The organism is Ensifer sp. R-19, from assembly GCF_049905105.1.
GTDB lineage: Bacteria > Pseudomonadota > Alphaproteobacteria > Rhizobiales > Rhizobiaceae > Ensifer.
Genome location: NZ_CP184571.1, coordinates 113,057 through 167,671, shown reverse-complemented (window position 1 = coordinate 167,671; position 54,615 = coordinate 113,057). Strand labels below are relative to the sequence as shown.

General features: G+C 60.3%; 53 protein-coding genes, 1 tRNA gene and 7 pseudogenes (1 of these 61 running past the window's edge). 40 read left to right on the top strand and 21 right to left on the bottom strand.

What is annotated here, in order from left to right; genetic code table 11:
• Positions 1-257: 257 nt before the first annotated feature.
• The 5 genes from ACN9MO_RS31210 to ACN9MO_RS31190 all read left to right on the top strand — a co-directional run bounded on the left by ACN9MO_RS31210 (position 258) and on the right by ACN9MO_RS31190 (position 3,652).
• Positions 258-1,478, top strand: a complete 1,221-nt coding sequence (locus ACN9MO_RS31210; RefSeq protein WP_057250050.1) for an NAD(P)/FAD-dependent oxidoreductase — start codon at positions 258-260, stop codon at positions 1,476-1,478.
• Between the two features lie 168 nt (positions 1,479-1,646).
• Positions 1,647-1,946, top strand: a complete 300-nt coding sequence (locus tag ACN9MO_RS31205) for a PRC-barrel domain-containing protein (protein WP_057250048.1) — start codon at positions 1,647-1,649, stop codon at positions 1,944-1,946.
• Between the two features lie 311 nt (positions 1,947-2,257).
• Entirely contained in the window at positions 2,258-2,512 is a 255-nt protein-coding gene (locus tag ACN9MO_RS31200) for a hypothetical protein (protein ID WP_113737901.1), read from the top strand.
• A 204-nt stretch (positions 2,513-2,716) separates the two neighbouring features.
• Positions 2,717-3,037 (top strand): PepSY domain-containing protein, encoded by a 321-nt coding sequence (locus tag ACN9MO_RS31195; protein WP_057250042.1) that lies wholly within the window; start codon positions 2,717-2,719, stop codon positions 3,035-3,037.
• Between the two features lie 21 nt (positions 3,038-3,058).
• Positions 3,059-3,652, top strand: a complete 594-nt coding sequence (locus ACN9MO_RS31190) for a general stress protein (RefSeq protein WP_113737900.1) — start codon at positions 3,059-3,061, stop codon at positions 3,650-3,652.
• A gap of 263 nt (positions 3,653-3,915) precedes the next feature.
• Here the strand turns inward: ACN9MO_RS31190 and ACN9MO_RS31185 are convergent, their stop codons facing one another.
• The gene (locus ACN9MO_RS31185; RefSeq protein ID WP_057250038.1) at positions 3,916-4,179 is read right to left on the bottom strand and encodes a hypothetical protein; all 264 of its coding nucleotides are present in this window, start codon (positions 4,177-4,179) and stop codon (positions 3,916-3,918) included.
• A gap of 223 nt (positions 4,180-4,402) precedes the next feature.
• On the opposite strand from ACN9MO_RS31185, the pseudogene ACN9MO_RS31180 reads away from it, so the two are divergent.
• A pseudogene (locus tag ACN9MO_RS31180) lies at positions 4,403-4,739 on the top strand (alpha/beta fold hydrolase); the annotation flags it as partial.
• A 265-nt stretch (positions 4,740-5,004) separates the two neighbouring features.
• Here the strand turns inward: ACN9MO_RS31180 and ACN9MO_RS31175 are convergent.
• Entirely contained in the window at positions 5,005-5,205 is a 201-nt protein-coding gene (locus tag ACN9MO_RS31175; protein ID WP_057250036.1) for a hypothetical protein, read from the bottom strand.
• Between the two features lie 262 nt (positions 5,206-5,467).
• On the opposite strand from ACN9MO_RS31175, the gene ACN9MO_RS31170 reads away from it, so the two are divergent.
• Positions 5,468-6,361, top strand: coding sequence for a Ku protein (locus tag ACN9MO_RS31170; RefSeq protein ID WP_112995772.1), 894 nt, complete (start codon positions 5,468-5,470; stop codon positions 6,359-6,361).
• Positions 6,362-6,375: 14 nt separating this feature from the next.
• Positions 6,376-7,188 (top strand): Ku protein, encoded by an 813-nt coding sequence (locus tag ACN9MO_RS31165; protein ID WP_425989117.1) that lies wholly within the window; start codon positions 6,376-6,378, stop codon positions 7,186-7,188.
• Between the two features lie 44 nt (positions 7,189-7,232).
• On the opposite strand, the gene ACN9MO_RS31160 is transcribed toward ACN9MO_RS31165, so the two are convergent.
• The 4 genes from ACN9MO_RS31160 to ACN9MO_RS31145 all read right to left on the bottom strand — a co-directional run bounded on the left by ACN9MO_RS31160 (position 7,233) and on the right by ACN9MO_RS31145 (position 12,253).
• Positions 7,233-7,754, bottom strand: a complete 522-nt coding sequence (locus ACN9MO_RS31160; protein WP_057250031.1) for a DUF4334 domain-containing protein — start codon at positions 7,752-7,754, stop codon at positions 7,233-7,235.
• Entirely contained in the window at positions 7,729-8,625 is an 897-nt protein-coding gene (locus tag ACN9MO_RS31155; protein ID WP_057250029.1) for a hypothetical protein, read from the bottom strand. The genes ACN9MO_RS31160 and ACN9MO_RS31155 overlap by 26 nt, the downstream gene beginning before the upstream one ends.
• A gap of 6 nt (positions 8,626-8,631) precedes the next feature.
• Positions 8,632-11,265: a DNA ligase D gene (gene ligD, locus ACN9MO_RS31150; protein WP_425989113.1), complete on the bottom strand. Its 2,634-nt coding sequence runs from the start codon at positions 11,263-11,265 to the stop codon at positions 8,632-8,634.
• Between the two features lie 94 nt (positions 11,266-11,359).
• Positions 11,360-12,253: an SDR family oxidoreductase gene (locus ACN9MO_RS31145; RefSeq protein WP_057250028.1), complete on the bottom strand. Its 894-nt coding sequence runs from the start codon at positions 12,251-12,253 to the stop codon at positions 11,360-11,362.
• A 306-nt stretch (positions 12,254-12,559) separates the two neighbouring features.
• Here ACN9MO_RS31145 and ACN9MO_RS31140 point away from each other — a divergent pair, with 306 nt between their 5' ends.
• Positions 12,560-12,949, top strand: a complete 390-nt coding sequence (locus ACN9MO_RS31140; protein WP_057250025.1) for a hypothetical protein — start codon at positions 12,560-12,562, stop codon at positions 12,947-12,949.
• 91 nt (positions 12,950-13,040) lie between these two features.
• On the opposite strand, the gene ACN9MO_RS31135 is transcribed toward ACN9MO_RS31140, so the two are convergent.
• The 3 genes and pseudogenes from ACN9MO_RS31135 to ACN9MO_RS31125 all read right to left on the bottom strand — a co-directional run bounded on the left by ACN9MO_RS31135 (position 13,041) and on the right by ACN9MO_RS31125 (position 15,234).
• A complete protein-coding gene (locus ACN9MO_RS31135; RefSeq protein WP_425989109.1) occupies positions 13,041-13,478 on the bottom strand; it encodes a hypothetical protein in 438 nt (145 codons plus the stop codon).
• Between the two features lie 731 nt (positions 13,479-14,209).
• Positions 14,210-14,774 (bottom strand): annotated as a pseudogene (locus ACN9MO_RS31130) (PIG-L deacetylase family protein); the annotation flags it as partial.
• Positions 14,775-14,922: 148 nt separating this feature from the next.
• A pseudogene (locus ACN9MO_RS31125) lies at positions 14,923-15,234 on the bottom strand (sugar transferase).
• Positions 15,235-15,356: 122 nt separating this feature from the next.
• Here ACN9MO_RS31125 and ACN9MO_RS31120 point away from each other — a divergent pair.
• Positions 15,357-15,430 (top strand) — tRNA-OTHER (locus ACN9MO_RS31120).
• A gap of 6 nt (positions 15,431-15,436) precedes the next feature.
• On the opposite strand, the gene ACN9MO_RS31115 is transcribed toward ACN9MO_RS31120, so the two are convergent.
• Both ACN9MO_RS31115 and ACN9MO_RS31110 read right to left on the bottom strand, forming a co-directional pair.
• Complete coding sequence (locus ACN9MO_RS31115; protein WP_057250019.1) at positions 15,437-15,661, bottom strand: hypothetical protein; 225 nt, start codon at positions 15,659-15,661, stop codon at positions 15,437-15,439.
• Between the two features lie 369 nt (positions 15,662-16,030).
• Positions 16,031-16,687 (bottom strand): DUF6766 family protein, encoded by a 657-nt coding sequence (locus ACN9MO_RS31110; RefSeq protein ID WP_425989106.1) that lies wholly within the window; start codon positions 16,685-16,687, stop codon positions 16,031-16,033.
• 192 nt (positions 16,688-16,879) lie between these two features.
• On the opposite strand from ACN9MO_RS31110, the pseudogene ACN9MO_RS31105 reads away from it, so the two are divergent.
• The 4 genes and pseudogenes from ACN9MO_RS31105 to ACN9MO_RS31090 form a co-directional block, all read left to right on the top strand.
• A pseudogene (locus tag ACN9MO_RS31105) lies at positions 16,880-17,129 on the top strand (AbrB/MazE/SpoVT family DNA-binding domain-containing protein).
• A gap of 302 nt (positions 17,130-17,431) precedes the next feature.
• Positions 17,432-17,707 carry a type II toxin-antitoxin system Phd/YefM family antitoxin gene (locus ACN9MO_RS31100; RefSeq protein WP_057250013.1) on the top strand — a complete coding sequence of 92 codons (276 nt, stop codon included), beginning with the start codon at positions 17,432-17,434 and terminating at the stop codon, positions 17,705-17,707.
• Positions 17,707-18,039 (top strand): type II toxin-antitoxin system RelE/ParE family toxin, encoded by a 333-nt coding sequence (locus ACN9MO_RS31095; RefSeq protein WP_057250011.1) that lies wholly within the window; start codon positions 17,707-17,709, stop codon positions 18,037-18,039. The genes ACN9MO_RS31100 and ACN9MO_RS31095 overlap by 1 nt, the downstream gene beginning before the upstream one ends.
• 54 nt (positions 18,040-18,093) lie before the next feature.
• Positions 18,094-18,231 (top strand): annotated as a pseudogene (locus ACN9MO_RS31090) (transposase domain-containing protein); the annotation flags it as partial.
• Here the strand turns inward: ACN9MO_RS31090 and ACN9MO_RS31085 are convergent.
• Entirely contained in the window at positions 18,212-18,445 is a 234-nt protein-coding gene (locus ACN9MO_RS31085; protein WP_112995767.1) for a DUF6429 family protein, read from the bottom strand. The pseudogene ACN9MO_RS31090 and the gene ACN9MO_RS31085 sit on opposite strands and share 20 nt — an antisense overlap.
• Positions 18,446-18,955: 510 nt before the next feature.
• Between ACN9MO_RS31085 and ACN9MO_RS31080 the strand changes: the two genes are divergently transcribed.
• Both ACN9MO_RS31080 and ACN9MO_RS31075 read left to right on the top strand, forming a co-directional pair.
• The gene (locus tag ACN9MO_RS31080) at positions 18,956-19,156 is read left to right on the top strand and encodes a type II toxin-antitoxin system VapB family antitoxin (RefSeq protein ID WP_057250007.1); all 201 of its coding nucleotides are present in this window, start codon (positions 18,956-18,958) and stop codon (positions 19,154-19,156) included.
• Positions 19,153-19,536, top strand: coding sequence for a type II toxin-antitoxin system VapC family toxin (locus ACN9MO_RS31075; protein WP_057250005.1), 384 nt, complete (start codon positions 19,153-19,155; stop codon positions 19,534-19,536). The genes ACN9MO_RS31080 and ACN9MO_RS31075 overlap by 4 nt, the downstream gene beginning before the upstream one ends.
• 434 nt (positions 19,537-19,970) lie before the next feature.
• On the opposite strand, the gene ACN9MO_RS31070 is transcribed toward ACN9MO_RS31075, so the two are convergent.
• Complete coding sequence (locus ACN9MO_RS31070) at positions 19,971-20,612, bottom strand: peroxiredoxin-like family protein (RefSeq protein WP_057250003.1); 642 nt, start codon at positions 20,610-20,612, stop codon at positions 19,971-19,973.
• A 995-nt stretch (positions 20,613-21,607) separates the two neighbouring features.
• Between ACN9MO_RS31070 and ACN9MO_RS31065 the strand changes: the two genes are divergently transcribed.
• Together ACN9MO_RS31065 and ACN9MO_RS31060 are read left to right on the top strand one after the other, a co-directional pair.
• Positions 21,608-21,883: a hypothetical protein gene (locus ACN9MO_RS31065; RefSeq protein WP_162728088.1), complete on the top strand. Its 276-nt coding sequence runs from the start codon at positions 21,608-21,610 to the stop codon at positions 21,881-21,883.
• Positions 21,880-22,113 carry a hypothetical protein gene (locus tag ACN9MO_RS31060; protein ID WP_425989100.1) on the top strand — a complete coding sequence of 78 codons (234 nt, stop codon included), beginning with the start codon at positions 21,880-21,882 and terminating at the stop codon, positions 22,111-22,113. The genes ACN9MO_RS31065 and ACN9MO_RS31060 overlap by 4 nt, the downstream gene beginning before the upstream one ends.
• Positions 22,114-22,345: 232 nt before the next feature.
• On the opposite strand, the gene ACN9MO_RS31055 is transcribed toward ACN9MO_RS31060, so the two are convergent.
• Positions 22,346-23,239, bottom strand: coding sequence for a GNAT family N-acetyltransferase (locus ACN9MO_RS31055; RefSeq protein ID WP_057249998.1), 894 nt, complete (start codon positions 23,237-23,239; stop codon positions 22,346-22,348).
• Positions 23,240-23,483: 244 nt separating this feature from the next.
• Between ACN9MO_RS31055 and argE the strand changes: the two genes are divergently transcribed.
• From argE to ACN9MO_RS31025, 6 genes are all read left to right on the top strand, one after another.
• The gene (argE, locus tag ACN9MO_RS31050; protein WP_425989097.1) at positions 23,484-24,608 is read left to right on the top strand and encodes an acetylornithine deacetylase; all 1,125 of its coding nucleotides are present in this window, start codon (positions 23,484-23,486) and stop codon (positions 24,606-24,608) included.
• A gap of 22 nt (positions 24,609-24,630) precedes the next feature.
• Positions 24,631-25,554 (top strand): 2-hydroxyacid dehydrogenase, encoded by a 924-nt coding sequence (locus tag ACN9MO_RS31045; protein WP_057249994.1) that lies wholly within the window; start codon positions 24,631-24,633, stop codon positions 25,552-25,554.
• A 26-nt stretch (positions 25,555-25,580) separates the two neighbouring features.
• Entirely contained in the window at positions 25,581-25,934 is a 354-nt protein-coding gene (locus ACN9MO_RS31040; protein ID WP_057249992.1) for a cupin domain-containing protein, read from the top strand.
• 311 nt (positions 25,935-26,245) lie between these two features.
• Entirely contained in the window at positions 26,246-27,709 is a 1,464-nt protein-coding gene (locus ACN9MO_RS31035; protein WP_112995765.1) for an aldehyde dehydrogenase family protein, read from the top strand.
• Between the two features lie 10 nt (positions 27,710-27,719).
• Positions 27,720-28,763 carry a tartrate dehydrogenase gene (locus ACN9MO_RS31030; RefSeq protein ID WP_113737893.1) on the top strand — a complete coding sequence of 348 codons (1,044 nt, stop codon included), beginning with the start codon at positions 27,720-27,722 and terminating at the stop codon, positions 28,761-28,763.
• A gap of 19 nt (positions 28,764-28,782) precedes the next feature.
• Positions 28,783-30,237 (top strand): NAD-dependent succinate-semialdehyde dehydrogenase, encoded by a 1,455-nt coding sequence (locus tag ACN9MO_RS31025; RefSeq protein ID WP_057249986.1) that lies wholly within the window; start codon positions 28,783-28,785, stop codon positions 30,235-30,237.
• Positions 30,238-30,577: 340 nt separating this feature from the next.
• On the opposite strand, the gene ACN9MO_RS31020 is transcribed toward ACN9MO_RS31025, so the two are convergent.
• Together ACN9MO_RS31020 and ACN9MO_RS31015 are read right to left on the bottom strand one after the other, a co-directional pair.
• Complete coding sequence (locus ACN9MO_RS31020) at positions 30,578-31,852, bottom strand: NAD(P)/FAD-dependent oxidoreductase (RefSeq protein WP_113133073.1); 1,275 nt, start codon at positions 31,850-31,852, stop codon at positions 30,578-30,580.
• A 15-nt stretch (positions 31,853-31,867) separates the two neighbouring features.
• Entirely contained in the window at positions 31,868-32,536 is a 669-nt protein-coding gene (locus tag ACN9MO_RS31015; RefSeq protein WP_057249982.1) for a haloacid dehalogenase type II, read from the bottom strand.
• Positions 32,537-32,853: 317 nt separating this feature from the next.
• Between ACN9MO_RS31015 and ACN9MO_RS31010 the strand changes: the two genes are divergently transcribed.
• The 7 genes from ACN9MO_RS31010 to ACN9MO_RS30980 all read left to right on the top strand — a co-directional run bounded on the left by ACN9MO_RS31010 (position 32,854) and on the right by ACN9MO_RS30980 (position 41,268).
• The gene (locus ACN9MO_RS31010; protein ID WP_112995762.1) at positions 32,854-33,690 is read left to right on the top strand and encodes a GNAT family N-acetyltransferase; all 837 of its coding nucleotides are present in this window, start codon (positions 32,854-32,856) and stop codon (positions 33,688-33,690) included.
• Positions 33,691-33,703: 13 nt separating this feature from the next.
• Positions 33,704-35,080 (top strand): aspartate aminotransferase family protein, encoded by a 1,377-nt coding sequence (locus ACN9MO_RS31005; RefSeq protein WP_057249978.1) that lies wholly within the window; start codon positions 33,704-33,706, stop codon positions 35,078-35,080.
• Between the two features lie 242 nt (positions 35,081-35,322).
• Complete coding sequence (locus ACN9MO_RS31000; RefSeq protein ID WP_425989088.1) at positions 35,323-36,036, top strand: HAD-IA family hydrolase; 714 nt, start codon at positions 35,323-35,325, stop codon at positions 36,034-36,036.
• A gap of 70 nt (positions 36,037-36,106) precedes the next feature.
• Positions 36,107-37,717, top strand: coding sequence for an ABC transporter substrate-binding protein (locus ACN9MO_RS30995; protein WP_425989085.1), 1,611 nt, complete (start codon positions 36,107-36,109; stop codon positions 37,715-37,717).
• Positions 37,718-37,802: 85 nt separating this feature from the next.
• Positions 37,803-38,753 carry an ABC transporter permease gene (locus tag ACN9MO_RS30990; RefSeq protein ID WP_057249974.1) on the top strand — a complete coding sequence of 317 codons (951 nt, stop codon included), beginning with the start codon at positions 37,803-37,805 and terminating at the stop codon, positions 38,751-38,753.
• Positions 38,750-39,613: an ABC transporter permease gene (locus ACN9MO_RS30985; protein ID WP_425989081.1), complete on the top strand. Its 864-nt coding sequence runs from the start codon at positions 38,750-38,752 to the stop codon at positions 39,611-39,613. The genes ACN9MO_RS30990 and ACN9MO_RS30985 overlap by 4 nt, the downstream gene beginning before the upstream one ends.
• Positions 39,613-41,268 carry an ABC transporter ATP-binding protein gene (locus tag ACN9MO_RS30980; protein WP_112995759.1) on the top strand — a complete coding sequence of 552 codons (1,656 nt, stop codon included), beginning with the start codon at positions 39,613-39,615 and terminating at the stop codon, positions 41,266-41,268. The genes ACN9MO_RS30985 and ACN9MO_RS30980 overlap by 1 nt, the downstream gene beginning before the upstream one ends.
• 156 nt (positions 41,269-41,424) lie before the next feature.
• Here the strand turns inward: ACN9MO_RS30980 and ACN9MO_RS30975 are convergent, their stop codons facing one another.
• Positions 41,425-41,901: an Lrp/AsnC family transcriptional regulator gene (locus ACN9MO_RS30975; protein ID WP_057249969.1), complete on the bottom strand. Its 477-nt coding sequence runs from the start codon at positions 41,899-41,901 to the stop codon at positions 41,425-41,427.
• Between the two features lie 233 nt (positions 41,902-42,134).
• Between ACN9MO_RS30975 and ACN9MO_RS30970 the strand changes: the two genes are divergently transcribed.
• Both ACN9MO_RS30970 and ACN9MO_RS30965 read left to right on the top strand, forming a co-directional pair.
• Positions 42,135-43,460 carry an NAD(P)/FAD-dependent oxidoreductase gene (locus tag ACN9MO_RS30970; RefSeq protein WP_057249967.1) on the top strand — a complete coding sequence of 442 codons (1,326 nt, stop codon included), beginning with the start codon at positions 42,135-42,137 and terminating at the stop codon, positions 43,458-43,460.
• 566 nt (positions 43,461-44,026) lie between these two features.
• Positions 44,027-44,234, top strand: a pseudogene (locus ACN9MO_RS30965) (hypothetical protein); the annotation flags it as partial.
• 20 nt (positions 44,235-44,254) lie between these two features.
• Here the strand turns inward: ACN9MO_RS30965 and ACN9MO_RS30960 are convergent.
• Positions 44,255-44,911 (bottom strand): GSU2403 family nucleotidyltransferase fold protein, encoded by a 657-nt coding sequence (locus ACN9MO_RS30960; protein WP_425989327.1) that lies wholly within the window; start codon positions 44,909-44,911, stop codon positions 44,255-44,257.
• A gap of 426 nt (positions 44,912-45,337) precedes the next feature.
• Here ACN9MO_RS30960 and rpsU point away from each other — a divergent pair, with 426 nt between their 5' ends.
• Positions 45,338-45,568 (top strand): 30S ribosomal protein S21, encoded by a 231-nt coding sequence (rpsU, locus tag ACN9MO_RS30955; protein ID WP_057249963.1) that lies wholly within the window; start codon positions 45,338-45,340, stop codon positions 45,566-45,568.
• 169 nt (positions 45,569-45,737) lie between these two features.
• Here rpsU and ACN9MO_RS30950 read toward each other — a convergent pair.
• Positions 45,738-46,065 (bottom strand): annotated as a pseudogene (locus ACN9MO_RS30950) (LysR substrate-binding domain-containing protein); the annotation flags it as partial.
• Between the two features lie 364 nt (positions 46,066-46,429).
• On the opposite strand from ACN9MO_RS30950, the gene ACN9MO_RS30945 reads away from it, so the two are divergent.
• Complete coding sequence (locus ACN9MO_RS30945) at positions 46,430-46,903, top strand: YbhB/YbcL family Raf kinase inhibitor-like protein (RefSeq protein ID WP_057249961.1); 474 nt, start codon at positions 46,430-46,432, stop codon at positions 46,901-46,903.
• Between the two features lie 364 nt (positions 46,904-47,267).
• On the opposite strand, the gene ACN9MO_RS30940 is transcribed toward ACN9MO_RS30945, so the two are convergent.
• Positions 47,268-48,974 carry an adenylate/guanylate cyclase domain-containing protein gene (locus ACN9MO_RS30940; RefSeq protein ID WP_425989075.1) on the bottom strand — a complete coding sequence of 569 codons (1,707 nt, stop codon included), beginning with the start codon at positions 48,972-48,974 and terminating at the stop codon, positions 47,268-47,270.
• Between the two features lie 61 nt (positions 48,975-49,035).
• Between ACN9MO_RS30940 and ACN9MO_RS30935 the strand changes: the two genes are divergently transcribed.
• On the top strand, positions 49,036-49,257 hold the full coding sequence (locus ACN9MO_RS30935; protein WP_057249957.1) for a hypothetical protein: 222 nt from the start codon (positions 49,036-49,038) through the stop codon (positions 49,255-49,257).
• A gap of 230 nt (positions 49,258-49,487) precedes the next feature.
• On the opposite strand, the gene ACN9MO_RS30930 is transcribed toward ACN9MO_RS30935, so the two are convergent.
• Positions 49,488-50,426, bottom strand: coding sequence for a LysR family transcriptional regulator (locus ACN9MO_RS30930; protein WP_057250148.1), 939 nt, complete (start codon positions 50,424-50,426; stop codon positions 49,488-49,490).
• A gap of 124 nt (positions 50,427-50,550) precedes the next feature.
• On the opposite strand from ACN9MO_RS30930, the gene ACN9MO_RS30925 reads away from it, so the two are divergent.
• The 4 genes from ACN9MO_RS30925 to ACN9MO_RS30910 form a co-directional block, all read left to right on the top strand.
• Positions 50,551-51,597, top strand: a complete 1,047-nt coding sequence (locus ACN9MO_RS30925) for an aromatic ring-hydroxylating dioxygenase subunit alpha (RefSeq protein ID WP_057249954.1) — start codon at positions 50,551-50,553, stop codon at positions 51,595-51,597.
• A gap of 12 nt (positions 51,598-51,609) precedes the next feature.
• Positions 51,610-52,710 carry an FAD-binding oxidoreductase gene (locus ACN9MO_RS30920; protein ID WP_425989071.1) on the top strand — a complete coding sequence of 367 codons (1,101 nt, stop codon included), beginning with the start codon at positions 51,610-51,612 and terminating at the stop codon, positions 52,708-52,710.
• 58 nt (positions 52,711-52,768) lie between these two features.
• Complete coding sequence (hisC, locus tag ACN9MO_RS30915; protein WP_309140550.1) at positions 52,769-53,878, top strand: histidinol-phosphate transaminase; 1,110 nt, start codon at positions 52,769-52,771, stop codon at positions 53,876-53,878.
• A 117-nt stretch (positions 53,879-53,995) separates the two neighbouring features.
• Positions 53,996-54,615, top strand: partial view of a DUF2817 domain-containing protein gene (locus ACN9MO_RS30910; protein ID WP_082615802.1) — the beginning only. It continues 1,345 nt past the right edge of the window; only the first 620 of its 1,965 coding nucleotides appear in the window; its start codon is at positions 53,996-53,998; its stop codon lies beyond the right edge, outside the window.

Sequence of the window (54,615 nt, the reverse complement as noted above, 5' to 3'; positions counted from 1 at the left end):
GAGAAACGAGATCCGGCGAGGCAACTCATGAGATTTTTCCCGCGCGCCTCGCCCGATTTGCAAAGGCTCAGGGTGGGGAGCCTTAAGTCGGAGCTCTGCCGGGTTCGACCGGCGAGCGTTTGACCGAGCACCTTGACTAGTCGACCACCCCACCCATGTCCTTCTCATGTCTCCCCTATCTGACGCGGCACGGGGGAGAGTTCATTGCCGATCTTGGCCGCTTGTTGCCCATAGTACGACGCGTATGGGAGTACGAATTGGAGACAATTACGCGCAAGCGCAAACTGCGGTCCTTCCAGCCATTATGGGCAACCACTCGGAAGATCCAGGTCGCGGCTCAACAGCGCATCCCCGCCAACGTCGTCGACGTGCTGATTGTCGGCGCCGGCATTGGAGGGGCGCTGATGGCCCTGTCCCTTGCCAAACGAAACATGACAATCCTCGTCGTTGATCGACGGCAACCGGTGCAAGGTAGCACTCTGGCCAGCACCGCGATGATCCAGCATGAGATCGACATGCCGTTGCATAGGCTCACGGCGAGGCTTGGGCAAGCAAAAGCTCGGCGCGCTTGGCAGCGCTCCGCCAAGGCCGTGGAAACGCTAACTTCGCTTGTCGATAATCTTGGGATCGACTGCCATCTCGAGCGGAAGAATTCGCTCTACCTCGCTGGAAATGCCTATGGTGCAAGAGCGCTCGCCACAGAGGCGGAAGCACGCGAAAAGGCTGGCATTTCAGCAGTGTTTTTCAATGCCGCGCAACTGCGCGAAAAGTTTGGACTGAAGCGGACCGCTGCGATCGAGTCCACCATCTCCGCGTCGGCAAACCCCGCACAATTAACCGCCGGCGTGTGGCGCAAGGTGCAGGCAGACGGTGTGGCGATCGTAGGAGATACTGAGATCACCGACGTTCGCAGCCTCGATGACTGGAACGCCGCCGCGACATCAAAAGGAGAAATCATACAGGCCAGGCATGTCGTCTTTTGCACGGGCTACGAGTTCCTCGATGTCGCGGCCAACCAAGAGCATCGGATCTTCTCCACCTGGGCGCTTGCAACCAGGCCGCATCATCCGAGGCCCCGTTGGCTCAAGGATTATGTGCTATGGGAGGGATCGGATCCCTACCTCTATTTTCGCTCGACTGCTGATGGCCGCCTCATGGTCGGAGGTGAGGACGAAGAAAGCCCCACAGCATTTCAGGACCCCGTCAAACTCAAGTCCAAATCCAAGACCTTGCGGGCGAAGCTGTCGGCGCTCCTGAAAATACCGATCGCCGAGCCCGCCTATCAATGGGCAGCGGCCTTCGGCGTGACCGCCGACGGGCTGCCGATAATCGGTCCGGTTCCAGGACTCAACAACGTTTATGCTGTGATGGGATATGGCGGAAACGGCATCACCTACAGCCAAATCGCCGCGGAGATCGTGTCGTCAGCAATATTGGGGCACCAGGATCCGGACAGCGAACTTTTTGCGTTTCGCTGAGGTTGCGCGACCTCGCCTTGGACGCGGGTCACCTTCGCAATCGTCTTGTGACTTATCGCAGCAGAGGAGGCTTCTCTCAGGCCAAGGCCAACAGAAAGCTGCTTCATCAATGGAACCGTTTACCGCTGAGCCGGTTCTTTCAGTCCGACATAACCGGAGACTAAAGAGATGGACCATACCAATCACGTGCGCCTTGATCCTTCGGAACTGATACCAGCAAACCTCGAAGGCGCGACCGTTTACGGCGCAGACGATGACAAGGTCGGAACGGTGGATCACCTTCACGGCGTCGGCGCCAACAGCACTGCGATTATTGATGTTGGCGGCTTCCTCGGGATTGGCGCGAAACCGGTCGCGGTGCCATTGGCGGATCTCGACTTCATGCGTGACGATGACGGCGACGTTCACGCCATCACCACCTGGACGAAGGATCAGCTGAAAGAAATGCCAGAGCACCTGGACTCATGACCCGAGCGCAGAGCTGCATCATGGAATGTGGCCATGCGGTGGCAACATGAACATGGCTTCTACCCTCAAAAAAGAAACGGCCTACCCGTCGCCAGGCAGACGACGGGTTGGTTTCGTCAGTGCGCTGGCGGCGCGTCCACCGGGCAAGCGATTATAAGAGCGCAGAATACGCGCGCCTCAAACGCGCCAAATACCTGAAAGTTCCTTGAAAAAACTTCGATTTCGGGCGCCGGTTTGAGGGAACAGATCCGTTGTTGTCCCGTTCAGTCAGCGTGGAAGCCGGTGTTTTGCCGGCCATAGGAGAAACAACCATGATCTTGAAATCTGTCGCTACCCTCGTCGTCATCGCGGCGTTCACTGCACCTGCCCTTGCACAGACGAATGTCATCTGTGACGAAGCCTCGGTTGCCAAGGCCGAACAGCAGATCGGGCAAATCTCCGACGGCGCAAAGAAAATCGAATCCACCAAGGAACTGGCCATGGCGAAAGAAGCCATGACTGCAAATGACGTGGGAAAATGCAAGTCGCATCTCGAGAATGCGATTAAGGGCATGGATGCCATGTAGGCCGGCGCGGCTTCGAGGCGTCTGTTGCCACCCGTCGCAACGCCAATTTCGGAACCTCCCTACCCCGAATTCGAGGAGGTGACACGTATTTTTCGAGAAGTCGAAATCACTGCGTGAATGGCAAAAAAACTCGGGAACCAAAAAACTCGAGCAAAGTTTGACCAGTAGTGCCTTCCACGGGCTGAAAACAAGGATGTAGACATCATGAAAAAACTGCTGCTCGCCGCGGTATTCCTCGGCGCAACGACCTTTGGCGCGCTCGCGCAGACTTCGACGCCTCCGGCCACTACGAACGGTGACACACCGGCCGTCGCGACGCCGGACTCCACCAATCCCACCGCCCCGGTCGCCGGGGCAAATAGCTTCACCGAAGAACAGGCCAAGAAACGCATCGTTGAAGCCGGTTACACCGACGTTGCTGGTCTCAAACTCGATAGCGAGGGCGTCTGGCGAGGCAGCGCCATGAAGGACGGAAAGTCTGTCCAGATCGCACTCGACTACCAGGGCAACGTGGTCGCCAACTAATCCCAGCAGCGAGGAACCCCCATGAAAACCGTTAGTGGACTTTTTGACGATTACTCCGATGCACACGCGGCGGTGAGCGCGCTGGAAGATCGCGGCGTGCCGTCTGACGATATCAGTATCGTTTCCAACAATGTCGATGACCGGTACTCCAACGACAGCAATGCTGCCGAGGGCGCAGGTACAGGCGCAGGCCTAGGTGCTGCAGTTGGTGGCATCGGGGGTCTCTTGACCGGGCTTGGCGTCATGGCCATTCCCGGTGTCGGACCTGTGGTGGCGGCGGGCTGGCTTGCCGCGACGGCAGCCGGTGCAGCAGCCGGCGCAGTCGCCGGTGGCGCTGCGGGGGGACTGATCGGCGCGATGACCGAATCCGGCGTCCCCGAAGAGCATGCCCATGTCTATGCGGAGGGCGTGCGCCGCGGCGGAGCCGTTGTCACCGCCCGGGTTGACGAGAGCCTCTACGCGGACGCCCAGGCCATCCTACGCCGGGGCAGCTGGGTAGATCCCGAACAACGCCGCGCGGCTTACCTCGAGCAAGGCTGGACACGCTTCGACGAAAAGCTCGATCCCTACACTCCCGAAGAGATCGAGAAAGAGCGTCTCCGCTACAGGCCTTGACGGGAACCGGGAGGGCTTCAAAAGCGTTTATTAGCCAGCCCTTAGAACTCGATTTCGGCCCCGCTCGGGGCCGATTTTTTATTGCTAACAACTGCGCGATCACAATCGCACGTCAGTCTCGTCCTCGTGCGACCTCATCGGCCAGCGAGATCCCTTTCAATCCCCAAGTAGCCCTCTCAGTCCGGCAGAATCTCGGACCCTCTTAGCGGTTGGGCAGACGCCTGCGCGGCCAGGCCCTTCAAAAGCCCGCCTCATATTTTGTCCTAGGCGCGATCAACAAACTTGTTGAACCGGCTCAGGCTGCCATCGGCGATTTTGTCCTGGTGCAGGAAAAACAATCGGTTGTGGTCGAATATCCGAAAAAACTCCTCCCATGAAATCGGCTCCAGGTGATCATCCCGTTCGCCGAAATCAATCCGTAAAATCCCACCATCATCGGCGCCCTTCACTCGGGTTGGCCGCCCGTTGCGTGCCTCTGCCCAATGTCGAATCTCGTCATGATCTCGAGTCGTTTCAGCCTTGGTCATCAGCGTTCTCCTCTCGCAATCGTCGCATTACGCGCCGAACAGGCTGAGCATCCATTTGTTCCCGTCGACAATTTCCCAACCCTGGAGCCCACTGCGTTAGTGCCCGGAAGGCGCTGCTCGATCAGAACAGGTAGCCAGGCGGTGCGAGCTTTGGGGAACCGACAACTGCGTTGCATTGTTTCGTTTCCTACCCCTCTGGAGGCACGATTCTTGAGGATTTTCGATGGACAACCGTGTTCGACATCATCGCGTCTCGGTCGCCGGCATCGACAGTTTTCGTGAAGCGGGACGGGCGGACGCCCCTGTGGTTTTGCTTCCGCACGGATATCCTGCTCCTCCTACGAATTTCGCAACCTCATGCCGCGTCTTGCAGACCGCTGGAGGCTGCTCGCGCCGGAATTTCCAGGCGCCGGCTACAGCGCATTCCGGAAGATGTCGACTACAGCGTTGACGGCTAGGCCACCTGGCTCGAGGTCTTCATTGACGCGATGAAAGTCGACCGGTTTGTCCTCTACCTACACGATTTCGATCCCCCAATCGGAGGCCATTCGACGACCCGAACGTATGGTGGGACATCCAGCTGCTCGGAACCCATCTCGACGAAGTCGCTGCGTTGGTTGTAGGCTTCCTCCCGCGCGTTCACTCGGCATGATCGCTCGCGCGAGCTGTGGCAGCCTGAACATTTGACCTTTCTTTCGGGGTTGTCGTGCAGGCGCGTTAGGGAAAGCATGCACGAATGAAATGCCTTCCTATCACCACGAATTTGCTATTCGACTGACCAGGAAGATGCCGAACCCAGGCAGCGACATTGATCGCGAATTCAGCTCACGATGGCACGTGCATCATGCGGAGAAGCCACCGTTTCTTATCGAGTCGGGAGCGGCCGGCTTCGGCTTCTCTGATTGCTAAGCGCAGCACCCGCTCGACTTCGGCGTCTGCCTTGTCGTCGTCAACAAAATGCAATCTGGCGGAAGCGCGCAGAATTGCGACCAGTTTCCGTTCATGGGTTTCGAGTGTGCCGGCCATGAAGCTACAACGACCGGAACTCCGAGCGGTTCCGCGCTGCGCTTGCTTCTTTGGTGAGCATCGGGCGAGTTCGGAAATGCCCTCGCCGCTCCTGTTCCTCACGGAACCACAAAGACCCCACTCGGTTACAGAGCAGCTCCTATAGTTCCAATCCAGCCCTTAACCGCATCCAGTAAGACGCAGACCAGGTCGACGTGAAGAGGCGTGGAACGTTTGTCCGCTGACAGGGTTGAGCCTTATTCGGATCTGGAGGATTGGTGTCATGGTTGCCCCAAGAGCGAACTGGAAAGGCTATATCAAGTTCGGGGAAGTGACCTGCCCGGTCGCGCTTTATACGGCCGTTTCATCGTCGGAACGCATCAGCTTCAACACGATCAACCGAAAAACCGGAAATCGAGTCAAGCGCGAGTTTATCGACAGCGAGACCGGACGTCCGGTCAACGCCGACGACCAGGTGAAGGGTTATGAGGTGGATGACGGGCGATATGTAGTGCTTGAACCCGAGGAGATTGCCGCTGCGGTCCCCGACAGCGACAAGACCCTGAAGATCGAGGCGTTTATTCCTTGCTCACAAGTCGACACCACTTACTTCGACAAGCCCTATTACCTTGCCCCCGACAAGACGGGGGGCGAAGCTTTCGCGCTCCTTCGCGATGGGATGTCCAAGGCGAAGGTCGCGGCGATCGCCAAAACCGTGCTTTTCCGTCGGATGCGAACCGTCCTGATACGGGCACATGGTAAGGGGCTGATCGCTGCGACCCTGAATTTCGACTACGAAGTGCGATCGTCGGAGGAAGCCTTCGCCGGCCTTCCCGACCTGAAGATCGAGGGCGAGATGCTCGAACTTGCAGAGCACATCATTCGCACCAAGAAGGGCAGTTTCGATGCCGGTGCTTTCGACGACCGTTACGAGGCGGCCGTCGCTGAACTGGTGAAAGCGAAAATCGAGGGGCGTTCTCTGCCGAAGAAGAAGGCGCCCATCGCATCCAAGCCGGGCGATCTGCTCAAGGCGCTTCGCGAGAGTGCCGGCCTCAGTGCGAGCAAGTCGAAGTCCAAACGAAAAGCCGCCAATGCCAACACAAGCGCCTCCCGACAAAAGGCGGAAAAACCCTCTGCCAAGTCGAAGCCGGCGGCGCCGTCGCGCCAGGCCAGCTGACAGGAGATTGAGACATGGCTGTTCGCCCCTACTGGAAAGGCTATCTGAAGCTCTCACTGGTAACCTGCCCGGTCCAGATGATACCGGCGATATCAGAAAGCGAGAAGGTTCGCTTTCATACGCTTAATCGCGAAACCCAAAATCGCGTTGAGAGCCGCTTCGTCGACGCGGTAACCGGAAAAGAGGTCAAGGAAGAAGACGAGGTCAAAGGATACCAGCGCGGGGAAGACGAATACGTCCTCCTCGAGGATGAGGAGCTCGAGACCGTCGCATTGGACAGCACCAGGACCATCGATATTTCGACGTTCACCCCGCGAAACAGTATCGAATGGATCTGGCTCGATACCCCGTACTACCTGTCTCCGAATGAACCGGTCGGCGAGGAGGCTTTCTGCGTCATTCGCGACGCGATGGAGGCCCAGAAAATGGTCGGCATTTCACGGCTGGTCATCTCGCGCCGCGAACGTGCCGTCATGCTTGAGCCTCGTGGCAAGGGCATTGTTCTGTGGACGCTGCGCTACGGCGACGAGGTTCGTGGTGAAGCCGCCTATTTTACCGCAGCCAGCGAGGTGAAGGCGGACTCCGAGATGATGCCGCTCGTGCAGCGACTGATAAAGAAGCTGACAAAGGACTGGAACCCCAAAATGGTGGCCGACCCGGTGCAGGAACGTCTGGTCGATATTATTGCTGCCAAAAAGAAGGCCATGAAGAGACCCGCCAAGGCAAAGCCCGGATCATCGAGTTCGCAAGCAACGCCGAACAACGTCATCAACATAATGGATGCTCTCAAAAAGTCGGTCGCAGCGGAAAGTCGCGGGCGAAAATAACCACCGCGCAACGCTCCGCCACAGCCGGCGAACCGAGGCACCTTTTAGGTCATTCGCTCCAGCTCAAAGGCAAACAAGCGATCGTCATTTCGTATGGCCATTAGTCCCATGATTACGTTTTGATCGATCCTGCGAAAATGGTCGATGATCGGCTGATCGTCATAGATGAGGGCCGCACTTGCCGCGCCCTCAAACGTCATCGTCTTAAGCGAGGCGACAGGGCCTTTGGCTTGAAAACCGCGCTGGACCCAGGAAAAAAGCGTGCGGGCAAGCCGCGTTCTTCCGAACTTATGAAAGCGAAGCGCAAGGTTCAGCGGTACCCATTTCGGATCGATGGCCCGAAGCCTTCGACCTCCAGCGCGAAAGAGCAATGCGTCTGCCCGCAGGTCTGAATTAAACCGTTTGCCGAACCAGCCAAGGTTCTCCAGCACGCCGTCGAAGGGATGACCAGTCGGAATTCCCCGGCCCATCCAGAGGCCCTCGAGTTCACATGGTTCGAGAGGTGACAGCCGGCGAAATCGCTCCACTGCCCGTTGCTGGTCATCCACCGGATTGGCTCTTCTCACTATTGCGCCTTCCGGCTTTCGTTTTTGACCGGGCTTCGCGGCGCGCCTGTCGCAACTCATCAAGCATCGGAAACCACCACCCGCGTTTAAGGTCGGCCGATGTGGGTGGCGTTCTTTCGGGCCAGGTTCTTACAAGCTCCTCCAGTGAGCCCCGCCGCCACGTAGCCCAGACAAACAAGTCGTCATCCGGAGCCGGAAAATAGAAATCGCTGACGGTTCCGGCATCCGCAAGCTCCCCGTTGGTCCCGGTGAAGAAGACCACTCCAACATGCGTGGCGATCGCGCGCTCAAAGGGCGGGCTGTGACCCAAGGATATCGGGTAGCGCTTGCGACGCCTTTCCCTCGCCCTTGCCTTCGAGTCCTCTTCCTCTTCCGTACCTTTCAACGCGTCTCTACGCGCTTTCCTTGCTTCAGGTTCGCTGCGCTCGGCCTCGGCTTCAATGTCCGCCCAGCGTTGACGAAGTTCAAAGAGCGAACGATAGGGTACGGTCCAAAGGCGGCGATCCGCATCCCATCGCGCATAAGGTATCTCGCGGATCTCGTTGACGATAGACCGTGAGTAGGGTGTGCGGATCTCCAATGCCGTGGCGCCTGCGTTAAGATATCGGCTTTCGATCGGCTCGAATACGAACGCGTCCCTGCCCTTCTCGTCGGCAAAAATGTCTTCTTGCGCCTCCAACTCCGCCCGCCAGCGTCCGATCCGTCGCTCAGCCGTGCGGCCTGGCACGAACCAGGCATTCAGTCGGTCGCTCCACCGCGCCCGCGGAAACGCTTCGCGAAACCGTTCGACGGTTACGCGATCGTGCGGCAGGTCGGTGGTTGCGCCAATGCGGGCGCCTTCTGACGGCTTGGCATCGTCTTTCTTGTTCATGACAGATCACGCTGCCTGCTTGGCCTTTGCAAGACGCTTTATTGCCTGCTCGAGGGGCCGCTCGCTGTCGCAGTAATCTTTCCACGCGATGGTTTTCGCAAGCAGCGCCGGCACCGTGCGCACGGTGAAACGCTTCGGGTCGAGATCGGACTTCACCTGTGTCCACGTGAGAGGCATCGATACCGTCGCACCGGGCCGGGCTCGCGGTGACAGTGGGGCGACTGCCGTAGCCATTCGATCGTTGCGCAGATAGTCGAGGAAAATACGCCCCTCCCGCAGGCTCTTCGTCATCTTGATCAGATATAGATCCGGATTGTCCTCAGCCATTTCCCGGCACACGTCGTGGGCAAACCCCTTGGCCTCTGTCCATGAGAGCCGCTTGCGATTTCCAACCGCAAGCGGCGTGACAACATGAAGCCCCTTGCCACCTGTCGTCTTGCAGAAGCTGACAAGGCCGAGATCATCGAGCCGGTCGCGCATTTCCCTTGCCGCAGTAACAACCGCGGAGAATGGCACATTGGGTCCGGGGTCGAGATCAAACACCAAGCGTCCGGGAATTTCGGGACGACCGGGCTTGCAATTCCAGGGATGGAGTTCGATGCCGCCGATTTGCGCGATCGCGGCGAGGCCCTCTACACGATCAACTTGCAAGTATGGCTTCTTGTCTCCAAAGACTGTCACAAGTTCGAGAAGGTTTGAAGTACCGGGCAGCGCGTGGCGCTGGAAGAACTGCTGACCGGCAATTCCGTCAGGCGCACGGATGATGGAGCAGGGCCTCCCCCGGATGTGATCGATGAGCCAGGTCCCGACGGCCTCGTAGTAACGAGCAAGATCTTCCTTGGTGACGGGTTCACCGTCGCCGGCGTCCGGCCAGAGGGGTTTGTCGGGGCTGGATATGAGGACACCCATGATCTCTGCTTTTTGCCCTTTGCGGGACAAGGTCGACTTGAACGTTCGCGTCGCTTCCGGTGTCGGCGTTTTTGCGGGCGACGCTGGCTTGTCGGCCTTCACTTCGATGGCCGGCTTGTCATCGCGAAGCCCCTTAAAGGCAGCCTGCCGAACAAGCCCATCCGCCGTCCATCCTGCGAACTCAATCTCGGCAACAAGTTCCGGCTTTACCCAGACAATCTCGCTTCCCTTCTTCGGTGCGCCAATGCCCGTGAAGGGTGATTTTTCGACTTCCGCCTGTTTCAGCTTGGCAAGCAAGCTTGCAACTTTCTTCGCACCAAACCCCGTGCCGACACGACCGACGTAAACGAGATGGGTGCTTCGGTAGACGCCAACCAAGAGGGACCTGAACCGACCATCGGTCTTCGCATAGCCACCGATCACCACTTCGTGGCCAGCGCGACACTTGGATTTGACCCAGGTGTCGGTCCGGCCCGACTGATAGGGAGCGTTGGCGCGTTTGGAGACGATGCCCTCCAGGGACAGCTTGCACGCGGATCGAAGCACCGCATCTCCACTTGTCTCAAAATGCTCGACAAAACGAAGTCGAGGATTGTTTCCGGCTTCGCCGAGTACCACCTGCAGGCGGTCCTTGCGTTCGGCGAGCGGATCGGCTCGCAAATCTTCGTCGTGACGGAACAGGAGGTCAAAGGCAAAATAGACGAGATTGCCGGTCCTTCCTTCAGATAGTGCCGCCTGGAGTGCGGCAAAATCCGGAGCGCCGTTTTCATCGAGCGCGCAGACTTCGCCGTCGATGATACAATCCGGCAATGCGGATGCGGCTTCAGCGATCTCCCTGTATTTGCCAGTCCAATCAAGCCCTTTTCGGGTTTTTAGCGTTGCCATGCCGTCAACGACGCGCAATTGGATTCGATAGCCGTCGAACTTGATCTCGTGCAACCAGTTGTCAGCGGCCGGTGGACGTTGGACCGTTTCGCAAAGCTGCGGCGCGATGAAATCCGGCAGAGTTCCGTCCTGCAACTTTGCCAGCCGCTTTCGCGACTTCTTCGGTTCTACCCACGCTAAACCTTGCTTGCTATCCCAGACCGCATCCGCCTCGACCGCGCCCTTTGTCTGCATGAAGGCGCTCGGCTTGCGGCGTTTGCCATTCACTATGTCGTCCATCTTTCGGCCGGAAGCCACGGAAGTCGTATGCTGCTCCAGCACTTTGGCGCCGTCTTTCGCGACGGAAAAATCGTCGTGGTGCTTGATCAGCAGCCAGTTTGATCGTTTCCCGCCAGCCCGGTCGTTGCGCATGCGGACGAGCACGAAACTGCCGTGAAGCCGGTTTCCGTCCAGCGAGAACTTGAAGTCTCCTCTCTTCAGCGCCGCCTCTGGAGACTTTTCCCCCTCGAATTCCCAATAGCCTCGGTCCCACAACATGACCGTCCCCCCGCCATAGTGGCCCTTCGGGATCGTCCCTTCGAAGTCGCCATAATCGAGCGGGTGGTCCTCGACCTCGACGGCGAGCAGCTTGTCATGTGGGTCGAGGGAAGGCCCTTTGGTAACAGCCCAGGATTTGAAGACACCGTCCAGCTCCAGCCTCAGGTCGTAGTGCAGTCGCGTGGCATCGTGCTTCTGGATGACGAAGCGCCGGCGGTTCGAAGATGCGACATGTGCCTTGCCGCTCGGCTCCTGCGTTCGCCGGAAATCGCGCTTGTTCCTGTAGGTCGATAGTCTGTCTTCAGTCATCGACATCGCTCACAGATTGTTTTCCGCCCTGCGCTGGTCATGTCAGCAAGGCCCGCTCCAAAGCCGGTCCGAAGCAGCGAAGGCCGTCGAGGCATCAGTCTACGCCTTTGCCACCGGTCGCACCGTAAACCTCGCCGTTAACGAAGCTTGCTTCCTGCGAGGCGAGAAACACGTAGATGGGGGCCAGTTCCACCGGCTGGCCGGGCCGGCCGAAATCGCTATCCTTTCCGAAATTCTTCACCTTCTCGTCAGGCTGTCCGCCACTCGGCTGCAAAACTGTCCAGAACGGTCCTGGAGCCACGACGTTGGCCCGAACACCTTTTCCGATCAATTGCTTTGCAAGCGCCTTGGTATACGCGACGATCCCCGCTTTGGTTGTGGCGTAGTCGAGCAGAATTGGAGAGGGTTGATAGGCTTGAATGGATGCTGTGGTGATCACCGAGGCGCCGGGGGGTAGGTAAGGCTCGGCGGCCTGAGCAATCCAGTGCAATGCGTAGAGATTGGTCTTCAGCGTAGCGTCGAAATCCTCTGACGTTACAAGCGACACGTCTTTGCGAAACTGTTGGCGAGCCGCATTGATCACCAGGATGTCAATCCCATCAAGCTCCCGCAGCGTTTGCGAAACCAGCTCCCGACACCAATCTTCATTCTTCACGTCGCCGGGCAAACCCAGGGCCTTCCTCCCCTCCGCTTCGATCAAATCTATGACTTCTCGTGCGTCCGGCTCCTCCTCCGGCAGATAGGAAATGGCGACGTCTGCCCCCTCACGCGCAAACGCAATCGCTACGGCGCGTCCGATACCTGAATCACCGCCGGTGATGAGGGCCTTCCGCCCCTTCAGCCGATTTGCCCCTTGGTACGTTTCTTCGCCATGATCAGGTTTGGGATGCATTTCGCCAACGAGACCTGGCGCGGGTTGCGGTTGCGGTTCGAAGGGTGGCGAGGGGTATTGCATTCGGGGGTCCTGCATAGTCAGACGATCGGTCATTGGGCAATCCTCACGTGATGTATACGCAATAAACTCGTCTATTGATTTGGGGTTCCGACAAGGCAGGACGATCAAGGCCTACGATGACGACGGTGGCGCTTGCAGGCGGCCCTCCCGCACCGTTTACAGCTCTCGGTCTGCGGAGACGGTTGCAGGCCGGATGGCTAGGGAGCTTGACTGCCATTGCGTTGGGCCAAAAAGATCCTCGTGCTGCAGGACCCCGTTGAAACCGCCGATCCATCGGAAGCTCGGAACAACTGACGCTCAAACGGGTTCTAGTCTTGGTCCTAAATGGAGGCAGCCACAATGAACATTGTCGGGCAACAGGTTTTATCTGATCCAGGCGGCATAATGACAGTCGAATGGGTCGCAGAAGGCGGCGACGTGATTTCTGTCCGTCTGGAAAGCTCGCCGGACGATCTAGGCGTCGATGCCGCCGTGGCAAAGGCGAAGGCCCTGATGGTGCAAGTGGCCACATTCGGTGACGTCGAGAGCGACAGGGCCGATGAACCTGACGTTATCGGCTCGCCTGCCGTTGAATCATTGCGAAGTGCTCGTAGCGCCAAGGACACCGGTACGTTGGAAGAGCAGCTCGACGAAGGATTGAAGAACTCCTTTCCCGCCAGCGATCCACTTTCCGCCACTGGAAGTTCTATCACCACCGGACGGGCGGGATCTCCCGACACAGACACGTGATCCCCCAGACAGTGCAAAAGATCGTACTCAAAGGACAATCGCACAGCCGTAGCCGAAGCAAGCGCAACCGGCCCCGTGCGCCTATTCTCACCTAATGCAAGAATGAATCTATCCGTTTTCTATCGTTTGCCGTCGCGCGGCGGTTGATGATGGTGCGTCCGCGGCCATCCTTCATGATGTAGCGGCCATTCACAATCTCTTCGGTAATGCCGCCTTGGTGGCGAACGCCGACATCCTGCCCATTTGCCTTTGCGTTCCCACGACCGGAGCTGTTGGAACGCTCGCTGTTGGAATTGGAGCGGTCACTGCATTTCGAATTCCCACCGCTGTTGCCGCCAGCATTCCCACCTCCGCTGCCGCCACCACTCCCGCCATTTCCGCCCCCGCCTCCATTACCATTGCCAGCGAAGGCGCCCGTCTTGACGACCGCAAGCCCGGCGCTGGACATTTCGAGGCTGTAGGGCAAAGAGATGGCGAGGATGCAGACTGCCGGCCAGAATGCTGTCAGGATCATCCGACGCGTGATCATAGTGTCTCCACGGCTTTTCGTACGCAAAACGCACTTAGCGCGGTGGGCAACGAACTGCCTTTGCCCCTGACTGAGACCCACAGTCAAACTCGCACCAGCCAAAAAAACGGCTCCCTGAGGAGCCGGTGAGGTAGTCAAGGGGCCATGGTCAGGGTCGATTCTGGCCCCGGTTGTCTGCATTTGAAAGCATGCGAGGCTAGAAATTCATCGATTGTCGCTCCGGCGTGCGGAGCTTCTAAGAGAGGTATCGTGGCGCTAATGGTTCCGCTATGGGACTTCAGTCCCAATGCTCGCCGCAAAGGTCTTAGTCTTACTTCGGTTGTCCGGTCGCTGGGTTTCCCGTTTTTTCCTCGGACGCAGTTTGGATCCTCTCGCGCAAATGCCTTTAGGAGTTGCAAAACCTCAGGCCAGAGATCTGAACGGTCGCGTAAACATCGACTACCTTCTCTCGTGGTTGCGTCAGTCCGCTGCCGACAAGGTTCGAGAGGCGTTGCGGACCTCGCCCTGTACCGCGTTGTCGGCGTCCAATCCCCCATGGCTCGATGCGTAAGATTTTCAGTATTCGATATAGCGATCCACTCCGGCAAAAGGACCGGCCTGAGCAGTTGCACGCCTAACTTTTTTGACGGCTTTTGCCTGCCGGCACGCAGCGCTGGGGTTACATTCAGCTCACGGGCAGCCATGTTACGCTGGAATGACGCGCAGAGGCTTCGAACCGGTTAATTATGGTTGTCGAGATGATGCGAAATGTCGACGAAGATGTTCGGTGTGAAGGCGGGCGTTCAGGTAGGGCGCGTTCCAGTTGGTCTCGGACAGCGTTTCATAGGCAAGGATACGAAGGGGAAAGCTTTCCTGGTGCGGTCGGCTCGCCACAAGCGCCGACAAGAAAGTCAGCTGGTGGTCTCTATGGATATCGCCTGGAAACGGGAGAAGGCTAGTTTCGGGTGACAGGGAGCGAGCCAAACCCGAAAGCGAACTGTTGACGGCCGAATGCCCGGCAAGATCGAGACCGACCGCCTCAAAGCCTAGCCAGAAGGTTTCCTCCACCCCAAGCAGCGCATGAGCCTGATTAGCTTCCGACCGGACTTTTGCGACGCTTTCTGCCGAAAAGGCGGGCGGGCGCCCCTCAGTCACGATCGCCACGAAAACTCGCTCGCCTTCCGCGGCCAGACGCGCAATCGTTCCGCCTGCACCTAGCACCTCGTCGTCGGGGTGAGGTGCGATCACCAGGGTTCGACCGAATGAGAGCGGAATAGGCTGTGCCGGAGCCTTGCTTGCTTCATCGCGCGTGTTCATCGACGGTCTGCTTCCACGGCTCCAGGCGGTATGGAGGCACCGTATCGCTCGGCAAGATGACGCCGCGCCTCCTTAAGATGCTTATCGTTTCGCTTTTCGCCGGAGATCAAGGTCAGCGCGGTCAGGAAAAGGATGCGGGTATCCAGCCTTAGGCTGACATGATCGACATCCAGACGTCGAGCGCGAGTTTTTCTTCGTTCGACAGTCGAGTGTTGCCGTTGACCTGGGCCCAGCCGGTGATGCCCGGCAGTACCCGGCAACGCACCCGTCCGAGTTCGCCGAACCCTGCAATAGTGGTGAGACCAAGCGGGCGCGGTCCGACGAAGGCCATGTCGCCTCGCGCGACTCAAAGGAACTGAGGCAGTTCGTCAAGGCGGACCCGTCGCAAAAGCCGCGTAAACATCGTTTCGCGCAAATGGTCGGGCAGGAGTTGCCCGGTTGCGTTGCGCTCTTCGCCCATAGTGCGGAACTTGACGATAGAAAAGGGTTTCGCCCCGATGCCGGCACGCAACTGCCGTACCCGCCGCGTTCTTACGCCGTTCGGCGGGTGTTAGTGAAAGCATTTATCAAGTTGCCATCTCACCAGGCTTAGCCAAGCGGTAAGGCATCCGCCTTTGGCACCAACGTCCCACGTTCGAACCGTGGAGCCTGAACCAATGTTACTACTGCGCCGCGGAGAAGCTGGTGGCGTCGTCGCCCTCTCCGTGGGCGAGGAACTGCACCAGGGCAGATAGGAGTTGTTCCGCGGTCGCGCGATCCAGCATGACCTCAACGACTTCATCTTGCTCGGCCATGAGTTGAAGGCGACCAAGCAGCGGATCAGTAGAGATCACTTCAATGTCGTTGCCCTGATATTCAGCCTCAAGTGACGCCCAGTGGTTTTCCATATCCGCCTCCAACGACGATGTGTCACCAGCCCATGCAGGTATCGCAGATCGGGTTCTCTGGGTCGGTTGCTTCCCATGAGGGCATTGGGTTGCGACAGTGGAGACATATGAGATCCATCCGTTGTAGCTCGGCACTGCGCGCCGCTGCTCTCTGGCGTTGGTCTGGCGTTTGCATCGCATCAGCACGGCGCTTTAGCTCAGCCGCTATCTCCTTGTCGGTAAAGCCAATCATTTTCCCTCCATGATCCACCGGCAGCAGGATCGCCCACCGGTTTAATATAAGCAAGTGATGAAATGAGGCGCTCTCAACCACCGGGGGCATGTGTTTGATTAACTGCGAGGCCCGCCTTTGATATCTTGCAAGGTCGCTCACCCCGTTTTCCCGTGGGGCGCAGCGACCGCTTTCGATTCGGGTGAGCCCCGGAATCTCAGGAAGATCGAGAACACGACGATAACGGCTGTCGAAAGGAACTCACTTTGCCAGTTCTGGAAAGACTCGAACCAGAACTGCGCGCTGACGAGATGCTCGGCAACCGAGGCCGCTGGCTGTCCGTGCATCAAGGCTTCGGCATTTGCAGCCTCGCTGCTGTAGAGGAGATGGAGGACGAAGGTCAGGAGGAAAAGAAGACCGAGAGCAAGGCCCAATGAGTAGGAATATAACCACTTCGCGAAACCGCCGACGCGTACCGGCCACGGAGCTTCCGTGTCATCCGGCTTCAGTTCAGGGCCTTCGTCCTGTTCCGCCAGTTCGTCGGGGTCCTTCGATTCGGCTGAGCCGCGCTGATACAGGAAAGCTGTGAGCATCACATAGGCCGACATTTGCAGGAACTCCGATTCCCAGTTTTCAAAAAGCGATGAGAAGAAGTGCCCAGATTTTGCGTAAGCGGCCAGCCCGATCTGAGCCGAACGGTGATCGGCGAGCTCGCGTGCATAAACGCTCCATCCGCTGAATAGCATTCCCGCAACTGTGGCGAGCCACAGAGCGACTAAGACAATGGAGAGCCCGTTATTCCTGAGAAAGCGCATTTTTTCTCCCCTTTAGGCGTGACGCGACTTGCATGTAACTGCGCACTGCTCATCCTGTTCCAGAGATAGCGTTCAGCTCTGTGTTATAATGCAATCATCGCTACCGCTGCGAACGCGATCACTGCAGTGGCTCCCCATCCGACGGCCAGCATCGCTCGCAACGCCGTGAACACCTTCATAAGATCCCTACTGCTGACCACCATCATCATTGCTGCCATGATCGGCACGGTGGTGCGCGACCTCTTGGGTATAGTGCCTGGGAGCAAGGCTGATTTCCGTCGCGCGCCGGATGGAAGCATCGAGCTCGTCCATGCCGCCAAAAAACAGCAGCCCAGCCGCTGGCAAAGGGCTGGATACTGACGCGATCATGGCCCTCACCCGTGGCGATGTCGCGAGCTCCAGGGAGACCATCGACCCGGGCTTTGGGGTCATCGTGCCTTGAAGCCTGCCGGCGGCTACCGATTCCTGGAGATCTACCTGTTTGGAGGACCCGCAGATTCTGTTTCAAAATACGCGGAGATGCACTTGGAGCAGCCGAGCGGTGATCTTCGAAGTTTCACCAGAGATCCCATCTGGGCGGAGCTTTCAAAGCAGATCGCAACTGGGACAATCGCCCTGACAGCTACTGAGTGGCAAAGCTCAGGTTCTTGGCGGATGAATCTCTAGAGGGCTTTAATGCCGGACCGCTAATTTGCATTCGACCATTTAAAGGCCTATATTTTGGTCCAAACGGGGACCCGACCTATGAAGCTCTCGCAACAAGTCAAACCGATCAGCTATCTCAAGGCGCATGCACCCGAGATCGTTCGATCGCTCGCCGAAAATCGGGAGCCCGTCGTGCTCACCGTCCATGGCGAAGCGAAAGCGGTGCTCCAAGACGTCACGGTGTACGAGGAAACCCAAGAGACAATCGCCCTCCTGAAGGTGTTGGCGCTGACAAACAAGCAGGTCGAAGCGGGCAAGCTCCGTCCTACATCTGAAGCGTTCAAACGAATCCGGCAACGCGTGTCCGGGACCTGATGTCTTACAGAGTTCTATTCTCCGAAGACGCGGAACAGGACATCGAGGATCTCTATCGCTTCATCGCCGGCCGCGAGGGGGTGGAAACTGCAGAGCGAATACTTGGTGAACTCGAAGCTGCAGCTTCGAGCCTTGAGGACATACCTGCTCGCGGAAATGTGCCCAAAGAACTCGCGCCGGTTGGGATCACAGAATATCGCGAGCTACACCATAAACCTTGGCGGATGATCTACCGAGTCGTGGGCTCGGACGTGATCGTCTATTGCGTCGCCGATGGGCGGCGAGACATGCAGTCATTCCTCGAAAGCCGTCTGTTCCGAGCCACAAACTGAGCCCGTGTTGACACTGCGCTACGCTCTTCTGACTGCCTTTTTTCGGGCGCGTCAATCAACGACGTCGACCCGAAGGCGTGGCTTGTCGATGTGTTCGCCCGCATCGCCGATCTTCCCGTCTCCCGCCTGCACGAACTGCTGCCTTGGCAATGGAAGTCGAACAAAGGGACGACTATTGCGGCGACCGCGTAAACAGCTCCCGGAACAACGCTTGCGAACGCTCCAAGCCTTCATCGGTCAGGACCAATGACTTCGACTTGTTGACCGGGTCCCCGATCATGCCCTTCTTGTGAAGCCGATCCGTCGCTGCCCAGTCGAAGCCCTTCCAGGCACAACGCTCGTTATGCAGCGTCAGCCACAACAGCGCCAAAACGGCATCGTCGATCCTGTCCTCATCGATCTCCATGAACCGACATTACCACGCGCGGCGCTCAAAATCCCGCGGCCCTGCTCGGATGGATACGATACTCCGCATGTTTCATGCAGAAAATGCCCCGATCAGCGGGCCAAATGAAAGGTGGGGTCCCTACGGGCTTACATTCAAATCCGCCCTTCCAAATCAACGAGCCGAATCTCAGACTTAAATCACGCCGATAAAAGGCGAGGAGTTCGTGGCGCTCACGAAAGTCCATTAGACTGCGGCCTTTGCCGGATGCTTACCAATCTTCGGCACATCATCAATGTGCGCAGAGAGATGGGGTGACGGGCCGCGCCTTGATGGGCGAACCCGCGGCCCTTGCAGTTTTTGAGGGCTAGGATGCGCAATCGCTTTACGCACGATGGCGCTCATCGCGCGACAAACACGTCCCGCGTTGCCGGCTTTGTACATCCTACGGCGGGCGTATCAGAGTGGGGGTAGGCGTAGATTTCATCACCAATTGGTGCTATTTTTAAGTACCACAATCAGGAAACCAAAATGCGATCGACTATCAACCTCGACGACACGCTCATGGAAAGGGCTAGGTTCCTAACCGGCACGAAAGAAACCGCCGCTTTGGTCCGCCAAGCGTTGGAGACGCTTGTTCGTGTTGAGTCGGGAAAACGCCTCATCGCGCTCGGGGGAACTATGCCGGATGCGGGGGCAGCCCCACGCCGCCGGAGCGCAGCGGCCAAGTGATACTTGCTGATACCTCCATCTGGATTGATCATTTTCGACATGGCGATGCGGAGTTGCGTAGGATTATTGAGGACGATCATCTCCTCTGCCATCCGGCCGTGATTGGTGAATTGGCACTTGGCAGCCTTCGGGACCGGGGTAGCGTGATAGCTTTCCTGGCGGCTCAACGTGAAGCGTTCGTCGCAACGCACGACGAAGTCATGATGATGATTGATCGCCACGCCATTTTCAGTATGGGCATTGGCTACACGGATGCCCACTTGCTGGCCTCAATTCTCCTTGATCCGCGAGCGGCCTTGTGGACCAGAGACAAGCGTCTGCGGGCAGCGGCAGAAAAGGCGGGGGCTTTACTGCATACCCCTGCCAATTCGCGGAACTAAATGCTGAATCCAAACGATAGCCGTTGCTCATGCTCGTCTGTGGTTGAGCCGCCAGAGCGCAGAGTTCCGCTCGATAAATTATGAACATCCGGCTGGTTCTCGCCGCCTAGAGCCGGCTCGTCCTAGACGCGCTACGCGCGATGAGGAAGGTGAAGAATCGACCCAATCCTGACCTCCACTTCGCCAAGGAAAATCAGGGGTGTGGAAACTTGCCATATGGCGCGCCCGTCGGACCGGCGTGATTGCGGCAAGGAGGGGACGTCGCCCCGCCCAGCGCGAGGCCTGCTCGCTCTAGCGTCTGGTCGCTCCGCGGCCGTTGAATGGAAATCGCTATGAAGCCCACGGGCAGACTTTAACCCTCCGCGCCTGAGCATCATCCAAATTTACAGAATCACCACAGGACGGTGGTCGTCGAACGAGTTTTCAGCAGCCTATTAATGTGTAACTTGGGAAGCTGCCGACATCAATTCCTCAGGAATCGGTGCCCTGAACGTATTGAGGCCAGCCTCCAGAACTTCAGTGAAGCTCCAGCGTACGATGCCCCCTCGGTCGATCAGGAACTGACCGACAAGCTGCCCCTGGCTGGAAGCCATCGCCTGCTGATCGGCTTCCGTAATCTCATATCCTTCCTTCTTGTTGAGAAACTCGTCCATTGCCATGACATCCATAGGCTCGGGCAACTCGCCCGGGAGATGGACCCGTATCGCCATGACCGTGCCCATCCCGACCTCGCGCAAGCCGAAAGCACGGTGCGAGGCCCGCTCCGGGTCGGATGCGGTGAGAAGATCGGGCGCCGGGTGGTAACGGAAATAGAGCCGCGCCCGCTCGACTGGCGTAATGACGACTGCTAGGCATTCGACGCCTTTCTCACGCAGAGCCGGCTTAAGTTGCGCCATCGCCGCGACATGGCGCCGGCAGAACGGACAATGTAGGCCGCGAAACATACCGAGCAACAACGGGTTACGGCCTCGAAAATCATCGAGCGCGATCTTGCCGTCGCGCGATATCGCATCGAGCACTATATTCGGGGCCTGGTCGCCCGGCTGCAGCGGGCGGTCGACACTACTCGTGGACATGGACTACCTCCTCGCCCCGGATCAGTCAGGAAAAGGCAGCACATCCAGCTTCGGCGTTGGGCCTATGCTGGGGACGCAAAACTTCCTGCGCCAGAGCAAAAATAGCGTTCGGCCTCCGCCATCTTGTCGAAGGTCGTGATTACGCACTGCAAGCCCATCATAACACGAAAAGAGCATCCGCGGGTCGCCCGCTAGCCGTCTCGCGCGCCGCGGTAAACTGTGGGTCGTCTCATCCGTGCCACCGGACGATACAGCGGCGAGACCGATTTGGATCTTCCACATACGCACGTCCTAGCGGTGTTCAACGTCTTGAAACTTGGGCGGCCCCGATGTGACTGGACACGAAATGTGGTGAATAACCCCAGACGAGCGCACGCCCGAATGCTCTTAAGCTGAAAGTCAGTTTTCGACCTCGTTTATGACGTTAAGTCTGCAACGACCAAGGTCGTCAACGGGGTCGGATCGCCACACTCGCAATGTCAGACGATGGCGCTGCCTGCACGTTCCGATCGGAAGGCCGAAAACCACCCGAGACGATCGGAAGCCGGCAACATGCCGCCCAGACGGGGATGTCGACTCTTTTCCCTCGCCATGATGTGAGTCGAACCTTAGCCCACCGACAACTTCGAACGATGAATCTCACAGAGCGCGCCCCAGCCCCAAGCGACGTAGCGCTCTGGGGGTCAGCCTGCGGCTGGATCAGGCTCGGAACCGCGAGAACCTCTTCATTTACGACCTCGTGATCGGCCCGGCGCGGTAGGTAATCCCTTTTTGAAATTACAAATAGCTAAGTTGAGGTAGGAAGCTGCTGGGGGAGTACCCGTTCGCTGTAGGGCTCAAGTCTTAGGTGGCCCGCCAATGGTCTGAGGTCAATTGCGGTAGAAACCAATCGCCGCATATTCTGTTTTCAACCAAGGCGTTACCGCCTCAGCGCCACGGTCACATACATGGCTCGGCTGGAGCTCAAAAGAACAATGAGGCCGCTCGGGGAAACTATGATGCAGGTAGACTTACCGAAAATTGTCCCTCCCACTCGCCAGACTAGATACGAGCAGAGCAGTGATGAATGCCAAGAAGCTCTCAAAGAGGCGTTCGGCGCCTTCGCCGCTTACTGTACGGCGGCGGGCTGGTCCGACGATGAGGTCGCCGTCGCATTGATCGAGATCGCTGATGAGCATCTTTGCTCTCTTGCCATTTTGGCTGACTTCTCCGGCGTTGTCCTTGCCCCAAACCTTACTAGGGGTCCGAAAGCAGAAGGAACCTCAGCATGAGCAATGCGGCCCTGTTGCACCTGATGAACGAAGAAGAAATTCCTGCATTCGTGGCAAACGTGATCGAGGCTGGGTGCCACATCAACTCTGTGGGGCACAACATGTACGTGATTTGCGACGACGAGGAACAGGAGGCCGTCATCGAAGAGCTCAACCGCATCTGCGAGAAGTACGGCGACCGAGACTCAATCCGGCGGGAGATTGTAAATTACCTATGGTCGATCGACTGATACGTAGAGATCGCCTCTGAAGGCATGGGCACTAGGGGCTGCCTAGCGAATATTGACGCCCCGCCGCAGCGATGTACGCTGCCCGTCATGTCCCTCACCACCGCTTTCATCTCTGAGCTCGTTTGGGCGGACAACCAGGTCGAACACCCAAGCCCGGTATTCGCGCGCCGCCCTTCTAATGCAAGACAGGCTTGCAGCAATCGCCAGATTCCGCCCCCACCATCGCCGCAAGTCAGCCCAGCGCGTGGCTTGCCAGCCCGTAGAGGTTCGGTCCAGGTACTACGACCGCTGCGCATTTGCCCCGCCGGGACATTGCGAGCACTGTGTCGAAGACGGTCAGGCCGGATTGCGAGAGGGATGTGGCGAAAGTGCCGGTCTCGACTGGTGTGTCGAGCCGCAAAAAATGACCTTCGTGGGTGGAGACATGTTGCCGGATCACTGCGACGGCGTCCGCATCAGTTTCTGCCACGACCGGGCCAATGACATGCCCCCTGCCGAAAGGACGGCAAAGTGCGAAAGCGCACAGCCGACCGCCGCGAACCAAGCCGTAGCCTATGGATTGTGCAAAGAGCTTGCCGATCAGCGTCGCCCTCGAAACACCGAATGCCCCTGCATCCAGCTCGACGACCGCGGCGAGGTCCTCCCCTTCCAGTCGCCGGACCACCGGCTGCTCCGTTGGCGTAACAGAGTCGGTCGGCCGGCGGGCAATGCCCTGGCATTGGTATATGGTCCGTATAGGCTCAAAACCGAGCGAATGGTAGAGGCGGCGGGAGGCCCTCGTCGCATTGAGCCTCAGATCGCGTCCCTGGCAATCCGAAAGCACGTGGCCCATGAGCCAACGCCCAGCGCCGTTTGTCTGCAGCCGCGGCGAAGTAATCACCATGCCTATGGTCGCGAAATCATCACCGTGCGGAAACCACATGGCCGAACCTGTCAGCCTGCCGATTTCATCAAGCGCCACATAGCCGCGGCCGACCTCGCGCAGGAGTTGCAAGTCCTCGGCGCGAAGCGGCCATCCGACGGAAACCGACAGGGCGTGCAGTTGCTCGAGATCGGCGCTTTCGATCCCGGCTATGCGCATTTCGAAACTGTCAATGACTTTGGATTCGGATGTCGGTGTGTCCACTCCTTGCCTCCCGTCCCTGCCGGCGTCTTGTCTCGTCCCGCTTTCCAACCGGCCCGCGGCCAAAACCTTTACCCGTTAGACTAGGACGGTGCGCTCGATACAATTCACTTGAGAGGCCGTCTGACGCAACACAATCCTCCAAATCCGACGCGCTTTCGGCATGTAAAGCCTGGATAGGCTTCTAAAGTACTGGGCATGATCGACGGCGCCGACCCCAGCGAACCGGGATGCTGTGAGGACAAGAATGCAGGCAGTGGAAATCCTCGAAAAGCTCGTCGGCTTCCCCTCCGTCGTCAGCACCCCCAATAGTGACATCGTTGCCTGGATCCGCGGCTATCTGCAAAACCACGGCATCGCCGTCACCCTGCTTCCCGGCCCGGAGGGCGATCGGTCTAACCTGTTCGCCACGATCGGTCCGAAAGAGGTGCCGGGCTATATACTTTCCGGTCACATGGACGTCGTTCCGGCGGCCGAAAGCGGCTGGACGGGCGATCCCTTCCGTCTGCGTCAAGAGGCGGGCCGACTCTATGGGCGGGGCGCCACCGACATGAAGGGTTTCTTGGCCGCCGCCCTCGCCGTCGCGCCAAAGCTCGCCGAGATGCACCTGCGCCGGCCGCTGCACCTCGCCTTCTCCTATGACGAGGAGGCGGGCTGCCGCGGCGTGCCACACATGATCGCGCGCCTGCCGGAACTCTGCACGGCGCCGCTAGGCGCAATCATCGGCGAGCCGAGCAGCTTACACGCGATCCGCGCCCACAAGGGCAAGGCCGCCGCCAGACTTACGGTCAAGGGTCGTTCCGGCCATTCGTCGAGGCCCGACATGGGACTGAATGCTATCCATGCCATTGCGAGCGTCTTAGCACGGGCGGTCGCCGAAGCCGACCGACTGGCCCGGGGTCCTTTCGAGTATGTTTTCGAGCCGCCCTACTCCTCTCTGCAGATCGGCACGGTGAAGGGCGGCCAGGCGGTCAACATCATCCCGGACACCTGCGAGGCCGAGTTCGAGGCACGGGCGATTTCCGGCGTCGATCCGGCGGAACTGCTCGCGCCGATGCGAGACGCGGCCGAGGCGCTGTCGGAACGCGGCTTCGAAGTGGAATGGCAGGAACTGAGCTCCTATCCGGCACTTTCGCTCGGCCCCGATGCGCCGCTTGCGCGGCTGCTGGAAGAATTGACCGGTCTCGAGTCTCTCCCGGCCGTCAGCTACGGCACCGAGGCGGGACTTTTCCAACGGGCTGGCATCGACGCGATCATCTGCGGCCCCGGCGAGATCGGCCGCGCCCACAAGCCCGACGAATTCATCCTCGTCGATGAGCTCCTGGCCTGCCAGGCGATGATCGAGCGGCTCGGCGAATGTTGCCGCGCCTGAGGCATGAAGAAGGAGACGCGTGATGACCTTCCTCTTCAATTCCGACGCAAAACGCGGTGCGATTTTCGCCGAAGCCTTTTCGCGTGAGCTTGCGGACGTTCCTTTCGCCAAGGATGCGGCGGCGGTCGATCCGGATGCGGTGCGCTACCTGATCACCTGGACGGTTCCCGAAGATCTCTCGCGCTATCGCAACCTTGAAATCCTCTTCTCGATTGGCGCCGGCGTCGACCAGTTCCGCATCGAGGCCGTGCCGCCGCATGTGAAGGTCGTGCGCATGATCGAGGACGGCATCGTCCGGATGATGCAGGAATATGTGACACTTGCCGTGCTCGCGCTTCATCGCAACCTGCCGGCCTATCTGGACCAGCAGCGCAGCGAACATTGGCGGGCCATTTCACCGGTTCAAGCGTCGGAACGCCGCATCGGCGTACTCGGCCTCGGCATGCTCGGCACCGCGGTGCTCGAACGATTGCAGCCCTTCGGCTTTCCGCTATCCGGCTGGAGCCGCAGCGCGCGCCAACTCGAGGGTGTCAGATGCCTGCACGGTACTGACGGTCTCAACCATCTGTTGGGCTATACCGACATCCTCATCTGTCTACTGCCTTTAACCGACGAGACGCGCGGCTTTCTCAATGCCGCCCTCTTCGCCAAGCTCCCGACCGGTGCGGCGCTCGTTCATGTCGGCCGCGGTCCGCAGCTCGATCACCAGGCACTTCTCGAGGCAATCGACACCGGCCATCTCTCCGCCGCCGTCATCGACGTCACCGATCCCGAACCGCTGCCAACGGGTCATCCCCTCTGGAGCCACCCGAAAATCTTGCTGACGCCGCACATAGCAAGCGTCACCCAACCAGAAACAGCCGCCGAGGCCGTGATCGAGAACATCAAGCGTCATCGGGCCGGACTTGATCCCATCGGGCTCATCGATCGCCGCCGCGGCTATTAAGCTCTCAATCCTAGGAAAGGAAACCCATGTCCCTCTTGAAGAACATCGACACCAATCCCTCTTTCCCGCCGCGCGAGTCCGGTCCGCTTCCGGAACGCCTGATCTCCGGCAGTCCCTCCTTCAAGACCTGGGCTCAAGACGTGGCACGGGGAGAGATGATCCATACAGGCGTCTGGGAGGCAACCCCCGGAGAGACGCGCTCGATTAAGGGCGAGACATTCGAATTCTGCCATATCCTCTCCGGTGTCGTCGAACTCACGCCGGAAGGCGGCAGGCCGGTCGTCTACAAAGCCGGTGACAGCTTCGTCATGAAGCCGGGGTTTGTCGGTGTCTGGAAGACGATCGAGACCGTACGTAAGATCTACGTAACGGTCATGTAGTGCCCGCAGCGCGATCCGATCGAGGGCCCCTTGATACAGGCCTATCTCCCTCAACCGGCATCCTCGCCCACCACGGCACGCTCGCGGCTTTCTGGCGTGTCGTCGCTGCTCGAGCCCGGCAATCGCTTTCTCGTGCCCCTCGGATTGCTCCAGCGCATCGCCGATACGTCACCGACCGGCCATCTCATCCTCCGAAGATTTCGCTGTCTCGTCACCGAAAACGTAATTTTCCGCCGTCGCCGCATCGCCACTCGATGCATGCTGCTCGCGTTCTTCCGGTAGCCTCGCATGAGCTTATCCGAGGACCCGCTATGACTCTCAGCTTTGACCCCGACACTCTTCCCCTGCCCGTAGGGCACTTCATCGGCGACCGGCTGATCCCTGCCGAGGGCGCTATCGACATGCATCGCCCGTCCGACGGCAGGGCCTATGCGGGCTGCCCGCTCGCGGGTGAGGCACTCGTCGACCGCGCCGTCGAAACCGCCAAGAATGCGCTGAAGACGAGCAACTGGGGCGGCGTGCGTCCGCGCGAACGCACAGTCGTGCTGCAGCGCTGGGCCGACCTGATCGAAAGCGAGGCGCAAACCCTCGCCAAGCTCGAGGCGCTTTCCTCGACCCGACCGGTCGGACACCTGATCGCCGGCGATATCGCCGTCAGCGCCGAGCAGATCCGCTTTTTCGCAGAATTCGCCGACAAGGAAGGCAGCGACCTCGTGCCGACTGATGACAACAATCTCGGCATGGTGATGACCGAGCCCTATGGTGTCGTAGGCGCCATCACTCCGTGGAATTTCCCCGTTTCGATGGCCGCCTGGAAGCTCGGCCCCGCGCTTGCCGCGGGCAATGCCGTCGTCTTGAAGCCCTCCGAAATGACGCCATTTTCGACCGTCTATCTTGCCGAGCTTGCAATCCGCTCCGGCCTGCCGGCCGGTCTCGTTAATATCGTGCTGGGCGACGGTCCGGTGACCGGCACTGCCCTCACCGGCCATCCGGACATCGCCAAGGTCAGCTTCACCGGCTCGACCGGCGCCGGCTCGGCCATCATGGCCAATATCGCCCGCACCGGGGTCAAGCCCATGACGCTTGAACTCGGCGGGAAGAGTCCTCAACTCGTATTCGCCGACGCGGACCTCGACAAGGCTGCCGCCGCGATCGCCCAGAGCATGCTTTCGAATGCCGGCCAGGCCTGTGTTGCCGGCTCCCGTCTGATCGTGGAGGAAAGCGTTGCTGCGCCGCTCGCCGAGGCGATCGTCACGCACATGAAGGCGGCGAAGCCGGGTCCGACCTGGGATGAGGCGAGCGAGTACTCGCCGATCATCTCGAAGCGCCAGTTGAACCGCATCCACGGCATCGTTGAGGCTGCCGTTGCGGCGGGCGGCGAATGCCTGTTCGGGGGCGCCCCAATGGATGCGCCAGGCTATTTCTATCAGCCGACGTTGATGGCCGTGCGCGACAGCTCCTCGCCAGCGATTACCGAAGAAATCTTCGGTCCTGTCCTGACCATGCAGACCTTCGCCGACGAAGAGGAGGCACTGGCACTCGCCGATCACCCGACCTACGGCCTGGCCGCCGGCCTCTTCACACGCGACCTGTCGCGCGCGCTGCGGCTGACGCGGCGACTCCAGGCAGGCACCGTCTGGATCAACCGTTACAATCGTTCACGCGACCACATCCTGCCGACCGGCGGCTATAAGCGCTCCGGCATCGGCAAAGATCTCGGACGCGAGGCCTATCACGCCAACCGCAAGAGCAAGAGCGTGCTCATCAGCCTATAGGGAGGCCTCCATGAAATCCTATTCGATCGCACTCATCCCCGGCGACGGCATTGGCCAGGACGTAACGGATGCGGCCTGGCAGGTCCTTTCGACCGTCGCCAGGCACTCCGGCTTCTCGCTCACCGGCACGCCCTTTCCCTGGTCCTGCGCCTTTTACAAGGAAACCGGCGCGATGATCCCGACGGACGGCATAGAGATCTTGCGCCGCTTCGATGCGATCCTGCTCGGCGCCGTCGGTTGGCCCGCGGAAGTGCCAGATTCCGTCTCACTGCACGGCTTGCTCCTGCCGATCCGCAAGGCCTTCGTGCAATATGCCAATATCCGCCCGCACCGGCTGCTGCCGGGCGTCCAAGGTCCGTTGAAGGCGGACAATTTCGACATCCTCTGCATCCGCGAGAACACCGAAGGCGAATATTCCGGCGCCGGCGGCCGCGTGCATCAGGGAACGGGCGATGAGGTCGCGGTCGAGACCTCGATTTTCACGCGCACGGGCGTCGAACGGATCCTGCGCTTCGGCTTCGAGCAGGCGCGACAACGCCGGGGCAAGCTCGCTTCGGTGACCAAATCCAACGCCCAGAAATACTCCATGGTGTTCTGGGACGAGATTACGCGAGAGCTCGCCGCCGAATACGCGGATGTCGAGGTGACGAGTTACCACATCGATGCGATGGCCGCCCGCATGGTCATGGCGCCCGAGAGCCTCGATGTCGTGGTCGCCTCGAACCTCTTCGGCGACATCCTGACTGATCTCGGTGCCGCCATCCAGGGCGGGCTCGGCTTTGCGGCTTCCGCCAACATCAACCCCGATCGAAGCGCCCCGTCGATGTTCGAGCCGGTACACGGCTCCGCACCCGATATCGTCCATCTCGGGATCGCCAACCCCATCGCCGCCATATGGTCCGGCGCGATGATGCTGGACCACCTCGGAGAAAGTGAAGCCGCGCGCATTGTCATGACCGCGCTCGAAAGAACGACCGCCGGCGGGATCGGCACCGTGCCGGGCAAAGACAAAACCGAAACGATTAAGGCGGCGGTGCTTGCCGCGCTCAACTGATCTTTAGAGGAGAGAAATCATGAAGTTGAACGACAGGGAACTTTTCCGGCAAGAGGGCCTCATCGACGGAGCCTGGCTGGCCGCAGCCTCGGGTAAGATCGTCGACGTTTTCGACCCCGCTAGCCGGACGCGCCTCGGCACCATTCCGGACATGAGCGAAGAGGAAACGCGCTCCGCCATCGAAGCCGCCAATGCCGCCTTCGGACCGTGGAAGAAGAAGACGCATGCCGAACGGGCCGCATTACTTGAGCGCTGGTATGCGCTGATGATCGAAAACCTCGAGGATTTGGCTCTGCTCTTGACGATGGAACAGGGCAAGCCGCTCGACGAGGCGCGCGTCGAGATCCGTTACGGCGCTTCGTTCGTCAAATGGTTCGCCGAGGAGGCTCGTCGCATCGGCGGCCACACCATTCCCTCTCCGACGGCCGATCGGCGCATCGTCGTTCTGAAAGAGGCGGTCGGCGTCTGCGCGATCGTGACGCCGTGGAATTTCCCGAACGCAATGATTACCCGCAAAGTGGCACCTGCCTTGGCGGCCGGCTGCACGGTGGTGATCAAGCCCTCGGAGTTCACGCCCTTTTCAGCGCTCGCCCTCGGAGTTCTGGCAGAGCGCGCCGGCATTCCCGCAGGCGTGATCAACATCGTCACCGGCATGCCGACCGCAATCGGCAACGAGTTCATGGCGAACGAAACAGTACGCAAGATCTCCTTTACGGGCTCGACGCGCGTCGGCTCTCTCTTGATGAGAGGCGCGGCCGACAGCGTCAAGCGCCTCTCGCTCGAACTCGGCGGGAATGCCCCCTTCATCGTCTTCGACGACGCCGACCTTGATCTGGCGGTCGAAGGCGCGATCGCGTCCAAGTTCCGCAATGGCGGCCAGACCTGCGTCTGTGCAAACCGCATCCTGGTGCAGGCCGGCGTCTATGACGCCTTTGCAGAGAAGCTCGGCGCACGCGTTAACGCAATGAAGGTCGGCCCCGGTACGGAACCCGGCATCGCGATCGGACCGATGATCAATGACGCGGCGATCGACAAGATCGACCGCCACGTCGAGGACGCGCTTGCCAAGGGCGCGAAGCTTGCGGCGCGCGGCAGGTCGGTGCCGGAGGGGAGACAATATAAGGCCCCGATCGTGCTCACGGGCGCCACCACCGAGATGCTGCTTGCCAGCGAAGAGACCTTCGGTCCTGTCGCACCGCTCTTCCGCTTCGAGACAGAGGAGGAGGCAATCGCCATCGCCAACGGCACGCCCTTCGGCTTGGCTGCCTATTTCTACACTGAGAGCCTGAAACGCTCGTGGCGTGTGGCGGAAGCACTCGAATTCGGCATGGTCGGCCTCAACACCGGCGCCATCTCCACCGAAGTCGCCCCCTTCGGCGGCGTCAAGCAATCCGGCCTGGGCCGCGAGGGCGCCCAGGTCGGCATCGAGGAATATCTCGAGATGAAGAGCTTCCACATCGGCGGACTGGATTAATGCATGTTGCCCAAAAGTGTGCCGCGGCTTTTGGGACAAACGGCAGGCACAAACAAGGGATCTACGGCGCGTCGCGTGATTCGATTGAACGCGACGCGCCGTAGGTCACGACGATCTTGGGTCGAATCGAAGCCTAAAACGTGATCGGCTCTGGGAGTAGAGCGGGATGCGCGCGAAAAGCCGCCCGTGTTTCTTCATCCCGCTCCCAAGCGCGCGCGAGGCGCTTCAGCTCTATTGCAAGACCGCTGCACACTTGACGCGGCACGCCAGGCTAGATCATCCAAACAAAGAAGGGCGCGGACCTGTCCGGTCCGCGCCCTTCTTCCTACCCCCGCGTTGTCTACTGGATCCTGTCCAGCATCTTGTAATACATGCCGACGAGCGGCAGGAACCAAGGCTTGCCGAAATGCCCGGGCACGGCCGGCCATTCGAGACCCTTCAGCGGGTTGCGGTCCGGCCGGTCGAGGATCGCATCCGCCATAATCATGCCGAGATGCGTCGAAAGCTGCGCCCCGTGGCCGGAATAGCCCATGGCGTACCAAACGCCGTCTTGATAACCGGCGCGGGGGAATCGGTCCTTGGTCATATCGACGAGGCCGCCCCAGCAGTAGTCGATCTCGACATTGGCGAGTTGCGGAAAGATCGCGGTAAGGCTCGCCTTGAGGATCGCGCCGCTTTTTTCGTCCGAACGCTGGTCGGATGTCGCCGAGAAGCGCGCGCGGCCGCCGAAGATCAGACGGTTGTCGGGCGAGAGCCTGAAATAGTTACCGATGTTCATCGACGTGACACAGGTGCGGCTACCCGGCATTGTCGCCCCGATCTCCGCCGCTGTCAGCGGTCGGGTGGCGATGATGAAGCTGCCGACGGCGATGATGCGGCGGCGGAAATAACTGAAAATCGAAGGCGTGTAGGCGCCGGTGGCGACTAGAACCGCATCCGCGGTGACGCTGCCGCGGGGGGTCTTCAATGTGTGCCGGCCGCCCGCCTGCCGATGCTCGGTGACGGCCGCGCTCTCGAAAACCATGGCGCCATGGCGCGTAGCCGCTTCGGCGAGGCCGACGACATACCGCCCCATATGCATCATCGCGCTCTTCTTCGAGAGCATTGCCCCGAAGAAGGGCGAGCCGACCTCCTGCTTCAGATCCTCGGCGCTGAGAAGCGCCGTATCGGGATCGACCTCCGCGTTGACCGCCTCGAAGTTGCGGGCGATCGCCTCGAAATGCTGGGGCTTCGAGGCAAGCTTCACTTTGCCGGCGCGGCGGAAGTTGCAGTCGATACCTTCTTCGGTGATCAGTGCCTCGATCGTGTCTACTGAATCGTCGAACGCCTTGTAGAGCGCAATCGCCCGCTCCCTGCCGAGTTCCGCCTTGGCCGCAAGATAGCTATGGGCGAGCCCGTTATTCAAGTGTCCGCCATTGCGGCCGGAGGCGCCCCAGCCGATCTTCTCGGCCTCCAGCACGACGACCTTCGCCCCGGCCCTGGCAAGCTGCCGGGCCGCACTGAGGCCGGTGAAGCCGCCGCCAACCACGGCGACGTCGTAATGGCCATCGACCGGGCCTTGCGCAGCTCCGGCAAAGGCCGGGGCCGTATCATGCCAGTAGGACAGGAACTTCATGGCGCACCGCCTTTTCTAAAGACCGACGACGCCCGGCAGGCCGGAGATGTCGGCTATCTCGACATAGCCGTAGTAGGGATTGGCCGGCTCATGACCGCGATTGACCCAGACTTTGTTCTTGATGCCGAGGTCGTGCGCCGACATCAGGTCGTAGCGGAAGGAGGACGAGCAGTGAAGAATGTCCTGCGGATCACAGCCGAGCATATCCAGCATGTATTCGAAGCCCTTAAAGCGCGGTTTGTAGGACTGCGCCTGCTCGGCGGTGTAGACCGCATGGAAGGGTGCGCCAAGCTTTTCGACATTCGACATGATCTGTGAATTCATTGCATTCGACAGGATCACCAGTGGGATCTCCTTGGCGACCTTGGCAAGCCCCGCCGGCACGTCCGCATGCGGCCCCCATGTCGGCACGCGCTCATAGACCATCTTCGCAGCTTCATCGCGGAATTTAATGCCGTTGCGCTTGCAGGTCCGTTCCAGCGAATTGTGCACCACCTCGGCATAGGGCTTCCAGGCGCCCAGGACCTCGTCCAAGCGGTAGGCCGCGAAATTCTTGATGAATTCAGCCATGCGCGCCTCGTCGAGCTGCTCCTGATAGAGGTCGCGGGCCGCTTCCGCCATCTGGAAGTTCGTCAGCGTGCCGTAGCAGTCGAAGGTGATGTATTTCGGACGGAACGTCGTCATGTGCGTATCCTTGAAAGAACGTGACCAGGTATTCTGTGAGGATCATAGGCGCTGCGACTCCCATCGCCTCGCCTGATTTGGCGGCGTTCGAAGCAGAATCTATCGTATCGAGCGCCGGCTTTGGCAGAAGGTTGTGTGGCTGCTGGTGGTCAACGGCGCCCTTCCGCCCCGGCGCCCTCCCAGCGCTCTTCCCTGCCAGCATAAGATGCGGCGACCGGCAGGTGCAAAGCTATAAGATACCGCGCAAGCCAAAGCCTTCAGACGATCTGCCGGCCGGCACTCCTTCAGACTTGCGGGCAGAAATTGAAGGAAATGCCATGCAGACAAGTCAGATCGATATTGCCGCCTTCGGACCTGAGCATCTGGAAGCCGCCGTCAAGCTATCCCGGCAGGCCGGCTGGCCACATCGCCTTGAAGATTGGCAGATGGCGCTGACCCTGAGCCAAGGCGTCGTCGCGATTGAGGGCGACCGGGTCGTCGGCACTGTACTCGTCACCCCTTACAAGTCCGACTGTGCAACGATCAACATGGTCATCGTCGACGAGGCCATGCGCGGCCGCGGCCTCGGTCGCAAGCTAATGGACGCCGCGTTGCGGCTAGCGGCCGATCGTCCGCTCAGACTCGTGGCAACGACTGAGGGCCTGCCGCTATACGAAAGGCTCGGCTTCCGCGAGACGGGTCGCGTGTTGCAGCATCAGGGCATCGTCAGAGCAATCGCCGAGCCTGGGCAAACGGAACAGGCGGCCGCGGCCGACATCGAAGCGATCGTCGCGCTCGACCGCCTCGCCTTCGGCGCCGACCGTGAAGGGATGATTGCCTATCTCGGGAAGGTCGGCAACTTTGCGGTGATCCGCCGGGACGGGCGCGTTTGCGGGTTCGGCGGCATCCGCCCCTTCGGCCGCGGCGAGGCCATTGGGCCCGTCGTCGCTAAAGGTCTCGAAGACGCCAAGGCGCTCGTGGCCCACTTCATGTCCACGCGAACCGGCCGGTTCATCAGGCTCGATACCACTGCCGAGACCGGCCTTTCTCTCTGGCTTGCCGAGCAAGGACTCGCCCATGTCGGCGGGGGTATCGCCATGATGAAGCCCCCGATCCACCGCGCCGCCGACCCGGCCGCTACCACCTTCGCCCTCGCCAATCAGGCGCTCGGCTGATCCGGAGATCATCATGTACAGCAATTCCCTCATCGAACTCGATCGCGCCCACCTCATCCATCCGGTCGCCTCCTATCGCGGCCATGAAAAACTCGGCGTGCGCGTACTCGCCTCGGCAAAAGGCGCGACGGTCACCGACGCTTCGGGCAAGCAACTGATCGACGGCTTTGCCGGCCTTTGGTGCGTCAATGCCGGCTATGGCCACGAAGCGATCGTCGAAGCGGCCGCCCGGCAGATGCGCGAGCTTCCCTATGCGACGGCCTATTTCGGGCTCGGCTCCGAGCCCGCGATCCGCCTCGCCTCGGAACTCGCCGAGCGCGCGCCGGGCGATCTCAACCACGTCTATTTCACGCTCGGCGGCTCCGACGCCGTCGACAGCACGATCCGCTTCATCCGCTATTATTGGATTGCCCGCGGCCAGCCGCAACGCGATCAGTTCATTTCGGTCGAGCAAGGCTATCACGGCTCATCGACGGTCGGCGCCGGGCTGACGGCGCTGCCGGCCTTCCACGCCGGCTTCGGCATTCCCTTCGACTGGCAACACAAAATTCCGTCTCACTATGCCTACCGCAATCCGGTGGGAGAGAGCCCGCAGGCGATCATCGAGGCGTCGCTGGCCGCTCTCCGGCGCAAGGTCGGGGAAATTGGCCCCGAGCGTGTCGCTGCCTTCTATGCAGAGCCGATCCAGGGCTCGGGCGGCGTGCTGGTGCCACCCAAGGGCTGGATGAAGGCGATGCGCGAACTCTGCCGCGAGCTCGGCATCCTCTTCGTTGCAGACGAGGTGATCACCGGCTTCGGTCGCACCGGACCGCTCTTTGCCTCTACCGAGGACGAGATCGTGCCGGACTTCATAACCACGGCCAAAGGTCTCACGTCCGGCTATGTGCCGATGGGGGCCGTGTTCATGGCCGACCACGTCTATCAGACGATTGCCGACGGCGCCGGCGCTTCCGCCGTCGGCCACGGTTACACCTATTCGGCACATCCGGTCAGCGCCGCTGTCGGCCTCGAGGTGCTGAGGCTCTACGAGAACGGCCTTTTGGAAAACGGCGTCACGGCCGGTGCACGGCTGATGGAAGGTCTCGAAAGCCTGAGGGACCATCCCCTTGTCGGCGATGTGCGCGGCCGCGGCATGCTGGCCGCCGTCGAGCTCGTCGTCGACAAGTCGAGGAAGACCCCTTTGCCGGCGGCCGCGGAGCCGGCGCGCCGCATCTTCGACCGGGCCTGGGAAAACGGCCTCGTCATCCGCGCCTTCGCCAATGGCGTGCTCGGCTATGCGCCGCCGCTCTGCTGCACCGCCGCGGAGATCGACGCGATTGTCGAGCGCACCCGCCAAACATTGGACGAGACCTTGGAAGACCCGGATGTTCGCCAGGCTTTGAGGGCCTGATGGACGACTGACGCGATATATCGCGGAACCGCCATATTCGAAATTTTGTGCCGCGCCACGGCGCCCTTTCGGAGACTCCGGCGCGGCGCAACTGCCAAACTCAAATCAAGGAAGCGGCCGGATCCCAGCATATGCGGCCTTTCCAGCAAGAGCGGGGAAAACATCCCGCCGACGGGAACAGAATATTCTTCTTCATGAAGTCGGCGTTCCGACCTGGGACGCGAAAAAACTGGGGAATCGATGTGCACAAGAGCCTGCCCGAATTCAAATACATGACCTTCGACGTCGTCGGCACGCTGATCGACTTCGAGGGCGGCCTCAAGGATTGCCTCGCCGGCATCGCCGCCGAGGCCAGTGTCGCCATCGATGGTGAGGAGGCGCTCAGCCTCTACCGCGCGGCGCGCTACTCCAAGGACGCCGACCTCTTCCCGGACGATCTGGTGCGCGTCTATCTCGAAATCGCGCCGAAGTTCGGCCTTCCGACTGAGCGGAAATATGGCGAGCGTCTCAGGGACTCCGCCGGGAACTGGAGGGCCTTCGAAGACAGCGCCGAAGCGCTGGAGCGCCTTGCGAAGAATTACCGGCTTGTTGCTATGACCAATGCGCGCCGCTGGGCATTCGATTTCTTCGCCAAGGAACTGGGCGATCCCTTCTACGCCGCCTTCACCGCCGACGATACCGGTACCGAAAAACCTGACCCCGCCTTCTTTCAGAAGGTTTTCGACTTCGTCGGCTCGGAAGGCAATTCGAAGGACGACGTCCTGCATGTCGCCCAGAGCCAGTACCACGACATCGGCATTTCGCGGAAGCTTGGGCTGACCAACTGCTGGATCGAGCGGCGCCACGGGCAGAAAGGTTACGGCGGCACCATAGAGCCGGCCGAGTTCACCGAACCCGACTACCACTTCACCTCCATGACCGGCCTTGCCGATGCCGTGGCCGTCGCACGTAGCTGACCAGTTCACCGGATTGGGTCTAAGCCCACGGAAGACGGGCAGCCCACCAACAGACGAAAAGGGGAATGACATGAACGACAAGATCATTAATTGGACCAGATCCGACGACGCCATGGTCGAAAACGCCATCCGCCGCGGAGCAACGCGCCGTGAACTGCTGCAGATGATGCTCGCCGGTGGCGTTGCCCTCTCCGCCGGCAGTCTAGTGCTCGGCCGCGCCTCCAACGCGGTTGCCGCAACGCCGGTCTCCGGCGGCGCGCTCAAAGCGGCCGGCTGGTCGTCCTCGACCGCCGACACGCTCGACCCGGCCAAGGCATCGCTCTCCACCGACTATGTCCGGTGCTGCTCCTTCTACAACCGTCTCACCTTCCTCGATAAGAGCGGCACCCCGCAGATGGAGCTCGCCGAAGCGATCGAGTCCAAGGATGCGAAGACCTGGACGGTCAAACTGAGGAGCGGCGTCGCTTTCCACGACGGCAAGCCGTTGACCGCCGACGACGTGGTCTTCTCGTTGAAACGCCATCTCGATCCATCCGTCGGTTCGAAGGTCGCGAAGATCGCCGCGCAGATGACGGGCTTCAAGGCTGTGGACAAGCAGACGGTCGAGATCACGCTCGCAAATCCGAACGCCGACCTGCCGACCATCCTGTCGATGCACCACTTCATGATCGTCGCCGATGGCACGACGGATTTTTCCAAGGGCAACGGCACCGGCGCATTCGTGAGAGAAGTCTTCGAGCCCGGCGTGCGCTCGGTCGGCATCAAGAACAAGAACTATTGGAAGTCCGGCCCGAACGTCGACTCCTTCGAGTACTTCGCGATCAGCGACGATAGCTCGCGCGTCAACGCACTGCTCTCGGGCGATATCCATCTCGCCGCTACGATCAATCCGCGCTCGATGCGCCTGGTCGAGGCCCAAGGCGACGGCTTCGTACTCTCGAAAACCACCTCCGGCAACTACACCAATCTCAACATACGCATGGACTTGGAGCCCGGCAGCAAACGGGACTTCGTCGAGGGAATGAAGTACCTCGTCAACCGCGAGCAGATCGTCAAGTCGGCGCTCCGCGGCCTCGGAGAAGTCGGCAACGACCAGCCGGTTTCCCCGGCAAACTTCTACCACAATGCCGACCTGAAGCCGCGGGCGTTCGATCCGGAAAAGGCGAAATTCCATTTCGAGAAGGCCGGCATTCTCGGTCAGTCGATCCCGGTGATCGCATCCGAGGCGGCGAACTCGTCGATCGATATGGCCATGATCATCCAGGCTTCCGCTGCCGAGATCGGACTGAAGCTCGACGTTCAGCGCGTACCGGCCGACGGCTATTGGGACAACTATTGGCTCAAGGCGCCGGTCCATTTCGGCAACATCAACCCGCGCCCGACACCGGACATCCTGTTCTCGCTGCTTTACACTACGGAAGCGCCTTGGAACGAAAGCCAGTACAAGTCGGAGAAATTCGATAAGATGCTGATCGAGGCGCGCGGCTCGCTCGACCAGGAGAAGCGCAAGGCGATCTACAACGAGATGCAGGTGATGGTCGCAAGCGAAGCCGGCACCATCATTCCGGCCTATATCTCCAACGTCGACGCGATCACCGCCAAGCTCAAGGGCTTGGAAGCCAACCCGCTTGGCGGCCAGATGGGTTATGCTTTCGCGGAATATGTCTGGCTCGAAGCCTGATGAGGCGAACGGTCGGGGCTGCAGCCCCTCGGTTGCAGCTCTGACCCTTTTGGTTTGAAATCTCGAATGCCGAAAGGGAACGCGCGTGAACAACCGTGTCCTATCACTCGTGCTGAGCAGATTGCTCATCGCCTTGATCACGCTGGTGATCGTCTCCTTCGCCGTGTTCTTCGCCACGACGCTCCTGCCGGGAGACACAGCGACGATCCTGCTTGGCCAGGCCGCCACGCCGGAGGCAGTCGAAGGTCTGCGCAAGGCCATGCATCTCGACGACCCGGCGATCTTCCGTTTCCTGCGCTGGATCGTTGGTTTGCTGCAGGGCGACCTCGGCACCTCCTATGCCAATGAGATGCCGGTCGCGGATCTGATCGGGGGGCGTTTCATCAATACGCTGCAGCTCGCGGGCGTCACCGCGCTCTTTTCGGTGCCGATCGCGCTGACGCTCGGCATCACCGCGGCGATGCTACGTGGCTCGCTGTACGACCGTGCCGTCACCGTGTTGACGATCGGCGTCATCTCAGTGCCGGAATTCATGATAGCGACCTCCGCGGTGTTAATCTTCGCCGTCTACCTGAAATGGCTACCGGCGCTCTCCTTCGCGAACGAAGTCACCTCGCTGACAGACCTCCTGCGCATCTATGCCATGCCGGTGATCACCCTTACCTTCGTCATCTCGGCGCAAATGATCCGCATGACCCGGGCAGCGGTGATCGAGACGCTCAACACGCCCTATGTGGAGATGGCGTTGCTCAAGGGCGCCTCGCGGCCGCGCATCGTGTTTCGGCATGCGCTGCCGAACGCTCTGGGCCCGATTGTCAACGCGGTCGCGCTTTCGCTCTCATACCTGCTCGGCGGCGTCATCATTGTCGAGACCATCTTCAACTATCCAGGTATTGCCAAGCTGATGGTCGACGCCGTCGCCACTCGCGACCTGCCGCTGATCCAGAGTTGCGCGATGATCTTCTGCCTCGGCTACCTGCTCCTGATCACGGCCGCCGATATCATAGCCATCCTTTCCAATCCGAGGCTCCGATGACAATGACCAGTTCTGAGACCAAGTCTGACCGGATTCCCGGAACCCGGCTCGGCTATCGCTTCAACATCATCGGCATGGTCGGTCTCTCGGTCATCCTTTTATGGGTGTTGATCGCGATCTTCGCGCCGCTGGTCATCCCCTACCCTGTCGGCGAAATTGTCGACCTCGATTACTTCGGCCCGATGAGCCGCGACTTCTGGCTCGGCTCCGATTATCTCGGCCGCGACATGCTCTCGCGAATCCTGATGGGCGCCCGCTACACGGTCGGCATCTCGCTTGCGGCAGTTACGATCGCCTGCTTCAGCGGCGTGATGCTCGGCATGATCGCAGCGGTCGCCGGCGGCTGGCTCGACACGGTCCTGAGCCGCTTCCTCGACGCCCTCAGCTCGATCCCGAGCAAGCTGTTCGGCCTTGTGATCGTCGCTGCCGTCGGCTCCTCCATTCCCGTGCTGATCCTGACGCTGTCGGTGATCTATATCCCCGGCGCGTACCGTTTCGCCCGCGCGCTTGCCGTCAACATCAACGCGATGGATTTCATCACCGTCGCCCGCATCCGAGGCGAAAGTACCCTTTATCTGATCCGCTCGGAAATCCTGCCGAACATCGTCGGACCGGTACTTGCCGACCTCGGCATCCGCTTCGTCTTCATCGTTCTCCTGCTCTCCGGCCTCTCCTTCCTCGGCCTTGGCGTCCAGCCGCCCTATGCCGACTGGGGGGCTCTTGTGCGCGAGAACATCGGCGGCCTGCCCTTTGGCGCACCGGCGGTGATGGCTCCCTCCTTTGCGATCGCCAGCCTCACCATCAGCGTCAACCTGCTGATCGACAACCTGCCAAAGAAGATCCGCGATCGGAGCGAATGATGGTCAATCTCGTAGAAATCCGTGACCTGAAGGTCGAAGCCACCACCGATTCCGGCCGACGCGTCGAGATCATCAACGGCGTCAGCTTCGACATTGCCGAGGGCGAGATCGTGGCGCTGATCGGCGAAAGCGGCTCCGGCAAGACGACGATCGCGCTCACGCTGATGGGCCACGCCCGCCCCGGCTGTCGCATCTCCGGCGGCAGCGTCTCCGTCGCCGGAAAGGACATGGTGACGCTGAGCGAAAAGCAGCGCGCCAGGGTGCGCGGCACCGAGGTCACCTATGTTCCGCAATCAGCCGCCGCCGCATTCAACCCGGCCGCCACGATCATGGACCAGGTAATCGAGGTCACCCGAATTCATGGGCTTATGTCCGCCGACGAGGCGCGCCTCCGTGCCGTCGAGCTTTTCAGGGCGTTGTCGCTGCCTGAGCCCGAAACGATTGGCACCCGCTATCCGCACCAGGTCTCCGGCGGCCAGTTGCAGCGGCTTTCTGCGGCCATGGCGCTGATCGGCGACCCGAAGCTCGTCATCTTCGACGAGCCGACGACGGCGCTCGACGTGACGACGCAGATCGAGGTGCTGCGCGCCTTCAAATCGGTCATGAAGAAAGGCGGCATCGCCGGCGTTTACGTCTCGCACGACCTCGCCGTGGTCGCCCAGATCGCCGACCGCATCGTCGTCTTGAAAGGCGGAGAGACTAAGGAGATCGGCACCACCAAAGAGATCCTCGACGGCGCGAAGCACCCCTACACGCGGGAGCTGCTCGCCGCCTTCGAGCCGAAACCCCGTGGCGCTGCGGGCGCGGCAGAAAGTGGTCCGGCCCCGCTGCTCGAAATCGAAAATCTTGTCGCAGGCTACGGCCAGGCCCAGGCCGACGGCCTGCCCCTCGTGCGCGCCGTCGAGCATGTCAGTCTCAAGGTGGAGAAGGGGCGCAACCTCGGTATCATCGGCGAGTCCGGCTGCGGCAAGTCGACGCTCGCGCGCACCATCGCCGGCATATTGCCGGCCGCTGTCGGCAAGATCGTCTTCGACGGCAAGGAACTCGGCCGCAGCGCCCACGCGCGCTCGCGCGATGAACTGCGCGAAATGCAGATCGTCTTCCAATATGCCGATACGGCGCTTAATCCGGCGAAATCCGTCGAGGAAATCTTAGCCCGGCCGCTTGCCTTCTATCACGGCATGAATGCCAAGGCGCGCAGCGCACGCATCGACGAGCTGCTCGACATGGTGCGCCTGCCGCGCAACCTGCGTCATCGCCGCCCGGGGGAGCTCTCGGGCGGCCAGAAGCAGCGTGTCAACTTCGCCCGCGCCCTCGCCGCCGAGCCGAAGCTGATCCTGTGCGACGAGATCACCTCTGCACTGGACACCGTGGTCGCGGCCGCCGTCATCGATCTCCTCAAGGAATTGCAGCGCGAGCTCGGTCTTTCCTACATCTTCATCAGCCATGACCTCTCCGTGGTGGAGGCGATCTGCGACGAGATCGTCGTGATGTATGGTGGCAGAAAGGTAGAGGAAATCACGCCGGCGAAAGTCAAGACACCGCAACACCCCTATTCGCAACTGCTCTTCTCGTCGGTGCCGAGGCTCGATCCCACGTGGCTCGATGGGCTCGAACAGGATCCGGAGCTCGTGCGAGCCTATTGCCGGCGCTGAGGCGCCGGCTCATCCCAACCTGCTGTCATCGCCTCAGCCCGAAGGCGGACAGAAGGAGACGCGGACGACATCATGCTTTGTCGGGTGAGGCACCGGAGGAGCGGGCCAAATCGCAAGCGTCGGCCGCGCAAGCCGGCGCAAACCGATCCCAAGATCCTACATCCGAAACAGGCTGGTCAGAGGCATGTGCACCTTGACTATCGGCGACTTCAAGACGACGAAACTGAAATACTTGTCGATGCCGACGTCCATGTCGGTGAGGCGCTCCATGATCGTCTGGTATTCGCCGATCCCGGCCGTGACGAATTTTAGAAGGTAGTCGTAGCCTCCTGACACTAGATGGCATTCCATAACGTTGTCGACCTTGTCTATCGCCGCCAGGAACCGGGCAAAGTCGATCTGCCGGTGGTTCTTCAGCGTGATTTCGGTGAATACTGTCAGGGTCTGCCCGAGCTTGCTGACGTTGATCTGCGCCGAATAGCCCTCAATGTAACCCTCCGACTGCAGCTTCTTGACTCGCATCAGACAGGGGCTCGGCGACAGGTTGACCAATTCGGCGAGTTCCACATTGGTGATGCGGCCATTCTTCTGCAGTTCGTACAGAATCTTGATGTCGATCCGGTCGAGTTTCATGGCGCGCCTTCCCCCTTGCTAAGTGGCCAACGGAACAGCAGATTGTGCTGCGACGTTCCCACCTATGACCTTAACACACTGGAGAGTCGTGTCGATTTCGTTTGGCATTATGGGCCAAAGCAGAAAGGGCGGCATTGCTCCCGCAATACGGAATCTTGTGCTGCGCGCAGTCGTAGTCCGGCAACGCCGTTGCGCCAAAGCCGCTAGACTGTGGTCGTAACGGAGGTCACGCCATGCCCGCACCGCTGAAACTCATCGACACAACGCCGCAGTTGCCCGAAGACGCCGATGCCGTGGTAATCGGCGGCGGCATTGTCGGTGTGTTTGCGGCCTACTATCTTGCCCGCCGCGGATTAAAGGTGGCCGTCGTGGAGAAGGGCCGGATCGGCGCGGAGCAGTCGAGCCGCAACTGGGGCTGGTGCCGCCAGCAGAACCGGGACGCCCGCGAATTGCCGATGGCGACGAAGAGCCTCGATCTTTGGGAGCGTTTCGCCGCCGAGAGCGGCGAGGATACCGGCTTCCGACGCTGCGGGTTGTTCTACCTCAGCAACAGCGAAGAGGAACTGGCCGGCTGGGCCCGCTGGCGCGACTTTGCCCGTGCGCTCGGCGTCACAACGTATATGCTCGACAGAGCCGAGGCGACCGAACGTGGCCGCGCCACCGGAAAGCCGTGGAAGGGGGGCGTCTTTTCGCCGACCGACGGCACCGCCGATCCGGCAAGTGCGGCACCCGCGGTCGCACGTGCGATCCTCAAGCTCGGCGGCACCGTGCATCAGTCCTGCGCCGCCCGCGGCATAGAGACAGAAGGCGGTCGCCTTTCTGGTGTCGTTACCGAGCATGGCACCATCCGCACGAAGACGGCGATCCTTGCCGGCGGCGCCTGGGCCTCCTCCTTCTGCCGTCAGCTCGGCATCCGCTTTCCCCAAGCCGCGATCCGATCATCAATCCTGGCCGTCTCGCCAGGCGCCATCCGCCTTCCGGATGCGCTGCATACGGCCGCCGTTTCGGTGACGCGCCGCGGGGACGGCGGCTACACGCTCGCCATCAGTGGCCGCGGCCGTGTCGATCCGACGCCGCAGCAATTGCGTTTCGCGCCGCAGTTTCTGCCGATGTTCGCCCGGCGCTGGCGCAGCCTTGCACCCGGCGGCACCGAAGGCTTCCGTTCCGGTCACGAGAGCCTGACTCGCTGGCGCCTCGATGCCCCGACGCCAATGGAGCGCATGCGTATCCTTGATCCTGCAGTCGATAAAGACACTATTCGCCTCACCCATTCGCGCGCGCTCGACCTCCTGCCCGACCTTAAGAACACCAGCATCACCGCCGCATGGGCGGGTTATATCGACAGCACGCCGGACGGTGTGCCTGGCATCGGCGAAATCGCCGCCATACCGGGGTTCATCCTCGCCGCCGGCTTCAGCGGGCACGGCTTCGGCATTGGTCCCGGCGCCGGTCACCTGATCGCCGACATCGTCACTGGTGACGAGCCAATCGTCGACCCACGCGCGTACCATCCGGACCGCTTCCGAAAATCTGCCTGGGGTAAGGTCGCCGATTTCTAGGGCGGCGGGACCCGAGGTGCTGTGGCGAATTCGCTGAAGTCGGTTCCGACTGCGACGATCCAGTCCTGGCGGCAGGCAACACCGTCGCCAGCGCAGCCGCTTATGATCCTAGCCAGACCGATCAAGGTCGCCGCAAATCTGTCGTTTCGGATTTCCTGCGGCTTCTCGGCGGTCGCCACAAGCCCACTCGCGACTGACGTTATCAAATCCGAGCGTTCGCGCAGCGTCATCGCGTCTGGGATCTTTGCTAGTGGGAATTGGTCGCGCGCGACCAGTCCGCCGGGCGGACGTCTACCATCTTGGTTATTGATTATTGACTCCGGGTAGCAACTTCCGACCTCCCAGAGCGGGATTCGGCACGGCTAGCGCAACGAATGGCTACTATGCGGTTAGTGCATGAGTCATAACCGCAACGGCGACGGTCCATTGTCCGGTTTTTGTCGCAGTGCCGCTGTCAGGCACCGTGGTAACTAGTGCCCGCTCTCCACGAGAGGCGCTTGCCCAAGCGACACGGCGGCAAGCCGACTGCGAGTCCCTCGCCTTGATGGGAATCGAACCCGCGATCCCACCCCAATGTGTACGGAGACATAGGAGAACTCTTCGGCGCCATCACCTACGGAGGGTGCCGATGGTAGGCTTGGCAAACGATCACGTTGAGATCAAACCGATCACGCCATTCAAATCCAAGGACGAGGTTTCCGTGAAGGTATCAGGCAACTCGGCAAAGTACTCGTCGTGAAGATCAACGCCGACTTTGAAGTCTCATCCCGGATAAATCTGTGAAATAGCCGCCCCTACCTATCTTCCTTGAATGGATCGACGGCGAGCTCCTTGAACAACGCTTCCGCCTTCGCCCGATCAGCGCGGCTCATGTAGCCGATCCCGGTCTTGATCGCGTAGCGCCAGGCCTCTCCCCTCTCCCATGCCTCATGCAGTGCGTCCGACAGCTCATTGAGCCGATTGGCGACATCGAGTGCTTCGAACAGGAGAACGGCCTGCCTCAAGTCCTTGTCTCGTTTCGCGGAACCAAGCGTGTCAACGACGCGGCGGCTGGCGACGATCAGCTTGTGGATCGCGTAGCGCTCCGGAGCTGGTACGATCACGCTGATGCCTGACTTGTGCAGCATGACGGCTCTGATCGGCTCATAGATCAGGAAGTCCAGGAATCTCAGCGGTTCGGCCGAGGCTCCATCAAGGGCGGGCATGTCGGCCGGTTTGTCCATGTGGTCATCCGATCCCCTGTTTCCGGTCAAGAACTCGACCTTGTAGCCGCTGCGATTGATGAAGCTGGTCACACGCAGTGACCCCGAGCGATGCATGATCGGCCGGAATGTCGGATCGAGGCCCTTCAGGATTTCGAGAATAGGTGGAAGGCTGTCCTCTACTTCGGCCGAGTTCGCATAGTCCTGGGCGAAGTCGGCATCTCCGGTCTGGAATGACGCAGCAGGCAGACGGACGCCAAGATGTCCCGCATAGGTCGAGAAGGCGACCGATCCGACGAGAAAAGCCTCGCGGGGGCTCAGTCTGAGGGCGTAGTCGATGCAAGGAATGGCGTCCGCCGCGCGGGGGTCGGTTTTCGGGACTTCGAACCCACTGGCGCGCTGAGCAGCTCCTCGATCCGGGCATCGATCTCACCCAGTTTCGCTTTCAATTCGTCTACGACTTCGACCATACGCAACACTCTCGAGGCACCCTCAGGAGATAGCATCGGCCTTCATCGGAATCTTGTGGCACTTGCTCCATAATTTCGCACCTGACCCGGTTTCAGCGTCGCCTCGCTTTACATCTTAGAAAGCTCGAATTCCTGCGAACTGTGAACTAGGAATCAGCTCGAAAACTTGTAAGTTGAGCGACCTTTTCCAACCTACGAGCGGCCAATGCAGGTTCTAGTACGTGATAACAATGTCGATCAGGCGCTCCGCGTTCTGAAGAAGAAACTCCAGCGCGAGGGCATTTTTCGTGAAATGCGGATGCGCGAGGCTTTTGAAAAGCCCTCGGTTAAGAGAGCGCGCGAGAAAGCCGAGGCGGTGAGCCGCCAGCGCAAGAATGCCCGCAAGCAAATGCAACGCGAAGGCCTGCTCCCGTCGAAGCCGAAAAAGAGCAGATAGCTTGATGAACGCTCAAGGCCGCCGCTGTGATGGTGGGGTAGAGCGCGCCCCTCAATTTACGAACGCGCACCTTGGTTGAGTCTCCACCCCCTGCGGAGGCTCAACCATTTTAAGCCGCACGATGATAGTGTTCTGGCTTCCACCAGCGCTCGAATATCAGGCGCCGCCCTCACCTGCCCGGGCGCGTCAGCGACCGGGCAATGTCGATGATGTCGTCCGGTCTTCCTTGTTCCAGGCAACCCCAAGCCCGATCTTCAGATCGACGCCACGCACGGGCCCGAGCTCGAAGTTGCGGTTCGGAAGATCCTTCGTCCATTCCGGTGCAAAGCCGATGCCAAGGCCTGCCGAGACGAGCGACACCAGCGAGAAGGTGTCGTCGCAGAGGCGATGTTGCCGGTCAGACCATGGGTCTCGAACATCTCGGAGAAATAGCGTTCGCTGTAGGAGAGGTTCTGACGGGAAAAGGCGATGATCTTTTCCGAGCGTAGATCCTCGATGTCATCTGAATGAACCATTGACAAAAATCCTGATGTGAAGGGATTCGAACCGTAAACCCGCAACTGCAAGGAGCTATTTGCGCTCCCACCATATGTGGGGCGTTGGCATCATCGTCCATCCGATATCCTATGATAACGTCCTTTATCATCGACAGACGTTCGCGCTAATTTTGCTGACACTCGCAGGCAGCGTGTAGATATGGGTCGCTATAGAATTATGCTGAAACTGGTTGCGGGTCGACATCCTGGACATCGTGCGCCAATAGGCCGATGCTGTCGTTGGTCTGGAGGCGCCCACAGATTGCGTGGGCACGGGTATATCGTGCGTGCGGCAACGAAACGGTTTCTCTCGCCGAGGCTCCATATGGCGTTCACTATCGCATCGCCCGCCTTTAACAATGGCGGAACCATTCCCAGGCTTTACACCTGCGAAGGGCAAGGTATTTCCCCGCCTCTCGAATGGACAGACATCCCGACCGGAACCAGAAGCCTTGTATTGATCGTCGACGACCCGGACGCGCCGGATCCGGCCCATCCGAAAATGACCTGGATACACTGGATTGTTTTCAATCTGCCCCCCGATCTGAAGGGGCTTGTGGAAGGGATTTCGCAACTGCCATCAGGCGCTCAGACAGCGAGGAATGGGTGGAACAGCAATGCGTATGGCGGCCCTTGTCCTCCGATCGGTGTGCACCGCTACTTCTTCAAGCTCTATGCACTCGATGACCGGCTCACCCTATCGGCGGCGGCTAGCAAGGACCAAATCGAAGCGCAAATGCGCGATCACGTCATTGCCGGAACCGAGCTAGTCGGCACCTATGGCAAAACAGGGAAGTGACCGATATGCGGACCGATGTACTCGAACAAACCTTGTCGCCGATTGATCAAGATGGAGTGGGGTAGTGCGGACTACGATCTGACCGACGTCAGAACTGCGAACCTCAGCGATAACGTTGATGCTTTGATGCTGGGCCCTCCGCGAATGCTTACATTGCTGTCGTTCAAGATCGCATAGCCAAGATTGAGCAGTCAATTTTGGGATTTTGGCTCGTGAGCTGGCACCCGCCTTGCATCATGGTGGAGATGACCCCGTAGCAATGAAGACAGGATGCTTTGCGAAACTGCGATCCAGACCGCCGTTCTCGCGCAGCGCATATCCGTTGATCAAGTCCTCGAACGCGTCGGGATTGCCCCCACCGCTATCACATCTCCGGCAGGCCAGCCTTTCGGAAGCCGTCGACAAAGTGGTCTCGTACAGATGCATCGCGCAGCGGCTGGGAGCTGAGCCAATGGCTGATCGTGAAATGAGGGTGGGTGATCAGGAACAATTCTGCTTCTCGCCGCGCCTCCTCACGGTGGCCCAACTGCGCAAGCGAAGCAGCCAGGAATTTGCGTGAGTTGGTACGATACGTGTCTTTCCTGCGGAGTGTAGCGGTTGCCGCCTCATAGTCACGCGCGGCGTATTGCGCCTGCCCAAGATGACAAAGATACCAGCAGGTTGGATAGGGATTGAGCCGCAGAGCTTTTTCGATCTGCGCTAGTCCGTCGGCAACCCTGCCGTCCAGCACGGACATGTCCGACATGGCGGCCCAGGTGTCGGCGTGGTTGGGGTCCAGCTCCAGGGCCTTGGCGAAGGCGGCCTCCGATTCCTCCCATCGCCGCTCATAAGCCAAAATGGTCCCCAGAACGTAACGGCAGCCGGCATCGTTGGGATCTAGGTCGACCGCCTTCTGCGCGAACATCGCCGCCATCCGACGGTTAGGATCTTCGGGCTCGCCGAAATGAGTCCAGGCAAGCCAACGGTTATAGGCGAGCAGACCGAGCGCCTCGGCATATGATGGCTCGAGCTCAACCGCGCGTTGGAGCAGCATATAGGCCTCACGCTCAGTTTGCGGCGACTCTTCCGTCAGGAGGCGGGCGCGCACGCACAGATCGTACGCCTCAAAGTTCTTCGGCCGATTGCGCTGCGTCGGGATGCTCAGCCGGCCGACGAGGGCTTCAACGATCTTCGCGTTAACTTCATCCTGTAATTCGAAAACATCTTCCACCGTCCTGTCAAACCGGTCGGCCCACAAGTGCTGGCCGCCAAGCGCGTCGATCAATTGGGCATTGATGCGGACACGGCCCATTGCGCGTCTGGCGCTCCCCTCGAGGACGTAGCGGACGCCGAGCTCCTGGGCGACCAGCCGTACGTCGACCGGCTTGCCCTTGTAGCCGTACACGGAATTGCGCGCGATGACGAACAGGCCAGCCGTACGGGAAAGGTCGGTGATCAGGTCTTCGGTCAAGCCGTCGACGAAAGGCGCGTCCGCTTCATCCCCACTCATATTCGTGAACGGCAATACAGCGATCGAGGGACATTCGGGCAGCGGCAATATGCTCTGCAGCGCATCCGGCCAATGCCACACGTGGACCGGGCGAGTCAGGTTCTTTAGGTAGCGTTCGCCTGCATCAAAGAACCGCTCGCCGATCTTGCCGACGATCTCGCCGTGAACTTTGGCTGAAATGCAGATACCTCCCGGTGCGGCCTGCGTCTCCAGGCGCGCCGCGACATTGACGCCGTCGCCGAGGACGTCTGAACCGTCGTCAATGACATCTCCCAGATTGACGCCTACACGCAAAAGCAGGCGCCGGTCTGCGGAAGCCTCAACAGCAGTGGTGGCCCGTTGCATTTCCAACGCTGCTGTGACCGCGTCCACCGCGCTAACGAATTCGATTAAGAATCCGTCGCCCATGAGCTTGAAGATGCGACCGTTGTGGCGCATCACAGCCGGCTCGATAACGCCAGAACGGAGTTCCCTGAGGTTCGCCAGCGTTGCGACTTCATCAGCCTCCATCAGGCGTGAATATCCCACCACATCGGCAACGACGATGGCGGCAAGGCGACGCTGAAGAGACTGATCCGTCATGTGAGGACAAGCCTAACGACCGAGTTCGTAAGTTATTGTTCGACCGCGGGTGAGTCAACAAATGGTCAGAGGTAATGTCCAGGCGATCTCCACCTCCATCGAGCCGTCATCCTTCTTTGTGACCGACGGCGTCGAAGTGGACAACACGGAAATGAGTATCCACGGAAAGCGGACGGTTCTTGAACGCCTGGTGACGGGCGGAGAGCGGGGGCTTTCGGCGGAAGTGCCCAGTTCTGTTCGCGAAATTGCGTTCCGGGGGAGACCCGAACTGCAACTGCGCTAAGTCGGCATTTCTGACCAACTCTCCAGATGCGGCCAGTCTCCTTCCGGCCCAATTGAGACGCTCGGGTCGCACTGACCAAGTATCAGCTCCTGACGCTCCTCGGGCGTTCAGATCACTCGACGAGCGGAAGCCGGCAGCACGGATGTCTCCTATCCCTCTCCTTGAACGCAATCGAACCGCCCACCACGCCCCAGCCGAGGGCAGACAAGACTCTTATTGAGACTAAATTCTCATGTTAGCCGGTTCGAACGAGGGCCTGGATCTGACATTTGGTCTTGCTGTCTAGCAACCCCAAGCAACCATTTGTGAAACTTCTGTCCAAACGGCTTTTCGAGGGCGGCCCGATCCCAGGCGAGATAATAGCTTTCGGGCAGTTTCATACGAATGTCGAAGGGCACAACCAGAGATCCAGAGGCGATCTCATCCTTGATCATGGAGACTTGCGCAAGAACGAACCCCCTGCCGTTCACGGCCGCGTCGATCGCACTGCTCGACAAGGTGAAGGAGAGGCCGGAGAACTTCTTAGCCCCATCGGCGTGCACCAGGGTTGCCCAGTCGTTCCATTGCGGAGAAGCCTTGTAGTCCGCCTCCCATTCCACATGGAGGAGCGGAAACGTCAGGATGTCGCGCGGCGTTTCAAGGCTGCGTCCGGCGAGCAGCGTCGGCGAGCAGGCAGGGACCATCCAGTCCGTGAACAACGTGGCTACGTGCTCATGCACATAGGAGCGCCGGCCGTAGGTAATACGGAAATCCACTTGATCGGCACCGATGCGAGGCTCCTGTTCCTGCCCGAGAATGCGGACGCTCGATTCCGGACAGAGCGTTTGCCAGTCGAAGATCTTGCGATTGACCCACTTGTTGGCGACCGACGTCAGCGCGCTCAGAACGATCCCGGTCTCGTTGCGCGCGCGGGTGAGAACATTGGCAGCATGGGAGAGCTGCTGGAAGCCTTTGGCGACTTCCCGATAGTACAACCGGCCCCAGGAAGAAAGCTCAACGCGGCGTCCGCGCCTTTCCAATAGCGTCAGGCCAAGACAGTGCTCCAGGTTTCGCACCAACTGGCTCACGGCGCCCGGCGAGACGCCGAGGTCCTCCGCCGCAGCTGTGACAGTGCCACATCGTCCGATCGCCTCAAAGGCCTGCAAGCCGCGCAAGGACGGGTTCGGCATCGTAAAGCACTCCTTCAGCCATTCGCTCCAATTTAGAAAATCTAAAAAAGAACGCAGGCGCTGGCAACTTGTTGGCACGTAAAAAACGTCGAACATTCGCTTAACAAAACGCAAGGAGAGCGAAATGTTTCTCAAGAACGCCTGGTATGTCGCAGCCTGGGATCACGAGGTCGACCGCGAGTTGAAGCCCGTCACGATGCTCGGCGAAAACATCGTCCTCTACCGAAAGCAGGACGGTAAGGCCGCCGCGCTCGAGGATGCCTGTCCCCATCGCAAGCTGCCGCTCTCCATGGGGCGCATCAAGGGCGACGACGTCGAATGCGGCTACCATGGCCTCACCTTCGACTGTTCGGGCATCTGCACACGCGTGCCGGGGGCCGAGCGGATCCCGCATGTCGCCAAGGTGCGTTCCTACCCGATCCATGAGCGATACGGCCTGCTTTGGGTCTGGATGGGAGATGCCGACAAGGCGGATCCGAAGGATATCTTTGAGGTCGAGCATTTCGGCGACCCCGCCTGGGGCATCAATCGCGGCGAGTCGATGACGCTGAACTGCAATTATCTCTACATGACGGACAACCTACTCGATCCGTCCCATGTCGCCTGGGTCCACCAGTCGTCCTTCGCCAGCTCCGCCTGCGAGGAAACGCCGCTTGAGACGACCGTGAAAGATGACGGCGTCACCGTCTGGCGCTGGATGATCGATTCCGAACCGGCCCCGTTCTATGCGCCCTTCCTGCTGTTCAAGGGCAACACTGACCGCAAGCAGCACTATGAGGTGCGCTATCCGAGCAACGCGATCATCAAGGCTATCTTCGCCCCCGCCCACACCGGCGGCGAAGGCCGCGCGCTGCCGGAAAATACATTCCTGATGGACAGCTACAACTTCATGACGCCGGTCGATCAAAACCGGACCAAGTACTACTGGTTCCAGATGCGCAACTTTGCGCCTGATGACGTCAAGGTTTCCGAGAGTTTTGCTAAGTCCGTGCGCGGCGCTTTCGAAGAGGACCGCGTCGTTCTGGAAGCGGTTCATCACGGAATGGCGAACCAGCAGACACCGAATCTCGACCTGAAAATCGACGTCGGCCCGATGCGCTTCCGGCGCAAGCTGGCTCAGTTGATCGCCGCCGAGACGAAAACCGATCCCTCCAGCGTCGCAGCCGAGTAGGGAGCGGTCCGGATGCTCGATGCAGCCGCCTCGCGCTTCCGTCCCTTCGAAGTCATCTCGAAGGTACGCGAAAGCGCCACCATCACCTCTTTCCGCCTTGCCCCACTCGAACACCAGCACTGGCGGTCGTTCGAGGCGGGACAGTTCCTGACGATGCGTGTTCCCGATCGCAAGGGCGGGCATGTCCTGCGCAACTACACCGTCTCGTCTTCCCCACGCGAGGAGGGAACCTACCGGATCACCGTGAAGCGTGAGGCCGCACCGGCACAGGATTTGCCTGATGGTCTGAGCTCCTGCTGGCTGCACGACCAGATCGAGCCGGGTGCGGTCGTCGAGATCGACCCGCCGCGCGGCGCCTTCAAGCTCGACAGCGCGAGCGCCCGGCCCGTCGTCCTTCTCTCTGGTGGCGTCGGGCTGACGCCGACAGTTTCGATGCTCGATGTGCTGGCGAGGGACACCAACCGCCCGGTCTGGTTCATCCATGCCTGCGACAGTGCAGCCGTCCACGCACTGCGGGACGAGGTCGAACATCTCGCCGCTCTCAGGCCCGGTATCACCGTGCACTACTGCTACCGTTTCGCCGAAGGCGCCGATCTCACGGTTGCCCGCTGCCATTCAACGGGCTTCCTGACGCGCGCCACGCTTCAGAGCCTTTTGCCGCTCGACGACTACGACATCTACATGTGCGGGCCGCCACCTTTCATGCAGGCGCTCTACAGCATTCTGACCGGCCTCGGGGTGCCTAAGGAGCGCATCGCCTACGAGTTCTTCGGGCCGGCGAGCCTGTTGACGGAGACCGCTCAGACCGCGCAGCGATCGAAAATGGCTTCCACCCCCAAGCCAGTGATCGACGGTGAAGCCCCCTGCGTCGTCCTTCACAAATTGGGCCTCAGCCTTACCTGGGACAGCGCAAGCGACTCCATCCTCGCGTTCCTGGAAGCGCAGGGGATCGAGCCGGAATTCTCCTGCCGGGCGGGCGTCTGCGGCACCTGCGAGCAGGGCCTCGTCTCAGGTGAAGTCGACTACTTCGAGGAGCCTCTCGATCAGGTGCCGGACGGCCGGGTGCTGCTCTGCTGCACCAGGCCAAAGTCCTCGATCGTGCTCGATCTCTGACTGCACTGTCCGAATGGCCGTGGCGCCATCCAGATGTCCAAGCTTTGAAGGAAGATCCGTGACGAAACCGCTTCATACCGAGCTCCCGCTCAATCCGCATGTGGCCGGCCTTCCGCCCTACAACGCGGGCATGAACATCGCTGCGGCGCGGCGGCAGAGCGGTCGGCAAGACATCGCAGCACTTGCCAGCAACGAGAACCCGGACGGCTGTTCACCGCGTGTCACAGCCGCGCTCGCAAACCTTGAGCCCTCCCGCTACTCCGACCCCGCCTGTACGGCGCTGCGGGCGGTGCTCAGCCAAAAGCTCGGCGTTTCCCCCGACCGGATCGTCGCCGGGAACGGCTCGGAGGAGATGATCGCCGCAATCTGTCGCGCCGTGCTGCGTCCCGGTGCATTCGTGGCAACGGTCTGTCCCGGCTTTGGGCTGCACGAGATCGAGGCGCTTGCCAATGGCGCAAGCGTCGAGAAGGTCGGTATACGGCCGGATCTCGATTTCGACATACCGGCGATCATCGCCATGCTCGAGCGCGGGCCGGCGATTTTCTTCCTCTCGTCCCCGTCCAATCCGGTCGGTCCGGCGCTCGATCACGAGGGGCTGACGCGCATTCTCGCGGCAGTCAGGCATGAAACGCTTCTCGTGCTCGACGAGGCGTATTTCGAGTTCACGGACGAAGACACGCCCGACGGCCTTGCCGCGCTCTCGGCGACGAACCTCTCCTGGGTGGTGCTCAGGACTTTTTCCAAGGCCTATGGGCTTGCAGGCCTGCGGGTCGGTTATGCCGTGACATCCGATGTCCGGCTCGCCCGGGCGGTGAGCGCCGCCAAGACGCCGTTCAACGTCAATGCCGCCGCGCAGGTCGCAGCCGTCGCAGCGCTTGCCGACGAAGCATGGATGCGGTCTTCGGTCGCGAGGTTGAAACACGAGAGGGCGCGCGTCGCCGACGCTGTGGCCGCCATGGGGCTTTCGACGGCCAGGTCGCAGACGAACTTCCTGTTCATCGATGTCGGGCGGGAAAGCCCGATCGCGTTCGATCACTTCCTGTCAAAGGGGATCATCGTCAAGCCATGGAAGGAGGAAGGTTACGACACCTTCATCCGTGTGACGATCGGCACTCCCTTGGAAAACGACCGCTTTCTGGATGCGCTTCGCAGCCTCGCCAGGCCGTGACGGCTGCCGCGCGCGCTTCAAGCCAAAACACAAAAAGGGGGTCTGGCACGGCCTCAAGGGAACGAACAAATGAGCGGAAACGCAAGCCTGTCCAGAGCAAACCGGGAGCCCCATCGCATGTCCCCTTCAGCGCCATCCGGCCTTTTCACCGGTGACTTTTCCGCCTTGCGCGCTCGATTTCTCGCCGCCGCGCGCACCGCTGGCGCTAGCCTGGTCGAATATTTACACCCGTTGCACGGTCCGAAGGGAGAGCGCCTAGCGACTGACGTTGCCTATCTCGGGCGCAACGATGCTGAAAAGCTGATGGTACTGATCTCCGGGACGCATGGCGTTGAAGGTCCCTTCGGCTCGGCCTGCCAGAGCGCGTGGCTTTCGCAGAACTCTCCCTGGAAACTTCCTGACGATACCGCCGTTCTGGCGATCCACCTCATCAACCCCTGGGGCACGGCATGGGCGCGCCGTGTCAACGAAGACAATGTCGATCTCAATCGCAACTTCATCGACTGGCGAAAGGCGCCGCCGAAGAACGAACGCTACGCCGCATTGCACAGGGCCCTGGTCTGTCGCGCCTGGGACGGCCCGGAGCGTGACGCAGCAATCGAAGCATACGAAGACGCCAAGCGGAGGCTCGGTGGCTACGCCGGCATCGCTCCGATTGTGGAAGCGGGACAATACGACTTTCCGGACGGCCTGTTCTATGGCGGCGACGGTCCGGTCTGGTCGAACCGAACCCTGAT

What these genes read in the sequence shown, in the direction of transcription:
- ACN9MO_RS31205 (WP_057250048.1), top strand. Translation starts at nt 1,647, where the DNA reads ATGGACCATACCAATCACGTGCGCCTTGATCCTTCGGAACTGATACCA.
- ACN9MO_RS31200 (WP_113737901.1), top strand. Translation starts at nt 2,258, where the DNA reads ATGATCTTGAAATCTGTCGCTACCCTCGTCGTCATCGCGGCGTTCACT.
- ACN9MO_RS31195 (WP_057250042.1), top strand. Translation starts at nt 2,717, where the DNA reads ATGAAAAAACTGCTGCTCGCCGCGGTATTCCTCGGCGCAACGACCTTT.
- ACN9MO_RS31190 (WP_113737900.1), top strand. Translation starts at nt 3,059, where the DNA reads ATGAAAACCGTTAGTGGACTTTTTGACGATTACTCCGATGCACACGCG.
- ACN9MO_RS31185 (WP_057250038.1), bottom strand. Translation starts at nt 4,179, where the DNA reads ATGACCAAGGCTGAAACGACTCGAGATCATGACGAGATTCGACATTGG.
- ACN9MO_RS31175 (WP_057250036.1), bottom strand. Translation starts at nt 5,205, where the DNA reads ATGGCCGGCACACTCGAAACCCATGAACGGAAACTGGTCGCAATTCTG.
- ACN9MO_RS31170 (WP_112995772.1), top strand. Translation starts at nt 5,468, where the DNA reads ATGGTTGCCCCAAGAGCGAACTGGAAAGGCTATATCAAGTTCGGGGAA.
- ACN9MO_RS31165 (WP_425989117.1), top strand. Translation starts at nt 6,376, where the DNA reads ATGGCTGTTCGCCCCTACTGGAAAGGCTATCTGAAGCTCTCACTGGTA.
- ACN9MO_RS31155 (WP_057250029.1), bottom strand. Translation starts at nt 8,625, where the DNA reads ATGAACAAGAAAGACGATGCCAAGCCGTCAGAAGGCGCCCGCATTGGC.
- ligD (WP_425989113.1), bottom strand. Translation starts at nt 11,265, where the DNA reads ATGACTGAAGACAGACTATCGACCTACAGGAACAAGCGCGATTTCCGG.
- ACN9MO_RS31145 (WP_057250028.1), bottom strand. Translation starts at nt 12,253, where the DNA reads ATGACCGATCGTCTGACTATGCAGGACCCCCGAATGCAATACCCCTCG.
- ACN9MO_RS31140 (WP_057250025.1), top strand. Translation starts at nt 12,560, where the DNA reads ATGAACATTGTCGGGCAACAGGTTTTATCTGATCCAGGCGGCATAATG.
- ACN9MO_RS31135 (WP_425989109.1), bottom strand. Translation starts at nt 13,478, where the DNA reads ATGATCACGCGTCGGATGATCCTGACAGCATTCTGGCCGGCAGTCTGC.
- ACN9MO_RS31115 (WP_057250019.1), bottom strand. Translation starts at nt 15,661, where the DNA reads ATGGAAAACCACTGGGCGTCACTTGAGGCTGAATATCAGGGCAACGAC.
- ACN9MO_RS31110 (WP_425989106.1), bottom strand. Translation starts at nt 16,687, where the DNA reads ATGCGCTTTCTCAGGAATAACGGGCTCTCCATTGTCTTAGTCGCTCTG.
- ACN9MO_RS31100 (WP_057250013.1), top strand. Translation starts at nt 17,432, where the DNA reads ATGAAGCTCTCGCAACAAGTCAAACCGATCAGCTATCTCAAGGCGCAT.
- ACN9MO_RS31095 (WP_057250011.1), top strand. Translation starts at nt 17,707, where the DNA reads ATGTCTTACAGAGTTCTATTCTCCGAAGACGCGGAACAGGACATCGAG.
- ACN9MO_RS31085 (WP_112995767.1), bottom strand. Translation starts at nt 18,445, where the DNA reads ATGGAGATCGATGAGGACAGGATCGACGATGCCGTTTTGGCGCTGTTG.
- ACN9MO_RS31080 (WP_057250007.1), top strand. Translation starts at nt 18,956, where the DNA reads ATGCGATCGACTATCAACCTCGACGACACGCTCATGGAAAGGGCTAGG.
- ACN9MO_RS31070 (WP_057250003.1), bottom strand. Translation starts at nt 20,612, where the DNA reads ATGTCCACGAGTAGTGTCGACCGCCCGCTGCAGCCGGGCGACCAGGCC.
- ACN9MO_RS31065 (WP_162728088.1), top strand. Translation starts at nt 21,608, where the DNA reads ATGATGCAGGTAGACTTACCGAAAATTGTCCCTCCCACTCGCCAGACT.
- ACN9MO_RS31060 (WP_425989100.1), top strand. Translation starts at nt 21,880, where the DNA reads ATGAGCAATGCGGCCCTGTTGCACCTGATGAACGAAGAAGAAATTCCT.
- argE (WP_425989097.1), top strand. Translation starts at nt 23,484, where the DNA reads ATGCAGGCAGTGGAAATCCTCGAAAAGCTCGTCGGCTTCCCCTCCGTC.
- ACN9MO_RS31045 (WP_057249994.1), top strand. Translation starts at nt 24,631, where the DNA reads ATGACCTTCCTCTTCAATTCCGACGCAAAACGCGGTGCGATTTTCGCC.
- ACN9MO_RS31040 (WP_057249992.1), top strand. Translation starts at nt 25,581, where the DNA reads ATGTCCCTCTTGAAGAACATCGACACCAATCCCTCTTTCCCGCCGCGC.
- ACN9MO_RS31035 (WP_112995765.1), top strand. Translation starts at nt 26,246, where the DNA reads ATGACTCTCAGCTTTGACCCCGACACTCTTCCCCTGCCCGTAGGGCAC.
- ACN9MO_RS31030 (WP_113737893.1), top strand. Translation starts at nt 27,720, where the DNA reads ATGAAATCCTATTCGATCGCACTCATCCCCGGCGACGGCATTGGCCAG.
- ACN9MO_RS31025 (WP_057249986.1), top strand. Translation starts at nt 28,783, where the DNA reads ATGAAGTTGAACGACAGGGAACTTTTCCGGCAAGAGGGCCTCATCGAC.
- ACN9MO_RS31020 (WP_113133073.1), bottom strand. Translation starts at nt 31,852, where the DNA reads ATGAAGTTCCTGTCCTACTGGCATGATACGGCCCCGGCCTTTGCCGGA.
- ACN9MO_RS31015 (WP_057249982.1), bottom strand. Translation starts at nt 32,536, where the DNA reads ATGACGACGTTCCGTCCGAAATACATCACCTTCGACTGCTACGGCACG.
- ACN9MO_RS31010 (WP_112995762.1), top strand. Translation starts at nt 32,854, where the DNA reads ATGCAGACAAGTCAGATCGATATTGCCGCCTTCGGACCTGAGCATCTG.
- ACN9MO_RS31005 (WP_057249978.1), top strand. Translation starts at nt 33,704, where the DNA reads ATGTACAGCAATTCCCTCATCGAACTCGATCGCGCCCACCTCATCCAT.
- ACN9MO_RS30995 (WP_425989085.1), top strand. Translation starts at nt 36,107, where the DNA reads ATGAACGACAAGATCATTAATTGGACCAGATCCGACGACGCCATGGTC.
- ACN9MO_RS30985 (WP_425989081.1), top strand. Translation starts at nt 38,750, where the DNA reads ATGACAATGACCAGTTCTGAGACCAAGTCTGACCGGATTCCCGGAACC.
- ACN9MO_RS30980 (WP_112995759.1), top strand. Translation starts at nt 39,613, where the DNA reads ATGGTCAATCTCGTAGAAATCCGTGACCTGAAGGTCGAAGCCACCACC.
- ACN9MO_RS30975 (WP_057249969.1), bottom strand. Translation starts at nt 41,901, where the DNA reads ATGAAACTCGACCGGATCGACATCAAGATTCTGTACGAACTGCAGAAG.
- ACN9MO_RS30970 (WP_057249967.1), top strand. Translation starts at nt 42,135, where the DNA reads ATGCCCGCACCGCTGAAACTCATCGACACAACGCCGCAGTTGCCCGAA.
- rpsU (WP_057249963.1), top strand. Translation starts at nt 45,338, where the DNA reads ATGCAGGTTCTAGTACGTGATAACAATGTCGATCAGGCGCTCCGCGTT.
- ACN9MO_RS30945 (WP_057249961.1), top strand. Translation starts at nt 46,430, where the DNA reads ATGGCGTTCACTATCGCATCGCCCGCCTTTAACAATGGCGGAACCATT.
- ACN9MO_RS30940 (WP_425989075.1), bottom strand. Translation starts at nt 48,974, where the DNA reads ATGACGGATCAGTCTCTTCAGCGTCGCCTTGCCGCCATCGTCGTTGCC.
- ACN9MO_RS30935 (WP_057249957.1), top strand. Translation starts at nt 49,036, where the DNA reads ATGGTCAGAGGTAATGTCCAGGCGATCTCCACCTCCATCGAGCCGTCA.
- ACN9MO_RS30930 (WP_057250148.1), bottom strand. Translation starts at nt 50,426, where the DNA reads ATGCCGAACCCGTCCTTGCGCGGCTTGCAGGCCTTTGAGGCGATCGGA.
- ACN9MO_RS30925 (WP_057249954.1), top strand. Translation starts at nt 50,551, where the DNA reads ATGTTTCTCAAGAACGCCTGGTATGTCGCAGCCTGGGATCACGAGGTC.
- ACN9MO_RS30920 (WP_425989071.1), top strand. Translation starts at nt 51,610, where the DNA reads ATGCTCGATGCAGCCGCCTCGCGCTTCCGTCCCTTCGAAGTCATCTCG.